This window comes from Hydrogenophaga sp. 2FB (assembly GCF_005503365.1).
Lineage (GTDB): Bacteria > Pseudomonadota > Gammaproteobacteria > Burkholderiales > Burkholderiaceae_C > Hydrogenophaga.
This window is the reverse complement of record NZ_SCML01000039.1, coordinates 1-57,171: the sequence shown is the minus strand read 5'-3', so window position 1 is coordinate 57,171 and position 57,171 is coordinate 1. Positions and strand designations below refer to the sequence as shown.

General features: G+C 66.7%; 51 protein-coding genes (1 of these 51 only partly in view). 27 read left to right on the top strand and 24 right to left on the bottom strand.

Translation table 11 applies throughout. From position 1 onward, the window contains the following. A protein-coding gene (locus FFS09_RS21015; RefSeq protein WP_137920857.1) for a RelA/SpoT family protein crosses the window boundary here: on the top strand, nucleotides 1-1,440 show its 3' portion. The gene continues 810 nt to the left of window position 1, outside the view; only the last 1,440 of its 2,250 coding nucleotides appear in the window; the start codon falls outside the window, past its left edge; its stop codon occupies nucleotides 1,438-1,440. Between the two features lie 3 nt (nucleotides 1,441-1,443). Here the strand turns inward: FFS09_RS21015 and greB are convergent, their stop codons facing one another. Beyond that, a complete protein-coding gene (gene greB / locus FFS09_RS21010; RefSeq protein ID WP_137920856.1) occupies nucleotides 1,444-2,013 on the bottom strand; it encodes a transcription elongation factor GreB in 570 nt (189 codons plus the stop codon). An 85-nt stretch (nucleotides 2,014-2,098) separates the two neighbouring features. Next, on the bottom strand, nucleotides 2,099-4,012 hold the full coding sequence (locus tag FFS09_RS21005; RefSeq protein WP_137920855.1) for an FAD-binding monooxygenase: 1,914 nt from the start codon (nucleotides 4,010-4,012) through the stop codon (nucleotides 2,099-2,101). A gap of 118 nt (nucleotides 4,013-4,130) precedes the next feature. Here FFS09_RS21005 and FFS09_RS21000 point away from each other — a divergent pair, with 118 nt between their 5' ends. Continuing rightward, on the top strand, nucleotides 4,131-5,033 hold the full coding sequence (locus FFS09_RS21000) for a LysR family transcriptional regulator (protein ID WP_137920854.1): 903 nt from the start codon (nucleotides 4,131-4,133) through the stop codon (nucleotides 5,031-5,033). An 8-nt stretch (nucleotides 5,034-5,041) separates the two neighbouring features. Here the strand turns inward: FFS09_RS21000 and FFS09_RS20995 are convergent, their stop codons facing one another. Further along, the gene (locus FFS09_RS20995; RefSeq protein ID WP_137920853.1) at nucleotides 5,042-6,202 is read right to left on the bottom strand and encodes an acyl-CoA dehydrogenase family protein; all 1,161 of its coding nucleotides are present in this window, start codon (nucleotides 6,200-6,202) and stop codon (nucleotides 5,042-5,044) included. Between the two features lie 100 nt (nucleotides 6,203-6,302). On the opposite strand from FFS09_RS20995, the gene FFS09_RS20990 reads away from it, so the two are divergent. After that, nucleotides 6,303-7,199: a LysR family transcriptional regulator gene (locus tag FFS09_RS20990; protein WP_137920852.1), complete on the top strand. Its 897-nt coding sequence runs from the start codon at nucleotides 6,303-6,305 to the stop codon at nucleotides 7,197-7,199. A gap of 4 nt (nucleotides 7,200-7,203) precedes the next feature. Here FFS09_RS20990 and FFS09_RS31230 read toward each other — a convergent pair whose 3' ends face one another. Genes FFS09_RS31230 through FFS09_RS20975 form a run of 3 tightly spaced genes read right to left on the bottom strand, consistent with a single transcriptional unit; the run spans nucleotide 7,204 to nucleotide 10,813 of the window. Beyond that, nucleotides 7,204-8,439 carry an alpha/beta fold hydrolase gene (locus FFS09_RS31230; RefSeq protein ID WP_171020123.1) on the bottom strand — a complete coding sequence of 412 codons (1,236 nt, stop codon included), beginning with the start codon at nucleotides 8,437-8,439 and terminating at the stop codon, nucleotides 7,204-7,206. Between the two features lie 12 nt (nucleotides 8,440-8,451). Next, nucleotides 8,452-9,783: a lyase family protein gene (locus FFS09_RS20980; RefSeq protein ID WP_171020122.1), complete on the bottom strand. Its 1,332-nt coding sequence runs from the start codon at nucleotides 9,781-9,783 to the stop codon at nucleotides 8,452-8,454. 31 nt (nucleotides 9,784-9,814) lie between these two features. Beyond that, entirely contained in the window at nucleotides 9,815-10,813 is a 999-nt protein-coding gene (locus tag FFS09_RS20975; protein ID WP_137920850.1) for a Bug family tripartite tricarboxylate transporter substrate binding protein, read from the bottom strand. An 85-nt stretch (nucleotides 10,814-10,898) separates the two neighbouring features. Between FFS09_RS20975 and FFS09_RS20970 the strand changes: the two genes are divergently transcribed. Beyond that, nucleotides 10,899-11,828 carry a LysR family transcriptional regulator gene (locus FFS09_RS20970; protein WP_137920849.1) on the top strand — a complete coding sequence of 310 codons (930 nt, stop codon included), beginning with the start codon at nucleotides 10,899-10,901 and terminating at the stop codon, nucleotides 11,826-11,828. Here the strand turns inward: FFS09_RS20970 and FFS09_RS20965 are convergent. Next, nucleotides 11,825-12,607, bottom strand: coding sequence for a GntR family transcriptional regulator (locus tag FFS09_RS20965; protein WP_137920848.1), 783 nt, complete (start codon nucleotides 12,605-12,607; stop codon nucleotides 11,825-11,827). The two genes, FFS09_RS20970 and FFS09_RS20965, sit on opposite strands and share 4 nt — an antisense overlap. A gap of 161 nt (nucleotides 12,608-12,768) precedes the next feature. Between FFS09_RS20965 and FFS09_RS20960 the strand changes: the two genes are divergently transcribed. The 11 genes from FFS09_RS20960 to FFS09_RS20910 all read left to right on the top strand — a co-directional run bounded on the left by FFS09_RS20960 (nucleotide 12,769) and on the right by FFS09_RS20910 (nucleotide 26,673). Next, entirely contained in the window at nucleotides 12,769-14,244 is a 1,476-nt protein-coding gene (locus tag FFS09_RS20960; RefSeq protein ID WP_137920847.1) for an FAD-binding oxidoreductase, read from the top strand. A gap of 23 nt (nucleotides 14,245-14,267) precedes the next feature. Beyond that, nucleotides 14,268-15,290 (top strand): TauD/TfdA family dioxygenase, encoded by a 1,023-nt coding sequence (locus tag FFS09_RS20955; protein WP_137920846.1) that lies wholly within the window; start codon nucleotides 14,268-14,270, stop codon nucleotides 15,288-15,290. Nucleotides 15,291-15,294: 4 nt separating this feature from the next. Beyond that, the gene (locus FFS09_RS20950) at nucleotides 15,295-16,305 is read left to right on the top strand and encodes an NAD(P)H-quinone oxidoreductase (RefSeq protein WP_137920845.1); all 1,011 of its coding nucleotides are present in this window, start codon (nucleotides 15,295-15,297) and stop codon (nucleotides 16,303-16,305) included. 16 nt (nucleotides 16,306-16,321) lie between these two features. After that, entirely contained in the window at nucleotides 16,322-17,308 is a 987-nt protein-coding gene (locus tag FFS09_RS20945) for a tripartite tricarboxylate transporter substrate-binding protein (RefSeq protein WP_252374461.1), read from the top strand. Nucleotides 17,309-17,514: 206 nt separating this feature from the next. Then, the gene (locus tag FFS09_RS20940) at nucleotides 17,515-18,501 is read left to right on the top strand and encodes a Bug family tripartite tricarboxylate transporter substrate binding protein (protein ID WP_137920843.1); all 987 of its coding nucleotides are present in this window, start codon (nucleotides 17,515-17,517) and stop codon (nucleotides 18,499-18,501) included. After that, the gene (locus FFS09_RS20935) at nucleotides 18,502-20,682 is read left to right on the top strand and encodes an acetate--CoA ligase family protein (RefSeq protein WP_212745133.1); all 2,181 of its coding nucleotides are present in this window, start codon (nucleotides 18,502-18,504) and stop codon (nucleotides 20,680-20,682) included. Next, the gene (locus FFS09_RS20930; RefSeq protein WP_137920842.1) at nucleotides 20,679-21,596 is read left to right on the top strand and encodes an HpcH/HpaI aldolase/citrate lyase family protein; all 918 of its coding nucleotides are present in this window, start codon (nucleotides 20,679-20,681) and stop codon (nucleotides 21,594-21,596) included. Before FFS09_RS20935 ends, FFS09_RS20930 begins: the two co-directional genes overlap by 4 nt. 125 nt (nucleotides 21,597-21,721) lie before the next feature. Beyond that, entirely contained in the window at nucleotides 21,722-22,642 is a 921-nt protein-coding gene (locus tag FFS09_RS20925) for an SDR family NAD(P)-dependent oxidoreductase (protein ID WP_137920841.1), read from the top strand. A gap of 12 nt (nucleotides 22,643-22,654) precedes the next feature. Next, nucleotides 22,655-23,887: an acyl-CoA dehydrogenase family protein gene (locus tag FFS09_RS20920; protein WP_137920840.1), complete on the top strand. Its 1,233-nt coding sequence runs from the start codon at nucleotides 22,655-22,657 to the stop codon at nucleotides 23,885-23,887. A 41-nt stretch (nucleotides 23,888-23,928) separates the two neighbouring features. Continuing rightward, nucleotides 23,929-25,668: a long-chain-fatty-acid--CoA ligase gene (locus FFS09_RS20915; protein ID WP_137920839.1), complete on the top strand. Its 1,740-nt coding sequence runs from the start codon at nucleotides 23,929-23,931 to the stop codon at nucleotides 25,666-25,668. Between the two features lie 21 nt (nucleotides 25,669-25,689). Beyond that, on the top strand, nucleotides 25,690-26,673 hold the full coding sequence (locus tag FFS09_RS20910) for a Bug family tripartite tricarboxylate transporter substrate binding protein (RefSeq protein ID WP_137920838.1): 984 nt from the start codon (nucleotides 25,690-25,692) through the stop codon (nucleotides 26,671-26,673). A 112-nt stretch (nucleotides 26,674-26,785) separates the two neighbouring features. On the opposite strand, the gene FFS09_RS20905 is transcribed toward FFS09_RS20910, so the two are convergent. From FFS09_RS20905 to FFS09_RS20825, 17 genes are all read right to left on the bottom strand, one after another. After that, nucleotides 26,786-27,187: a Zn-ribbon domain-containing OB-fold protein gene (locus tag FFS09_RS20905; RefSeq protein ID WP_137920837.1), complete on the bottom strand. Its 402-nt coding sequence runs from the start codon at nucleotides 27,185-27,187 to the stop codon at nucleotides 26,786-26,788. 3 nt (nucleotides 27,188-27,190) lie between these two features. Then, nucleotides 27,191-28,360, bottom strand: coding sequence for a thiolase family protein (locus FFS09_RS20900; RefSeq protein ID WP_137920836.1), 1,170 nt, complete (start codon nucleotides 28,358-28,360; stop codon nucleotides 27,191-27,193). 43 nt (nucleotides 28,361-28,403) lie between these two features. Next, entirely contained in the window at nucleotides 28,404-29,429 is a 1,026-nt protein-coding gene (locus FFS09_RS20895) for a Bug family tripartite tricarboxylate transporter substrate binding protein (protein ID WP_137920835.1), read from the bottom strand. A gap of 60 nt (nucleotides 29,430-29,489) precedes the next feature. Beyond that, nucleotides 29,490-30,407, bottom strand: a complete 918-nt coding sequence (locus FFS09_RS20890; protein WP_137920834.1) for an HpcH/HpaI aldolase/citrate lyase family protein — start codon at nucleotides 30,405-30,407, stop codon at nucleotides 29,490-29,492. Nucleotides 30,408-30,441: 34 nt separating this feature from the next. Further along, nucleotides 30,442-31,683: a CaiB/BaiF CoA transferase family protein gene (locus FFS09_RS20885; RefSeq protein ID WP_137920833.1), complete on the bottom strand. Its 1,242-nt coding sequence runs from the start codon at nucleotides 31,681-31,683 to the stop codon at nucleotides 30,442-30,444. Beyond that, on the bottom strand, nucleotides 31,680-32,165 hold the full coding sequence (locus FFS09_RS20880) for a MaoC family dehydratase (RefSeq protein ID WP_137920832.1): 486 nt from the start codon (nucleotides 32,163-32,165) through the stop codon (nucleotides 31,680-31,682). Before FFS09_RS20880 ends, FFS09_RS20885 begins: the two co-directional genes overlap by 4 nt. Next, nucleotides 32,162-33,388 (bottom strand): acyl-CoA dehydrogenase family protein, encoded by a 1,227-nt coding sequence (locus FFS09_RS20875; RefSeq protein ID WP_212745134.1) that lies wholly within the window; start codon nucleotides 33,386-33,388, stop codon nucleotides 32,162-32,164. The genes FFS09_RS20880 and FFS09_RS20875 overlap by 4 nt, the downstream gene beginning before the upstream one ends. Nucleotides 33,389-33,405: 17 nt before the next feature. After that, a complete protein-coding gene (locus FFS09_RS20870) occupies nucleotides 33,406-33,906 on the bottom strand; it encodes a MaoC family dehydratase (protein ID WP_137920830.1) in 501 nt (166 codons plus the stop codon). Continuing rightward, a complete protein-coding gene (locus FFS09_RS20865) occupies nucleotides 33,903-35,285 on the bottom strand; it encodes an MmgE/PrpD family protein (RefSeq protein WP_137920829.1) in 1,383 nt (460 codons plus the stop codon). Before FFS09_RS20865 ends, FFS09_RS20870 begins: the two co-directional genes overlap by 4 nt. A gap of 38 nt (nucleotides 35,286-35,323) precedes the next feature. Further along, complete coding sequence (locus FFS09_RS20860) at nucleotides 35,324-36,079, bottom strand: IclR family transcriptional regulator (protein WP_252374459.1); 756 nt, start codon at nucleotides 36,077-36,079, stop codon at nucleotides 35,324-35,326. A gap of 8 nt (nucleotides 36,080-36,087) precedes the next feature. Continuing rightward, a complete protein-coding gene (locus tag FFS09_RS20855; protein WP_137920828.1) occupies nucleotides 36,088-36,909 on the bottom strand; it encodes an SDR family NAD(P)-dependent oxidoreductase in 822 nt (273 codons plus the stop codon). Nucleotides 36,910-36,974: 65 nt separating this feature from the next. Next, nucleotides 36,975-38,315: an amidohydrolase gene (locus FFS09_RS20850; RefSeq protein WP_171020119.1), complete on the bottom strand. Its 1,341-nt coding sequence runs from the start codon at nucleotides 38,313-38,315 to the stop codon at nucleotides 36,975-36,977. Between the two features lie 19 nt (nucleotides 38,316-38,334). After that, nucleotides 38,335-38,751, bottom strand: coding sequence for a MaoC family dehydratase (locus tag FFS09_RS20845; protein ID WP_137920827.1), 417 nt, complete (start codon nucleotides 38,749-38,751; stop codon nucleotides 38,335-38,337). Between the two features lie 10 nt (nucleotides 38,752-38,761). Beyond that, complete coding sequence (locus FFS09_RS20840; protein ID WP_137920826.1) at nucleotides 38,762-39,202, bottom strand: MaoC family dehydratase N-terminal domain-containing protein; 441 nt, start codon at nucleotides 39,200-39,202, stop codon at nucleotides 38,762-38,764. Between the two features lie 18 nt (nucleotides 39,203-39,220). Continuing rightward, nucleotides 39,221-40,408: a lipid-transfer protein gene (locus FFS09_RS20835; protein ID WP_137920825.1), complete on the bottom strand. Its 1,188-nt coding sequence runs from the start codon at nucleotides 40,406-40,408 to the stop codon at nucleotides 39,221-39,223. Nucleotides 40,409-40,443: 35 nt separating this feature from the next. Then, the gene (locus FFS09_RS20830) at nucleotides 40,444-41,583 is read right to left on the bottom strand and encodes an acyl-CoA dehydrogenase family protein (protein ID WP_137920824.1); all 1,140 of its coding nucleotides are present in this window, start codon (nucleotides 41,581-41,583) and stop codon (nucleotides 40,444-40,446) included. A gap of 146 nt (nucleotides 41,584-41,729) precedes the next feature. Further along, a complete protein-coding gene (locus FFS09_RS20825) occupies nucleotides 41,730-44,474 on the bottom strand; it encodes a LuxR C-terminal-related transcriptional regulator (RefSeq protein ID WP_212745132.1) in 2,745 nt (914 codons plus the stop codon). A gap of 235 nt (nucleotides 44,475-44,709) precedes the next feature. Between FFS09_RS20825 and FFS09_RS20820 the strand changes: the two genes are divergently transcribed. The 12 genes from FFS09_RS20820 to FFS09_RS20765 all read left to right on the top strand — a co-directional run bounded on the left by FFS09_RS20820 (nucleotide 44,710) and on the right by FFS09_RS20765 (nucleotide 56,968). Beyond that, nucleotides 44,710-45,459: an electron transfer flavoprotein subunit beta/FixA family protein gene (locus tag FFS09_RS20820; protein WP_137920822.1), complete on the top strand. Its 750-nt coding sequence runs from the start codon at nucleotides 44,710-44,712 to the stop codon at nucleotides 45,457-45,459. Nucleotides 45,460-45,484: 25 nt separating this feature from the next. Next, complete coding sequence (locus FFS09_RS20815; protein WP_137920821.1) at nucleotides 45,485-46,417, top strand: electron transfer flavoprotein subunit alpha/FixB family protein; 933 nt, start codon at nucleotides 45,485-45,487, stop codon at nucleotides 46,415-46,417. Nucleotides 46,418-46,503: 86 nt separating this feature from the next. Further along, nucleotides 46,504-47,217: a Crp/Fnr family transcriptional regulator gene (locus FFS09_RS20810; protein ID WP_137920820.1), complete on the top strand. Its 714-nt coding sequence runs from the start codon at nucleotides 46,504-46,506 to the stop codon at nucleotides 47,215-47,217. A 141-nt stretch (nucleotides 47,218-47,358) separates the two neighbouring features. Beyond that, nucleotides 47,359-48,498 (top strand): acyl-CoA dehydrogenase family protein, encoded by a 1,140-nt coding sequence (locus FFS09_RS20805; protein ID WP_137920819.1) that lies wholly within the window; start codon nucleotides 47,359-47,361, stop codon nucleotides 48,496-48,498. Between the two features lie 29 nt (nucleotides 48,499-48,527). Beyond that, nucleotides 48,528-49,715 (top strand): lipid-transfer protein, encoded by a 1,188-nt coding sequence (locus tag FFS09_RS20800; protein ID WP_137920818.1) that lies wholly within the window; start codon nucleotides 48,528-48,530, stop codon nucleotides 49,713-49,715. 1 nt (nucleotide 49,716) lies between these two features. After that, on the top strand, nucleotides 49,717-50,889 hold the full coding sequence (locus FFS09_RS20795; protein ID WP_137920817.1) for an acyl-CoA dehydrogenase family protein: 1,173 nt from the start codon (nucleotides 49,717-49,719) through the stop codon (nucleotides 50,887-50,889). A gap of 3 nt (nucleotides 50,890-50,892) precedes the next feature. Beyond that, nucleotides 50,893-52,035, top strand: a complete 1,143-nt coding sequence (locus FFS09_RS20790) for an acyl-CoA dehydrogenase family protein (protein ID WP_137920816.1) — start codon at nucleotides 50,893-50,895, stop codon at nucleotides 52,033-52,035. A gap of 36 nt (nucleotides 52,036-52,071) precedes the next feature. Further along, nucleotides 52,072-53,064, top strand: coding sequence for a Bug family tripartite tricarboxylate transporter substrate binding protein (locus tag FFS09_RS20785; RefSeq protein WP_137920815.1), 993 nt, complete (start codon nucleotides 52,072-52,074; stop codon nucleotides 53,062-53,064). A gap of 14 nt (nucleotides 53,065-53,078) precedes the next feature. Beyond that, complete coding sequence (locus FFS09_RS20780; RefSeq protein WP_137920814.1) at nucleotides 53,079-54,020, top strand: SDR family oxidoreductase; 942 nt, start codon at nucleotides 53,079-53,081, stop codon at nucleotides 54,018-54,020. Beyond that, nucleotides 54,017-55,174, top strand: a complete 1,158-nt coding sequence (locus FFS09_RS20775; protein ID WP_137920813.1) for an acyl-CoA dehydrogenase family protein — start codon at nucleotides 54,017-54,019, stop codon at nucleotides 55,172-55,174. The genes FFS09_RS20780 and FFS09_RS20775 overlap by 4 nt, the downstream gene beginning before the upstream one ends. Nucleotides 55,175-55,196: 22 nt before the next feature. Beyond that, entirely contained in the window at nucleotides 55,197-56,183 is a 987-nt protein-coding gene (locus FFS09_RS20770) for an acyl-CoA dehydrogenase family protein (RefSeq protein ID WP_137920812.1), read from the top strand. Beyond that, nucleotides 56,180-56,968, top strand: coding sequence for a crotonase/enoyl-CoA hydratase family protein (locus FFS09_RS20765; RefSeq protein WP_137920811.1), 789 nt, complete (start codon nucleotides 56,180-56,182; stop codon nucleotides 56,966-56,968). The genes FFS09_RS20770 and FFS09_RS20765 overlap by 4 nt, the downstream gene beginning before the upstream one ends. Nucleotides 56,969-57,171 lie beyond the last annotated feature (203 nt).

The window sequence follows — 57,171 nt, the reverse complement described above, 5'->3', positions numbered from 1 at the left end:
GACAACAAGCACCTGTCGTTCTCGCAGGTCACCGACATCTACGGTTTCCGCATCATCGTGCCCGAGCTGAGCGACTGTTACACCGGGCTGGGCGTGCTGCACCAGCTCTACAAGCCGCTGCCCGGCAAGTTCCGTGATTACGTGGCGATTCCGAAGGTCAACGGCTACCAGTCGCTGCACACCACGCTGATCGGCCCGTTTGGCACGAACATCGAGTTCCAGCTTCGCACGCACGCCATGGACGTCGTGGCCGAGTCCGGTGTGGCCGCGCACTGGCTGTACAAGGCCAGCGAGCCCAACAGCGACATGTCGCAGCGGCTGGGCACGCAGTGGCTGCAATCCTTGCTGGACATTCAGCAGGAAACGCACGACGCGGCCGAGTTCTGGGACCACATCAAGATCGATCTCTTCCCGGATGCGGTTTACGTGTTCACGCCCAAGAGCAAGATCATGGCGCTGCCACGTGGCGCCACGGTGATGGACTTCGCCTATGCGATCCACAGCGATGTGGGCAACCACACGGTCTCGGCCCGCATCAATGGCGAGCAGCGCCCTCTGCGCACCGAGCTGGCCAATGGCGACGTGGTCGAGATCGTCACGGCCGAAAAGGCCGAGCCCAATCCGAGCTGGCTTTCGTTCGTCAAGACCGGGCGGGCACGGTCCAAGATCCGGCACCACCTGAAATCGGTCGCCCAGGAGAAGTCGCACGAGCTGGGTGAGCGCATGCTCAGCCAGGCGCTGCGCTCGGAGGGCATTGCCTCACTGCCCGCGGAAGACGGCGCGTACCAGGCGTCCTGGGAAAAGTTGCTGCGCTTCACCGGCAACAAGTCGCGCGAAGAACTGCTGTCCGATATCGGCATGGGCAAGCGCATCGCCAACATGGTGGGCAAGAAGCTGGCCGTGCTGTTGGCCGAAACCGGTCTCAAACCCGATGCCCTGCTCATCAGCACCGAGCGTTATGCCAGTGGCCGCGAGGAATCGGTGTCGCAAGGCGTGGTCACGCTCGACGGCAGTGAAGGTGCGTCGGTGCAGTACGCGCCGTGCTGCAAACCGATCCCCGGTGACCGCATCGTCGGCTACCTCGGACGCGGCGAAGGCCTGGTGGTGCACGCGGACGATTGCCCGACCGGCAAACGGCTGCTGCTGCGCGACAGCGAACGGTTTCTGGAAGTCGAGTGGGCCGACGAGCCGGTGCGCCCGTTCGACACCACGGTGATCGTCACGGTCACCAACGGCAAGGGCGTGCTCGCCCGCGTGGCGGCCAGCATCGCCGCGGCCGAGGCGGACATTGGCCATGTGGACATGGGCGACGAGCCGGCCCAGACCGCGACGGACATTCGCTTTCTGGTGGCCGTGCGCGACCGTCAGCACCTGGCGGACGTGCTGCGCAGCCTCAAGCGCACCACCTCGGTGATCAAGGCACAGCGCTACAAGCCCTGAAGCTCAGGCGCTGACGTCAGGCGCCGGGTACCGCACCGACAAGACCTCGAGTTCCTGCACGCCGCCCGGCAGCATGAGGCGCACCACATCGCCCACGCGGGCCTTGAGCAGCGCGCGCGCCACCGGCGACACCCAGCTGATCTGCGCCTGCGCGCTGTCGGCCTCATCCACACCCAGAATCGTGACCGTGGTTTCGACCCCATCGTTGTCGGCATAGGTGACGGTGGCGCCAAAAAACACCTGGTCGCCGCCCTCGTGCAGCGAGGCATCCACGACCTCGGCGATTTCCAGACGCCGCGTAAGGAAACGGATGCGGCGGTCGATCTCGCGCAGCCGCTTCTTGCCGTAGAGGTAGTCGCCGTTTTCGGAGCGATCGCCGTTGCTGGCGGCCCAGTGCACGATGTCGACGATCTTGGGGCGCTCGTCGTCGATCAACCCGAACAGCTCGCTGCGCAGGCGCTCGTAGCCCGCGCGGGTGATGTAGTTCTTGCCCCCTGGCACGCTCGCGGCGGCGGGCACGTCGTCGCCGTCGTCCTCGTCCGCGTCGCTCTCGCGCGTGAATGCCTTGCTCATGTGGGCCACCTCCAAGAAAAAAACCCGCAACGTTGGGCTGCGGGTGTTCTGGAAATGATACGGGAATCGGACCGGGCGGTCGCCCTTATTGCGGCAGCATGAACCGCGCAAAAAAGTCGGCAAGGGCCCGATGGGCATCCAGCGGCAGCACGTGCGCGACGTATTGATCGGGCCGCACCACCACCACCGCGCCACGGGTCCGGTCAATGCCGCGCACATCGAAGATGTCGGCGCCGGTTTTCAAGGGTGCCGAAAAAACCTTCTCGTGGTCGTGCAGCTGGTGCCGGCCTTTGGGCGGCCTCAGCAGCATCGGCAGGCCTTCCGTCGCCAAGGCGTGGTGCGCCTGCTGAAAGACCGCGCGCACATCGAACACCGCGTCGATGTCCTGGCCTCGCGCGGTGAATCGACGCAGCGGCGAGTCCTGCGCTTCGCTCAGGAACCTGCACAGCGCATGCACGCCAACCTGCGCATTTGCCGCGTCGTCCGCCCCCGCAAAGAGGTACAGGCGCCAGCGCCCATCCGCCTTGCCCACATGCCCCAGGTGCATCGGCTTCGCGTCGGACACACGGACCACCGGGGCGGAGTGGAACCGGGTGCCGATTTCGAAACCGGCGGCCAGGTGCTGGTGGGTGGGCTCGCCGCAAATGGATGAGGGGCGGTAACGCGTTTCCACGCCTGCGGTGAAGCGGCCATGGCGCTCAAAGTAGCGCTGAAACGCCACGGGATCGACGCCCCCGCCGCCGCCCTGCCTGGGGCGGTCGCTGAACATCTGCGCCCACTCGCGATCGAAGTCGATCAATTCCTGCGCCACCACTTGGCGTTCTTCGCTGTAGGTCCGCAGCAGGTCGGGTGGGCATTGCTTTCGCAGCACCGCCGCCAGTTTCCACCCGAGGTTGAAGGTGTCCTGCATGGAAAAGTTCATGCCCTGGCCGGCCTTCGGGCTGTGGGTGTGGCAGGCATCGCCGGCGATGAACACCCGTGGCGGTCGCGCGCCGCCGGCAGGCGACATGGCGTCGTCGTACGTGTCACAGATCCGTTGGCCAATTTCGTAAACCGACCACCAGGGCACGTCCTTGACGTCCAGTGAGTAAGGATGAAGCGCTCGCTGCGCCACGCCGATCAGCTTCTCGACCGTGATGCCGCGCTCCGACACCCTCTCCGCATCGCCGAGCTTGTCCATCTCGACATAGAAGCGGGCCAGGTAGCCGCCCTCGCGCGGGATCAGCAGCAGGTTGCCACTCTGGGACTGAATGGCGGCCTTGTGGCGAATGTCCGGGAAGTCCGTGACGGCCAGCACGTCCATCACGCCCCAGGCCTGGTTGGCCGAATCGCCCTTGAGCTGCAAGCCCATGGCCTTGCGAACGGCGCTGCGCGCGCCGTCGCAACCCACCACGTAGCGCGCCTTCACCACCTCGACCTGCCCCGCATGCGCGGCGTCGGTGCGCTCCAGGCGCACGGTGACCGGACCATCGACGGCATCGGTGTCCCGCGATACGTCCAGAACGCGGCGCGCATAGTGGGGCTGCAGCCGACTCGGCGAGTGGCGCATGAGTTCCAGATAGAAGTCATGCACCCGCGCCTGGTTCAGGATGACGTGAGGGAACTCGGACAGGCCGTCTTCGGTGTCCTGCACGCGGCCGTGCCGAACGATCTGCGTGGCGTCCGCAGCGTCCGGTTTCCAGAACGTCACTTCGCTGATCCAGCAGGCTTCCTTCAGCACCCGTTCGCTGAAGTTGAACGCCTCGAACATCTCCATGGTGCGGCAGGCGATGCCATCGGCCTGCCCGAGCTGCAGCGGACCGACTTTCTGCTCCACGATGCAGGTGCGGATGTCCGCGAAAGCCGCCAACTGCGCGGCCAAGGTCAACCCGGCGGGCCCGCAGCCCACGATCAGCACGTCGACGTCCGTCGGCACCACGTCCGTGTGCACAGGGGCCAGCGGGGACGCTTCCGAGACGTGCGGGTCACCCGCCTTGAAACCATTCAAATGAAACTGCATCGCGGCTCAACTCCATCGGTCACGCCCGGCATGGCGCTGTCACCCGGAGTCTGACGACGGATGACTATTTCGTAAATCGTCGTAGGATGATTGACCATATGACGTTTTTTGATAATTGATGGCCAAACTCGATATCGAATGGTTGCGCATCTTTGTGGAGATCTACCGCCTGCAAAGCGTGTCGCGCGCCGCGGAGCGCCTGGACTTGCCGCAATCGAACGCGAGCGTGGCGTTGAACAAGCTCAGGCGGTTCTACGGCGACCGCCTGTTCTCACGCACATCCGCCGGCATGGAGCCCACCGCTTTCGCGCTCGCCATCTACCCCGAAGTGAGCAAGGCGATCCAGCACATCGAGCACACGACGGGTCAACAAGGTGCCTTCGATCCCGCGACGGCCCAACGCAGCTTCTGCATCAGCATGACGGACATCAGCGAGATCGTGGTGTTGCCGCGGCTGATGAACCACCTCAAGCAGCACGCGCCGGGCATCCAGATCGAGGCGCAGCGGTCGAGCGGCGATACCGTGCGCAAGCTCGAGTCCGGCGAGAACGATCTCGCCATCGGATTTCTCCCGCTGCTGGAAGCCGGCTTCTACCAGCAGGTGTTGTTCAAGCAGGACTTCGTGGTGCTCGCGTCGCACCGGCATCCGCGCGTGAGAGGCAGCATCAGCCGCCAGGCTTTTACCGCCGAGCAACACATTGCCGTCACCACGTCCGGGACCGGGCACGCCATTGTGGACAAGGCGCTGCAGCGCAAAAAGATCGAGCGGCACATCGCGCTGCGCATCCCGACGTTTCTCGGTGTCGGGCGGCTCGTGGCCGACACGGAACTGCTGGTGCTTGTCCCGAGAAAACTGGGGGAAGCCCTGTGCGCGCAAGAAGACATCCAGATGCTCGCACCGCCCGTTCCCTTGCCTTCGTACGCGGTCAAGCAGCATTGGCACGAGCGGTTTCACGCCGACGCGGGCAACGCGTGGTTGAGGGCCGCGCTGGCCGACATGATGTCGGGCCAGACCGCCTGACCAGGACGTCAGGACGCCTTCATCAGGTGCTTGCCGATCACGAGTTGCTGGATCTGGGTGGTGCCTTCATAGAGGCGCAACAGGCGCACGTCGCGGTAGAAGCGCTCGACCTTGTAGTCGTTCATGTAGCCGGAGCCGCCATGGATCTGCACACCGCGGTCTGCCACCCGGCCCACCATTTCGGTGCAGAACATCTTGGCGCACGATGCCTGCATGCCGATCTCGGGATCTGATGCCCCCAGGGGGCTGGCGTCATAGCGTCTTGCCGTGGAGAGCACCAAGGCCGTCGCCGCCAGCAATTCCGCCTGGCTGTCGGCCAACATGGCCTGCACGAGTTGAAAGTCGCCGATGCGCTGGCCAAACTGTTTGCGCTCCTGCGCGTAGGCCACGCTTTCCTGAAGGATGCGATGGGCCATTCCGCACGCCAGTGCGGCAACGTGCAGGCGGCCCCGGCTCAGCACTTTCATCGCGGTTTTGAAGCCCTTGCCCGGCACGCCGCCGATGATGTTGGCGGCGGGCACGCGCACGTTGTCGAGGTGGACATCGCAGGTCTTGGTGCCGCGCTGGCCCATTTTTCGATCGGGCTTGCCCAGGCTCAGCCCGGGCAAGCCGGCCGGCACCACGAAGGCCGTGATGCCCGCGGAGCCCGCGCCTTCGGTGCGCGCCATCAAGGTGAAAGCGCCGGCGCGCGTGGCGTTGGTGATGAAGCGCTTGGTGCCGCTGAGCAGGTAGTCATCGCCATCGCGCACGCCCTTGGTGCTGATGGACGCGGCGTCCGATCCCGCGTTGGGCTCCGTGAGGGCGAACGAGACGATCAGGTCGCCGCTCGCGATGCGTGGCAGAAACTCGGCCTTCTGCTGCGCCGTGCCATCCATCAGGATGCCCTGCGAACCAATGCCGATGTTGGTACCGACCACCGAGCGAAACGCCAGTGCGGTCTTGGCCAGCTCGCACGCCACTTCGCACTCCTGCTCCAGGCTCAGCCCGATGCCACCGAACGCCTCGGGGATCGAGAGGCCAAAGAGCCCCAGTTCTTTCATGTCCTGCACGATGTCCGCGGGCACCTCGTCGTGCTCTTCGACGTGGTCTTCAGCGGGCACCAAGCGCTCCTGGACGAAGCGTTGAACGCTGGTCTTGAGCAGTTGGAAGGTTTCTTGATCGATGGCCATGGTGTTTCCTGCAAATCGGCCGTATTGTTCTTTTTCATGCTCAATTTGACAATCACAACACCACTTGACATTCAGTCAAGTCATTTTTGACAATAAGCCCATGGACTCCAACGCACTCGCGCTTTTCGTCGACATCGTGGACGCCGGCAATCTGAGCGCCGCCGCCCGGCACCTCAAGGTCACCCGCGCCAACATCAGCTACCACCTGAACCAGCTGGAGAAGTCCGTGGGGCTACAACTGATGCGGCGCACGACGCGCCGCGTGGCGCTCACGGAAGCGGGCGAGGCGCTCTACCGGCACGGCCGCGTCATCCGGGACGAGGTGCTCGCCGCGCGCGAATCGGCCTCGACCCTGGGCAAGGGTCTGCATGGCTCGGTCCGGCTCAGCCTGCCCACCGGCTTCGGGCACATGGTGATGTCGGGTTGGCTGATCGACTTCAAGCGCCAGTACCCCGGCATTTCACTGGAGGTCCTGTTCGACAACCGCGTTGACGATTTGCTGCGCGAAGAAATCGACGTCGTCGTTCGTGTCATGACCGAGCCGCCACCGCACATGGTGGCCACGGAACTCACGCAGGTGCGCTACATGGTCTGTGCGTCGGTGGATCATGCGCGCGAACACGCGATGCCCACCGAGCCGGAGGCGCTCGCGCACGTTCCCTTGATCACCTCGGCCGTCACGGGCCGGGAGCTCCGGGTGTCCGCCTACCAGGATGCGCTGCGCCGCGAAGTGACGCTGCACCCCACCCTGGCTTCCGAGAATTTCCAGTTTCTGCGAGAGGCCATCCTGGCGGGTCTGGGCGTGGGGCTGGTGCCCGACTACGTGATGGCCGACGACGTGGCGCAAGGGCTGGCGGTCACCGCGCTGAACGAGTGGCGCCTGAGCATCTTCGGCACGCGCATGTTCCTGCTGCGCATGCCGAACCGCTACCAGACGCTGGCCACGAGAACGCTGATCGACTTCATCACCGGCAAGGTGCGCGCATGGGCGGGGTGACGCGTCAGGACGTGCCGTTACCCGCCTTGAACCCCAGCGGCGGCACCAGGCCCCGCTCCTTCAGGATGGCGCCCGCCACCGCAAACGCATGGTTGGCCGCGGGCACGCCGCAGTAGACAGCCGCCATCAGGATGGCTTCCTTGATGTCGTCGGGTGACAGGCGCGATGCATCCGTGGCGTCAAGGGCGGCACGCACGTGCAGGGCAAATTCTTCCCAGGCCTTCAGGCCGAGCATCAGCGACAGCACCATGAAACGGCGCGTGCGGTCGCCCAGGCTCGGACGACCCCAGATGTCGTTCCAGGCGTGGCGCGTGATGAGGTCCTGGAACTCGGCGTTGAAGCTGGTGCGCTGGGCAAGCGATCGGTCGACCCACGCGTCACCCAGGATGCGGCGGCGCTGCAGCAGGCCGCGCTCGTAGTCGGGTGACGGGCTGGATGCGCCATGGAATGCGCCCTCCCCCTCCACCATGCGCTCGGACACGAACGCCTCCAGCAGCCGCGCAAATTCACGAGGCTGCTCGATGGCGCTGATGTGCGATGCCTGCTCGATCACGGCCAGTTGCGCGCCAGGGATGGCATCGGCGATCGCCTCTGACATGGCGGGCGGCGCACCAACGTCCAGCGCGCCGGCGATCACCAGCGTGGGGCAGGTGATGCCGGGCAGCCCGGCACGCCAGTCCACATGGCGCACCGCGTGGCAACTGGCCACGTAGCCTGCGGCGTCGGTGGCCAGCAGCGTGTCGCGAGCGGCTTGCACCTCAGCCGGCTGCGCGGCGCGAAAGCCGTCATGAAAGTAGCGGGCCATGACGGCATCGGCAATCGACGCCATGCCCTCGCGTTCCACGCTGGCGATGCGGGCGTCCCAGTTGGCGCGACCGGCCTCCGGGTAGAACGCCGTGCTGCTGGCCACCACCAGGCCGCGCAGCAGTTCCGGGTGGCGGATGGCCAAGCCCTGGCCGACCATGCCGCCCATCGACAGCCCCACCCAGACCACGGGCTCGCGCGCCACGCTGCGCAGCAGGGCCGCCGCTTGCTCGATCAGCAAGCCCATGTCGTACGGGCCAGGCAACACGCGCGACTGCCCGTGGCCGAGGTGGTCGAACGTCAGGACGCGGTACCTGCCCCGGAGTTCTGCCAGCAGCGGCGCCCAGTCCTGCTGTTTCATGCCGAGCGCATGGCTCAGCACCAGCAGCGGGCCGTCGCCGCCCGGCTGCAACGTATAGGAGAGTGCGTGTGACATGGGGAGGTGGGTTCAGTGTTGCAGCAGCTTGTCGCACATGCGTGCCGACGGCGCCGCGGCCGCCTGCAAATGGCACAGGGCATGCAGCGCGTCGCGCTGCATGGGCGAGAGCCCGGCCAGTGCCTCATCGGCCAGCACCAGCTCGATCAGCGGGGTATGGTTCTGCAAGGCCTTGGCACCCAGCGCGCGCACCAATGCCGAGGCCTGCGGTTTGCCCAGCCGTGGCGCGAGCGCATGCGCGATGGGTTCGGAATAGACCACGCCCTGCAACTGGTGAATGTTGTGCGCCATGCGGGCGGTGTCCACGTGCAGGCCCGCCAGCGCACTGCGGATCGCACTGGTGGCCGCAAAGGCCTGCACCCACAGTTGGGGCCATACCGCGACCTCGGCCTGCCATTCACCCAGGGCGCGTTCATGCGCCTGGGCCATGGTCGACAGCAAGGTGGCCGCCAGATGCGGCACCTGGATGCCGGCCGCCACGGCCTGCATGCAGGCCACCGGGTTGCGCTTGTGCGGCATGGCGCTGGAGCCGCCGCGTTGCGCATCTTGCGCAAACACCTCACCCACCTCGGCCTGCGACAGCAGCGCCAGGTCGCGGGCGATCTTCGAGAGCGAACCGGCCAGCACGGCGACTTCCATGCCCAGCCGCATCCACGCGTCGCGCTGGGTGTGCCAGCTGCTGTCGGTGCAGCCCAGTTGCAGTTGCTCGGCCATGCGTGCGGCGATGCGGTCGCCCGCCTCGCCCAGGGTCGACCGGTTGCCCACCGCGCCGCCCAGTTGCAGCACCAGCGCGTGCTTCGACAGCGCGTGCAACTGTTCCCGGCTGCGCCGCAGCGGCTGCGCCCACTGCGCGCACTTGAGGCCCCAGCTGGTCACCTGCGCCGGCTGCATCAGCGTGCGCGCCAGCATCGGCGTGTCCCGATGCTGCTGCGCCATGGGCAACAGCAGGGCGATGCACGCGTCCAGCTCGGCCAGCAGGCGCGTGCAGGCGTGCTGCGTCATCAGCACCTGAGCGGTGTCGACCACGTCCTGCGTGGTGGCGCCGTAGTGCAGGTGGCACACGGCGTCGGGCGCCGTGTTCTGCAGCGCGCGGGCGATGGCCGTCACCAGCGGAATGGCCATGGCGCCGCTGTGACGACCCGCCTCGACCAGCTCGGCCGGGTCCAGCTGCAGGCTGGCACAGGCGGCTGCGATGGCGTGGCCGGCCGGAGCCGGAATCACCTGTTCGTGCACCTGTGCCGTGGCCAGTGCCGATTCGAAGTCCAGCATCGCACGGCACAGCGCGGCATCATCGAACAGCGTGCCCGCATCGCGCGGCAGAAGGTAGTTCCCGAAAACGTTCATGATGCGCGGCGGCCCCATTGCATGGCGATGGTCAGACGCTGGCGCCCGAGGCCTTGACGACAGCGGCCCACTTGGTCGATTCCTTCTTGATCAGCGCGGCGTACTGCGCGGCATCGCCCAGCAACGGTTCGGCGCCTTCCACGCCCAGTTTGGACTGGAAGGCCTCCGTGCCCGCCACCTGCAGGATCTGCTTGCCGAGCGCGGCAATCACCGGTGCCGGTGTGGCGCGCGGCGCGAGCAGCCCATAGGTCAGCGTGCTCTCGAAACCGGCCAGCGCTTTCACGCCCGATTCGGCCACCGTGGGCACGTTGGGCAGGTTCGCCAACCGCTTGGCGCTGGTGACGGCCAGCGCGCGCAGCTTGCCGTTGGCGACCTGGGCCTGGGCCGGCGGGATCACGCTGAACATCATCTGGACCTGGCCGCCCATCAGGTCGGTCAGTGCGGGCGCGGTGCCCTTGTACGCGATGTGGGTCATCTTCGTGCCGAGCAGGTGCGCCAGCATCTCGGCCGTGAGATGGCCGCCCGTGCCCGCGCCGCTGGAGGCGTAGTTGAAGCTGCCGTCGGCCTTGCGGATGGCCTCGACCAGGTCGGCCATCGACTTGATCGGCGAGCTCTCCGCCACGGCCAGCAGCAGCGCCGAACTGGCGAACATGGCCACCGGGGTCAGGTCTTTCTGCACGTCGAACTTGAGCCCCTTGTAGAGCGCGGGGTTGATCGAGATGGTGCCCGTGTGGCCCAGCAGCAGCGTGGCGCCATCGGCCGGGGCCCGCACGACGAATTCGGTGCCGATGTTGCCGCCGGCGCCTGCCTTGTTCTCCACGATGTAACTGCGGCCGAAGGCGGCCGTGAGGCCCGTGGCCATCTGCCGGCCCAACACGTCGTTGCCGCCGCCGGGCGCGAAGGGCACGACGATGCGCACCAGCTTGTTGTTGTCCTGCGCCACGGCCCACGTGGGCAGCGCGCCCAGAGCGGATGCGGCGGACAGGCCGAGGATGTGGCGGCGGTTCAGGGAATGGATGGGCAGGTGCATGGTGGTGTCTCCGTTGGGGTGCGCGCAGTGTGTGCGTTTCAGACCGCATAAAAAACCGCTTTCAGCTTCGTTCACAAAGAACAAAATGCGTGGTGTGGACACCAACTTCCTGCACACCTTCCTCCTCGTCGCCCAAAAGGGCTCCATGTCCGAAGCCGCGCGCCAGCTCGATCTGAGCCCCACGGCGGTCGCCCAGCAGATGCGCGTGCTCCAGGCCGAACTCGGAACGCCGTTGTTGCTGCGGGTGGGCCGAACCGTGCGCCCCACCGAAGCCGGCTACCGCCTGGTCGAGCGCGCCGAGTCCATCGTGCGCGACACCGCGCGCCTGCGCAGCTGGGTGCACGGCAACGAGTTGCAGCACGAACTGCACGTGGGCACCATCGCCACGGTGTTGCACAGCGCCCTGCCCGACATCCTGCAGGTGTTCACCGGCCGGCACCCGAACACGCGCGTGTCGATCCGCTCCGGCGTCGCCACGCAGCTGTACGACCTGGTCGTCGACGGCAGCATCGACACCGCGCTGACGTTGAAGCCCGCGTTCGACCTGCCCAAGACGCTGGGCTGGAAGCTGCTGCGCCAGGAGCCTCTGGTGCTGCTCGTGCCCAGCCGCTTGGGCCATATCGACCCCTTGCAGCTGCTGCGCGAGCAGCCATTGATTCGCTATGACCGCACGCTGGGCGGCGGCAAGCTGGCCGATGAATACCTGCGCGACGCCGGCATCGTGCCGCAGGAAAGGTTCGAGCTCAACTCGTTGCTGGCCGTGTCCATGATGGTGGAACGTGACATGGGCGTGGCCCTGGTACCCGATATCGATTCGCCCCTGCTCGACGGCAAGGCGCTGGTTCGCCTGCCACTGCCACAGGCGAGGTCCCGGCGCGCGCTGGGCTTGTTGTGGCTGCGCGCGTCGCCGCGCAAGGGGCTGATCGACAGCTTCACCGCGTGTTCGGAGCAGGCGATGCGGCGGCCTGCGCAGGACCGTACCGATCCCGGTGCGCCGCGCCCGCAGGCGACTTAAGCGCTGGCATCGGGTGCGCTCTTGCGGCGAGACTGAGAACGCCGCGCGACGGCCGTGGTGCGCGACTCCTGCTGCAGCTGGGTCGCGATCGCGACCGCGATGTCCACCATCCGATGCATGTGCTGCTTGGCAAAGTGCTCTGCGGCAACCGGGTCGCCATTGAACACCGCGCGCGCGATGTCCAGGTGGTCGGACATGTTGCGCTCCCAGTGCGCATGGCTCAGGTCCCTGAAGTAGATCGTGTGCAGGATGGGAAAGTTGGACTGGTCCAGCAGTTCGCCGATTTCCGCGATCCCGGACATTTCGTTGATGGCGCGGTGGAAGCGGCCGTTGTCGCGGCGGTGGTTCTTCTCGGAGCCTAGCGCGCGTTGCACCTCGATCTCGTCGAGAAGGCTTTGCATGATGGCTTTGTTGCCGGGCAGGTGCACCCGTTCGGCGGCGGCTCTGGCGCCCAGGCCGCACAGCACCTCCCGGATGCGGAACTGGGCCACGATCTCGTCCCGATTCGGTGTCGCCACCGTCGCACCCCGGTTGGGTTCGATGCGGACGAAACGGTTGATCTCCAGGCGGCGCAGCGCCTCGCGCACCGAGCTGCGGCTCACCCCCAGGTCTTGCGTGAGTTCGGCCTCGACCAGGCGCTGGCCGGGGCGGTACTCGCCGTCCACGATGCGGCGCGCCATCTCGTGGAGCACGTAGTCGGCCACGCTGCCGCTCGGGCCTTCTTCCAGGGCTGCCGGCTTGTAGAAGGGAACCAGTGTGTCTTGTGAGGATGTTGTCATGTGGGCGGGTCGGGGCAGTTGATCCATTGTCGGACAAGAAATGTGCGACTCCATACGCCGCCGGCGAAGGTTGCACGGTTTTCATGGGTTATCGGGGTTAACGCCTAGTTGACGCCGCATAACTTGTAGGACAATAAAGCCATATTAAGGCCTTGAACCCCATGAATAAAGCAATTTTGTCCGACAATAATGACACCAAGCCCGATAGCGAGCCTCATCCAGAAGGCACACCGCTGGACCGGGTGGTCAACGATGCCTTGGTGGATTTGTCCGATGAAGTGTCCCTCCTGGCCAGCGGCGAAGCCGGACCCCGGTACTGCCGCGACTGGGGCGATGACCATGGCGTTCCGGCGCCTGTCGTTCGACCTCGCACCCCGCGAGCGCTGGTCGAGGTGGTGCGGCGCTTGAGCAAGCTTCAGATCCCCATGGTGGCTCAGGGTGGCATGAGCGGGTTGGTGGGCGGGGGCGCGCCGCTTGCGGGCGAGGTGGTGGTGTCAACGGAACTTCTGCGCCGCATCGAGGACGTGGACGTCATCGGCGGAACCATGACCGTGCAGGCCGGCGTGACCCTGCAGGCGGTACAAGAGGAGGCCGAGCGGCATGGCCTGTTCTATCCGGTGGATCTCGGCAGCCGCGGCAGTTGCCTCATTGGCGGCAACATCGCGACCAATGCCGGCGGCAATCGGGTCCTTCAATACGGCATGACGCGCGCCCAGGTCCTGGGCCTGGAAGTTGTCCTGGCCGACGGCACCGCCATTTCCAGGTTGAGTCGCGTCGTCAAGGACAACGCAGGCTACGACCTCAAGCACCTCTTCATTGGCTCGGAAGGCACGCTTGGCATCGTCACACGCGCCGTCTTGCGGCTGCAGCCCTTGCCCCGAGAGCGCGTCACCGTGGCGCTGGGGTTGGCGCGCCTGGAGCAGGTACTTGAAGCCCTCGTTGCCGCCCGGCGCAGCTTCGGCCCGGCGCTCACCTCGTTCGAGGTCATGTGGCGCGATTTCCATGGCTTTGTCACCCGGACCTTGGGCATCGGCCGCGACCCTTTCAATGGCGACGCGGAGTTCGTGGTGGTCCTGGAGGTGTCGTGTTTCGACTGCGATGCGGACCGCGACCGGGCGCGCATCGAAGACGCACTGGCACGCATGTCGGAGGACCTCGGCACGGACCACGTGGTGGTCGCGCAATCGCTCAAGGAGGCCGCCGAGATCTGGAGCGTGCGCGATGCCTCTGGCGAAGTGGCACGCACGCTGGGCGACTACCTGTCATTCGACATCAGCATTCCCACGAGTCGCCTGGCGCAGGTGCTGGACGTCATCGAAGCGGGCCTTCATGACATCCAGCCGGGCTTGCGGAAGATGACCTACGGCCACCTCGGCGACGGCAATCTGCACTTGCTGGTGGCTTGTGCGAACGAACTCGTCGAGCCGGTGGAACGGCTGGTGTACGGCGCTGTTGCCAACACCCAGGGTTCGATCTCCGCCGAACACGGCATTGGCTTGTCCAAGCGGACAGCGCTCGCGGATGCTTTGCCGCGCGCAGAGATGGACACCATGCGCCGGATCAAGGCCGCATTGGACCCCGATGGACTGTTCAACCGAGGCCGCGTGCTGGCGATGGCCGGGACCACGGGCGACTGATTTTTTCACAGAGGAGTTTCGACATGGCCGATATTTTGCGGGCGCCCTTCGAGGGACCCAGTGCATGGACGCGCGATCAGATGGAGCGCGACACACGTTGGCGCTACACGCTCACCCCCGAGGAAATCGATGAAATACGCAGTGCCGTGCAGGTGGCTGCCGCCACGGGCTTGCCCCTGGAGCAGATCACGGCCGCGCATTTCCCTCTGCGCACACTGAAGGCCCGCATCCGCCGTCTGGCGGTGGAGCTGGAGGACGGGCGCGGCTTCGAGTTGTGGAGCGGCCTGCCGGTTCACGAGTGGACGATCGAAGAACGCAGCCTGGCCTACTGGGGCCTGGGCCGCCACCTGGGCCAGCCTGTCGTACAGAATGCGCGCGGCGAACTTTTCGGGCACGTGACCGACACGACCAGCACGGACCCCCAGACCAACGCCAACTCGCGCTTCTATCACACCAACCATGCCGCGCCCTTCCACGTGGACGGCGCCGACATCGTCGGACTCATGTGCGTACGAACCGCGCGGGAGGGCGGGGCCAGTCTGGTCGTCAGCTCCACCAGCATCTACAACCGGCTGCTGCGCGACCACCCGGACCTGATCGAATTGCTGTACCAGCCGCTGTGGTTCGACCACCGGGGCGAGCGCAATGCGGTCACGGGCGAGCCCTATTGGGTGACATCGATCGCGGGGTGGACGGGCGGGAAGCTCTCCATCATGTACCTGCGCAACTTCATCGAGTCCGCACAGCGTTACGACGGCGCGCCTGCGCTGACCGATGCGCACCGGCGCCTGCTGGAACTGGTGGACACCTACGCGCAATCTCAGGAGTTGCTCCTCCCGATGTCCTTCCAGCCCGGTGACATCCAGTGGCTGAACAACCATGTGACGCTCCACTCCAGAACCGGGTTTACCGATTGGGATTCGCCCGAACAAAAGCGTTGGCTCATGCGGCTGTGGCTCAACCAGTTTGAACGCGACCGCGACACCGATACCTACGGCTTCCATGGCATCCAGGTCGATGCCGCGTCCCGTGCCGTCAGCGCCTGAGTCCATGAGACAGATCCAGTTCGATCGTTTCGGGCCACCCGATGTGCTCAGGTGCGCGCAGGCTCCCGTGCCGCAGCCCCAACCCGGTGAGGTCCGGATCCAGGTTCATGCCGTCGGCGTCAACCGCGCCGACGTGGCGCAACGCCAGGGAACGTACCCGGCGCCACCGCAGGCGTCGACGGTTCTCGGGCTGGAGGTCAGTGGTGTCGTCGACGCGGTGGGCGAAGGGGTGGTGTCGCCCATGCCCGGTGCGCCCGTGTGCGCCTTGACGCCCGGTGGGGGCTATGCGGAACAGGTTTGCGTGCCCGCTGCGCATTGCCTGCCGCTTCCGCATGGGCTGAACCATGTGCAGGCCGCCGCGCTTCCCGAGGCGGCCATGACGGTGTGGAGCAACCTGTTCCAGGCGGGGCGGCTGTCCGCCGGTGAAAGCGTGCTGGTCCACGGTGGTTCCAGTGGCATCGGTGCTTTCACCATCGCACTGGCGCGCGCCTTCGGCCATCGGGTGATGGCCACGGTGGGCAATGAGAAGAAGCGCGAGGCCGTCGAACGCTGGGGCGCCGAGGGCATCAACTACACGCGCGTCGATTTCGTCGAACGCGTGCTGGCCCTGACGGGCAACAAAGGCGTGGACGTGGTGCTCGACATGGTGGGCGGCACGTACGTCGCGCGCAACCTGGACTGCCTGGCCATGGACGGACGCATCCTCCAGATTGCCTTTCAGGGTGGGCCCGAGGCCTCCATCCGGTTGTTCGACCTGATGCGCAAGCGGGCCGTCTTGACCGGCTCGTTGCTGCGGTCCCGCAGCGACGAGAGCAAAGCGCAGATGGCCGCGGAACTGCTGAGCCAGGTGTGGCCGCTGTTCGAGTCCGGGCGCCTGCCAGCGCCCGTGATCGATTCGGTTCACACCATGGACGACGTGGCCCATGCGCACAGCCGCATGGAGTCATCGCAACACATCGGCAAGCTCATCCTGGTCTGGGACAGAGGGCTTGCGGACGGATTCCCCACCGATTGAACACAGGAGATTGATCATGACGACGAAAAACTGGAAGCGCCAATCCCTCGTTGCAGGGCTGGCCGTATTGGGCTCCATGGTCCTCGCCGGAACCGCGATGGCGCAGACCTCGGGAGCACCGGTCAGGATACTGGTGGGCTTTCCGCCGGGGGGCAACGTGGACTCCGTGGCGCGCAATCTGGCCGCGGGAATGCAGCCTCTCCTCAACCGCTCGGTGGTGGTGGAAAACCGTCCCGGCGCGGGCGGGCAGATCGCGATGCAGACCTTGGCGCTGGCGCCGAACGACGGCCGCACCCTGATGCTCTCCAACGAGCATGCGGTGTCCATCATTCCGATGACAGTCAAGAACCCTGGTTATGTCGTTGCGAAGGATCTGGTGCCGGTCGCCACGGTCACCACGCTGCCCATCGCACTGGCCGTTCACCCCAGCATCAAGGCGAACAATCTCCAGGAACTGGTGGCCTGGGCGCGACAGCAAAAGGGCGCCTTCAATGTGGGCGTGCCCGCGCCCGCCAGCCAACCCGATTTCACGGTCGGCCGGATCGGCAAGACGTTCGGGCTCAGCGCCAACTCGGTCCCGTACCGCGGCGGTGCGCCACTCGTGGCCGATTTGCTGGGAGGGCAGATTCTTGTCGGGTTGACGGGCGTGAGCGAGTTCATTCCACACCACAAGTCGGGTGCGATGCGGATCATTGCCATCTCGGGGCAACAGCGTCTGGCGCAGTTCCCCGAGATCCCGACATTCACCGAGGGTGGATTGCCAGGACTTGAAGAGCGCACCTTCATGGGCCTCTTCGCACCCGCCGGCACATCGGCGGACGTGCTTGCACAGTACCGCGAGGTGGTTCGCGCCGTCACCAACGCCGCACCGTTCCGCCAGGCACTGATCGGCCTGGGGCTTGAATCCACCTATGGCGATGACAAGGACCTGGCATCGCGGGTGAAGCACACCACGGACACCTGGGGGCCGATCATCAAAGAGTCGGGCTTCGTGGCGCAGTAGAAGAAAAGCCCGCGCAACAGTCGCGCAACCGAACGTACAAAGCAAACGGGCTGGCTCTTCTGGAGCCAGCCCGTTTTTCCAGAACGATCATCGATCACATCCGTGATCCCTTTTTTGCTGGCGCTCCACACAATGTGTCGTTCACTCCGGTCCCAACAGGTGGCCCACGCCCTGCTGGTCGGCATTGCAACCCACAGAGGAAACCCATGCGAAAGCTATCCACGATCCGCGGGATTCACGCCACAGCCGCGCTGCTGCTCACGGTCCTCGCGCACGCCGCCATGGCGCAAGCGCAGCCATGGCCCACCCGACCTGTTGAACTCATCACGCCCTTTCCTGCTGGAGGCCCTACCGACGACGTCAGCAGGTTCCTGGCACAGCGGCTGGGCGCCGAGCTGGGCCAACCCGTCGTGGTCGTCAATGTCGCCGGCGCGGGAGGCTCCATCGGCATGCAACGGGTTGCGCGCGCGCCCAAGGATGGCTACACGATCGGCCTCGCCCACACGGGCACGCACACCCTCACGCCGCTGATTTACGCCCATGCCGGCTACGACCCGGTCAAGGACTTCAGCCCTGTTGCGCAGTTGACCGAATACTCGAACGTCCTTGTGGTCAATGCGCAGGCGCCTTACAAGAACCTGCAGGATCTCATCAGCGCAGCGAAGCGCAACCCGGGCGCCATCAACTATGGCTCCGCCGGCAACGGCACATCGAACCACCTTTCCACGGAAATGCTGGCCACCATGACCGGGGCGAAGTTCACCCACGTGCCCTACAAAGGCAGCGCGCCCGCCCTGATCGATGTGTTGGCCGGCACCGTGCCTTTCATGTTCGATGTACTGCCCAACTCGATGGCCCACATCCGGGCAGGCAAGCTCCGGGCTCTCGCCACCACCGGCAAGACGCGCGATCGAATGGCACCCGAGATACCGACGGTGGCGGAAACCGTGCCCGGCTATGCCGTGGTGGGTTGGGTGGGCATCGTGGCGCCCGCTGGAACGCCACCCCAGGTCGTGGATCGGCTCAGCAAGAGCCTGGAAAAAGTAATGGCCCAACCCGACAGCGTGGCCTTCTTCGACGCGCGCGGAAACACCATTGCCTATGCCGGCCCCGCGCCGTTCGCGGCGCGCATCGCGGACGATCTGAAACGCTGGGCGCCCGTCGTCAAGTCCTCTGGTGCCAAGGTGGACTGAATGCGCAAGGACACCGAGATGGCGCATTCGCCGCAGCAGACATCCCATTTGTCCAGCATCGCGGCACTGCTCGAGCCCCGCTCCATTGTCGTGATCGGAGCCTCCGAGGACCCGTCGCGCATCGGCGGTCGACCGTTGAAATACCTGCGCCAATCGGAATTCGCGGGCCAGGTCTACGCCGTCAACCCGAACCGCGAATCGGTGCAGGGATTTCCCTCTTACCCCCATGTGCGCGAGGTACCGGGGTCCATCGACCTTGCCATCATTGCCCTGCCGGCGAACCTCGCGGTGCAGGCGCTTGAGGACTGCGGCATTCACGGCGTGAAAACCGCCATCGTCTTCTCGGCCGGCTTCGGCGAGGCCGGCGAAGCCGGTCAAGCGCTGCAGTCCACCGTCGCAGGCATTTCGAAGCGCTACGGCATGCGTGTGCTGGGTCCCAACTGCCTGGGCGCCTTCAATGCGCACATCGGTTTCTACGGCACCTTCACACAAGCTTTTTCCTCGGGCCTGATGAGCCCCGGACCGCTGGCCATCGTGAGCCAAAGCGGTGCCTGCGGCGGGCATCTGGCCTATCTGTGCCGCCAGCGGAACATCGGCATCGGCTACTGGATCACCACCGGCAACGAGGTGGACCTGGAACTCTCCGAATGCCTCCATTGGCTCGCCTGCTCGCCACAGGTTCGGGTGATCGCCGTCTATGCGGAGGCGGTGCGCAACGGGCCTGGTTTCGTCGCGGCCCTGAAAGAGGCGCGTGCCCGCGGGAAACCCGTCATCGTCCTCAAGGTCGGCCGATCCCAAAGCGGCGCACGGGCCGCCGCATCGCACACCGGTGCGCTCGCAGGGGAAGACGCCGTTTACGACGCGGTGATGAAGCAGTTCGGTGTTCATCGCGCGGACAGCATTGACGAGATGCTGGACGTGGCCTACGCCTGTCTGGCCCGGGCCCGTTTCACCAACAACCAGCTGGGCATTCTCACGGTCTCGGGTGGCGTCGGCGTGCAGATGGCCGACGCGGCGGAAGCCGCGGGCATCGACGTGCCCTTGTTGGCCACCGCGGCCCAGGAACGGATACGGGGTTTCATTCCGTTTGCCGGCGCATCCAATCCCATCGATCTCACGGCGCAACTGACCAATGAGCGCAGCCTGCTGGGGCAATGTCTGGAGGTCGTGCTGTCCGAGGGGCAGTTCGGCGCATTGCTCTGCTTCTTCACGAGCGCGCCAGCGGCAAAAACCGCCGCGGATTGGCTCTTGCAGACATTCGAAGGCATCCAGGACCGCTACCCCAACGTGCTGTTCGTTCTGTCCTTCCTGGCGCCCGCGGAAACCGTTCGCGAGTTCGAGCGCAGGGGCTTTCTGGTGTACGAAGATCCCAACCGTGCCATACGGGCGCTTGGGGCATTGTCCCGCCTCGAACAATCGTTCGCGGATGTCCGGCTTGAGCACCCCGCGCGTGAAGCCGAGATGGCCAGCGAGACGTCGGGCGCTCCAGATGTGCCGCATCCGGATGTCTCCGATGAGCACGCCGCGAAACGTGTGCTCGCCGCTGCCGGCATTCCGGTGCTCCCTGAGGTGCTGGCGGTTTCGGCCGATGCGGTCCACGCGGCGGTCGCGGACCTGGGGAGGCCGGTGGTGCTCAAGATCGTCTCTCCGCACATCCAGCACAAGACCGAGGTGAAGGGCGTGGTGCTGAACGTCGACTCGCCGGCTCGGGCCAGCGAAGCCGCCACCGCCATGCTCGAGCGTGTGCGACAGGCCCGACCCGACGCCGTGTTGCGTGGCATTCTCGTCGCGCCGATGGCCGAGCGCGGCATCGAGACCATCTGCGGCGCCTACCGCGACCCGGTGTTCGGACCCATGGTGCTCTTCGGCCTGGGGGGGGTGTACGTCGAGGTCTTGAAGGACGTGGCGCTGCGCATGGCCCCTTTCGGCATGGCCGAAGCCCGTTCGATGATCAAGGAGATCCGTGGCGCCGGGATCCTGGCCGGTGCCCGCGGCGAAGCGCCCGCCGACGTCGAGACGCTGGCCCGGGTGCTCTCGACGCTCTCGGTCTTCGCGTTCCGCAACCGCGCCTGGGTCAGCGAGATCGACATCAACCCCTTCGTGGTGCTCGAGTCCGGAAAGGGTGGTTTTGCGCTCGACGCCGTGATCGAAACCGCGCCGCTCGACGAAAAAACCCCATGAGCTTTCCCTCCGATTTCCCCCGACGCTCCGCCCTTTATGTTCCCGCCAGCAACCGGCGCGCCCTGGACAAGGTGCGGGGCATTGATGCGGATGTGCTGATCTTCGACCTCGAAGACGCGGTCGCGCCCGGCATGCGGACACCGGCACGCGCAGCGCTGCAGGACGCCTTCGGCCAGGCCCGCTTCGGACTCCACCAGACGGTAATCCGCGTCAACGAAAGCGCCAGCGAGGACCTGCCCCACGACCTGGACACCGTCGCCCGGTGCCGACCGGACGCGGTGTTGCTGCCCAAGGTATCGCGGCCCGAGGATCTCCACGACTTCGCCGCGCTGGCCCGCACCCAGGGCGTACCGGCCGACACGGAGCTCTGGGCCATGATCGAGACCGGGGGCGGTCTGCTCAACCTGCGAGACATCGTCGCGGCAGGACGCGAGACCGCACTGCGGCTGCGATGCCTGGTCGTCGGCACCAACGACATCATGAAAGAGACCGGCGTGTCCGGGGATGAGCAGCGCAAGTACCTTGTGCCCTGGCTGATGAACATCGTGCTGGCCGCCAAGCAGGGCGGCCTGGGAGTGCTTGACGGTGTCTGGAACGACTTCTCCGATCTTCACGGCTTCGAAGCCGAGGCCGTGCAGTCCGCCAGGATGGCGTTCGATGGCAAGACCTTGATCCACCCCAGCCAGGTTCCGGTCGCCAACCGCGTCTTCTCGCCCTCGGTCGTGGCCGTGGAGCGTGCCCAGCGCATCGTCGCGGCCTTCGACCTGGCGGAGCACGCCCATGCCGGCGCCATCAACCTGGATGGCGGCATGGTGGAGCGTCTGCACCTGACGCAGGCGCAGCGCCTTCTCGCGGCGCACGCCACCGTGCAAACCCGCAACGCCCAGCGGCTCATCGCCAGCAGCGCCACATAAGCACAGCGGACCCGTCCTCCCCCCAGATCCGGGGGGTGCGACCCCGGGCATGCTTTGCTGTACTTGCGGTGGTGGTTCATCGCTCTTGCGCGGTGATCCTGTCTCACTACTTTAGGAGAACGAATGTGAAGGATGAAGAACGGGTATTGGCCGGCAAAGTTGCCGTGGTGACCGGCGCGGGCCGTGGGATAGGCCGGGAGATTGCGCTTCTGATGGCCCGTCACGGTGCCAGCGTCGTGGTCAACGATGTGGGCGCCATGGTGGACGGCCAGGCGTCCGCGGAGGACCCCGCACAGGAACTCGTCGACACGATCCGCGCCGAAGGCGGCGCCGCCGTGGTCAGCCGCGACAGTGTCGCCGAGCGTGCGGGCGCCGACCGCATCGTCGAAGCCGCCATCGATTCCTTCGGGCGGATCGACTGCGTTGTCAACAATGCGGGCATCCTGCGCGACCACATATTCCACCAGCTGTCGCACGAGGACTTCGAGGCGGTGCTGCGCGTGCATCTGTTCGGCAGTTTCAACGTGAGCCACGCGGCAGTCGCCCACTTCCGCCAACAGCAAAGCGGCAGCTTTGTGCACATGACGTCCACCTCGGGGCTGATCGGCAGCGTGGGACAGGCCAACTACGCCGCAGCAAAGCTGGGTATTGCGGGCCTCTCCCGCTCCATTGCGATGGACATGGCGCGCCACAACATCCGTTCCAACTGCATCGCGCCCTTCGCCTGGAGCCGCATGGTCGGCTCGATCCCGGAGACACCGGACCAGGCCGCACGCCTGGCCAAGGCCAAGACCATGACACCCGAGACCGTCGCCCCCATGGCCGTCTTCCTGTCCAGCGACCGCGCGGCCGGCATCAGCGGCCAGATCTTCGCGGTGCGCCGCAACGAGGTCTTCCTGATGAGCCAACCGCGCCCGGTGCGTTCCCTGCACCGCGGCGAGGGCTGGACGCCTCAAGCGCTGGAAGAGCACATGAAGCCGGCGTTCGCGCCTTCCTTCGTCCCACTCGAGGGCTCGCGCGCGGTCTTCGCGTGGGACCCCATCTAAGGAGGCCGGGCCATGGATTTCACCGTCCCCGGCGAATGGGTCAGCTTCTCGGATTCGCTGATCCGCTTCATCGACCGCGAGGTCGCGCCACTCGAACACGAACACCGCGCACTGCTGGACCATGAGCGCAACCTGTACGACGCCAACGGCCGCTACACCGATGCGGTGCTGGCGCTGCGCAAACAGGTCCGCATGCGATCGGCCGAGCTCGGCTTCTACACCGCACTGGCCGCCGAATCGCTCGGCGGTGGCGGCATGGGCGCACAGGCGGCCGTCTACGTGCAAGAGCAACTCAATGCGCATACCGGGCCGAAGCGGCATCTGGTACACACCGTGGTGCTGCCCTCCTCGTTCACGAACGGCCTCTCGCCGGTGCTTCGGCACCTGCGCCAGGACGTGCTGGAGATCTACCGCGACAGCCTCGCCAGCGGCGAGAAGACGATGTGCTTCTGCCTGAGCGAGCCCGACGCTGGCTCGGATGTTTTCGGCACGCGCACACGCGCCACGCGCGACGGTGATCACTGGGTGATCAGCGGCACCAAGCAATGGATCACGAACGCCCCGTATGCGGACTACGCGATGGTCTTCGCCGTCACGGACGAGGAGAAGCTGCGCACCCACCGCGGGGGCATCACCGGCTTCTTCGTGCCCACCAGCACACCGGGTTTCTCGGTGCCCAGCCTCATTCCGATCATGGGTCACCAGGGCGCGGAGATCGGCATCGTCACGCTCGACCAGGTGCGCGTGCCCGACAGCCACCGCCTGGGCCCCGTCGACCAGGGGCTCTCGGTCGCGCTCGATGGTGTGAATGCCGGACGGCTCGGCATGGCGGCCTCCTGCGTCGGCATCGCACGCTGGGGGCTGGATCAGGCGCTGGCCTACGCCAAGGTCCGCAAGACCTTCGGCCGTCCCATTGCCGAGCACCAGGCCGTGCAGATCATGCTCGCCGAGTGCGCGATGGACATCTATGCGGCCAAGTCGATGATCCAGCATTGCGCCTGGTTGGTGGACCAGGGACGCTCGCCCGTCAAGGAAGTGTCGATGGTCAAGGCCTCGGCCACCGAGATGGTGGGGCGCGTCATCGATCGCTGCATGCAGATCCACGGTGGCATGGGACTGACCAACGAACTGCGGCTGGAAACCGCCTACCGCTGGGCGCGCACGCTGCGCATTCCGGATGGCACCTCCGAGATCCAGCGCCGGACCATCGCGCGGCGGCTGCTCGAGGGCGACGTGAGCTTCTGAACCAACGGGGCATGACCAGAACAAATACATCGGAGACAACCATGACCATTCCCCACCCCTACCCCACGCCCGAGGGCGTGATCGAGAGGCCTGTTGGCGCGTTGACGCTGGACCCGAAGCACGCGCGCCAGGGCTTGCCGCGCCAGGTCCATATTCCCGCCACCACCGTGGCCTACAACCTGGAGGTCTCCGCCCGGCGCTTTCCCGACAAGACAGCCATCCAGTTCTTCGGCCGAGCACTGTCCTACGCACAACTGCTGGCCGATGTGGACGCCATGGCCGGTCATTTGCAACAGGTTGGCGGTGTTCGGCGCGGCGATCGTGTGGCCGTGTTCAGCCAGAACTGTCCGCAGTTCGTCATCGCCTACCTGGCCATCCTGCGCGCCGATGCGGTTTTCGTGCCCATCAATGCGATGCTGCTCACGGACGAGGTCGAGCACATCCTGAGCGACAGCGGCGCCGTGGCGGCCTTCGCCGCCCAGGAGCTGCTGCCCCAGATCGCCCCGTTGCTCGGAAAGACCGCGCTGAGGCATGTGCTCGTGCATGCCTATGGGGATGCCTTGGGCGATGACGACGCCGGCCTGAAGGTGCCGGAGTGGGTGCGCCAGCGCGCCGACCCGGGGCAGCTGCCGCAGGGCTGCGAGCGCTGGGACACCGCGCGGGCGCAGAACCGCGTTCCCGCGGCGGCGCTGGCAGGCCCCGACGATCTCTGCATGCTGCCCTACACCTCGGGCACCACTGGCGCGCCCAAGGCTTGCGTGCACACCCACCGCACGGTCATGACCTCGTCCGTGGGGTCCGCGCTGTGGCGCCGCACGAACGCCGAAACCACGATCCTCTCGGCCGCTCCCCTGTTCCACTTGCTGGGCCTGCAGGGCATCAACGCGGTGATCTACGCGGGCGGCACCGTGGTCATGATGCCGCGCTGGGACCGTGAAACCGCCGCCACCCTGATCCAGCGCCACCGCGTCACGCTGTGGGGTGCTCTGCCCACGATGCTGGTGGACTTCTTCGCTCAGCCAGGCGCGGATGAACTGGACCTGAGCAGCGTGACCCTGGCCACCGGAGGCGGCGCCGCCACGCCGCAGGCCATCGTCGACATGCTCAAGACCCGCTACGGCCTTGAGTACATCGAAGGCTACGGCATGACCGAATCGGCCTCCTTCCTGTGTGTCAATCCACTGCACCGCCCCAAGCGGAACTGCCTGGGCGTGCCCACCTTCGGCGTGGATGCCCGGCTGGTGGACCCTGAGACCTTGTCACCCGTGGCCGCGGGCGAAGTGGGCGAGATCGTCGTCCACGGCGCGCAGGTGATGCTGGGCTACTGGAACAACGCCGCGGCGAACGCGGAGGCCTTCGTGGTCATCGATGGCAAGCGCTTTTTTCGCACGGGCGATCTGGCCAGCGCGGACGAAGACGGCTACCTGTTCATGCGCGACCGCCTCAAGCGAATGATCAATGCCTCGGGCTACAAGGTGTGGCCCGCAGAGATCGAAAGCGTGCTCAACGGCCATCCCGCGATTCTTGAAGCCTGCGTGATCGCTGCCCGCAGCGACCACCGCGGCGAAACCGTCAAGGCCGTGGTCGCACTCAAGCCCGGCAGCACAGACACCCCTGAGCAGCTCCTGGGCTGGTGCCGGGAGCACATGGCCAGCTACAAGGCCCCCCGGCTGATCGACATCGTGCCCCGCCTGCCCAAATCGGCCACCGGAAAGATCGCGTGGCGCGAGCTCCAGGAGCAGGAGCTCGGCGGCACACCGTTTCAGACACAACCCAACTGATTCAACCAGGAGAGACAAGCCATGCCCACCATCCACCGCCGCGCGCTGTTGCTGTCCGCGCTTTCCGCTGCGGCATCCCTGGCGCCGTTGTTCACGCACGCGCAGGCAACGTTCCCCAGCAAGCCCCTGCGCCTGATCGTTCCAGCCCCTCCCGGCGGTGCGACCGATCTCCTGGCGCGCAAGTTGTCCGTCGGCCTCGGCACCGCGCTGGGTCAGTCCATCGTGGTCGACAACCGCCCTGGTGGTTCGGGCATCATCGCGGCCCAGTCGGTTCTGTCCTCACCGCGGGACGGTCACACGCTGTACCTGGGTTTCACGTCCACCCTCCAGCTGCCGCTGCTGATGTCGTCGCTGCCGGTGGACTTCGCGCGCGACCTCGCGCCGGTCTCGATCCTGGGACAGGGCGCGGACGTCTTCATTGCCTCCTCGAAGCTGGGTGTGAACACCGTGGCCGAATTCGTCGCGCTGGCCAAGAGCAAGCCGGGCCAGTTGTCCATCGCCTCCTATGGCAACGGCACCACCTCGCACCTCAACATCGAGTGGCTCAAGATGAGCACCGGCATCGACGTTCTCCATGTGCCCTACAAGGGCGCGGCGCCGGCGATGGCCGACCTCGCTGGCGGTCAGATCGATGCCGCCTTCGTCGACGGCTCCACCGCGAAGGGCCAGCTGAAGAACGAGAAGCTGCGTTACCTGGCCAACGCCGGCACCAACCCCTACCCCGCGCTGCCGAAGCTGCGCACGCTGGGCGAGCAGGGCTACCCCGGCTTCGAGGCCAACGGCTTCGCGGCGATCTTCGTGGCCGCCGGCACGCCGGCCCCCATCATCAAGCAGCTCTCACAGGCCATCGCCGCCCAGATCCACAGCCCCGAGTTGCTGAGCTACTTCGCCGAGAACGGCTCGCGCCCCATGGGCAGCACCCCGGAGGAGATGGCGGCGATGCTGGAACGCGACCGGCCACGCTGGGCCGCGATCATCCAGCGCGCCAAGGTCAAGCTGGACTGAGCGTCATCGGGCCGTGCCGCCAGGCGGACGGCCCCGTTCCATCCTCCCTCAACAACAACGCCCCTCGCCGTTTCCGGCGAGGGGCGTTGTTGCGTCACCTGCGACGGACGCGTCAGTCCGGCGTGAACATCGGGATCGGCTGGCCGTCCTCGGCCGGCTTGAAGCACAGCTTGACGCGGTCGCCGATGCGCAGGCTGTCCAGGTCGCAATCGACGATGTTGGTCAGCAGCGTCACCTCTTCATCCAGGCGCACGTAGGCAATGGCGTAGGGCGTTGGCCCCGCGCGGCGCGTGACGCTGACGCTGTAGATCGTGCCGAGGCCCGCACTCGGTCGCCACTCGAGGCGCTCGGACATGCAGTAGGGACACAGGGAGCGCGGGTACCAGTGGGGCTTGCCACAAGCCGTGCACTGCTTGATGAGCAATCGGCCCTCGGCCGCGCCGCGCCAGAAGGCTTCGGTGGCGGCGTCAACCATCGGGGCCTTCAAGGGACGGTCCTGGAAAATGGTGGTCATGGTTCAGGCCTCTCGTTCAAGAATCAGGGTCGCGCTGCCGTGGCGGGAACCCAGTTGCCCACCGGTTCCTTGCGCCAGCGCCAGCGTGCAGTTGGGAACCTGGACCTTCGGGTGCGCCTCGCCGCGCAACTGCCGCACGGCCTCGATCACCTTGGTGATGCCGCCCCGGTTGGCCGGGTGGTTGTTGCACAGGCCGCCGCCATCGGTGTTGAAAGGCAGCTTGCCGACGCCAGAGATCAGGTTGCCATCGGCGACAAAGCGACCGCCCTCGCCCTTCTTGCAGAAGCCCAGATCCTCCAGCTGCATCAGCACGGTGATGGTGAAGCTGTCGTAGATCGACGCGTACTGGATGTCGGACGGCTTGACGCCAGCCTCCTCGAAAGCCAGTGGGCCGGAAACCACCGCACCGGAGTAGCTCAGGTCCACCTGGCCGTTGCGCTGCCCCTTGACCGCTTCGCCCGCGCCCAGCACCTGCACCACCGGCCGCTTGAGCGAGCGCGCGATCTCGGGGCGCACCACGAGCAGCGCGCCACCGCCGTCGCTCACCACGCAACAGTCATGGCGGCGCAGGGGGTCCGACAGCAGCGGAGAGTTCATGACGTCCTCAACCGTCACGGGTGCGCGCAACATGGCATGGGGGTTGTGCTGCGCGTGCGCCGCCGCCGCCACCTTGATCCACGCCAGTTGCTCGCTGGTGGTGCCGAACTCGTGCATATGGCGCGCCGCCACCATCGCGTACATGTTGAGTGTGAGCGGGCCGTAGGGCAGCTCGTAGGGCACGTCGGGTGTGGCGGCGCTGGAGGCCCGTGGAACCAGTCCACTGGAGCCCTCGCTGCGTGGCCGTCCCGCCAGGGTGATCAACGCGACATTGCACTTCCCGGCCGCAATCGCCTGTGCGGCGTGGGAAACATGCACCAGGTAGGACGATCCGCCCGTCTCCGTCGAGTCCACGTGGCGCGCTTGCAGTCCCAGGTAGTCCACCATGTTGACGGCGCCCAGCCCCGGCGCGTCGCCCGCGCAGAAGTAGCCATCCACATCCTGCAGCGTGAGGCCCGCGTCCTCGAGCGCGCCCTTGGCGCACTCCGCATGCAGCTGGGCCACCGTCTTGTCCGGCGCCAGCCGGAGGGGGTGTTCGTAAGCGCCCGCAATGCAGGCGCGTCTCTTGATGCTCATCGGGTTCCTTTCTCCACAAGGGAGGTGTTGCGCCGTCGCGCGGCTACTCCGCGGTCAATCCCTGTTCGCGCGTCATCGACTGGTAGGCGGGCCAGACGTCCTGGATGAAAGCCCTGAGGTCGGCGCCCACCCATGGCGGACGGTCAGCGCCCAACTGGGCCAGAACCCGTTTCATGCTCTCGGACTGCGTCGCGCTCTCCCGCGCGAGCATGGCCAGGCGAGCGGCGATGCCTTCGTTCAGCCCCACGGGTCCGAGCAGCATGTTGCACTCGCGCAGACTGCCGAAAGCCTTGCCCGTGATGCCCTCGTCGGCCCAGGTCGGCACCCCCGGCAGCAACGCCTCGGCCCGCTCGCCGGTGATGACGAGTATCGGGCGCAGCGCGCCGCGCTGAATGCCCGGGCTCAGCCCGGCCAGCGAGCCGGCACCCACGTCGATGTTGCCCGCCAGCAAGTCCATGATCATCGGCCCCGTGCCCTTGTAGGTGATGATGTCGAACTGCCCGCCCGTTTGTTTTTGCAATTGCTTCATCATCAACTGCCAGGCCGATCCGATGCTGAAGTTGCCCACACTCACCGGTCGCTGTCGCGCAAGCGCGATCAGTTCGCGCAGGTTGCGCACCGGCAGGTCCTTCTTCACCACCATCGGTGCCACACCCGTACCGAACCCGGCGATCGGCACCAGATCCCTGGCGGGGTCCAGAGGCACTTTCTTGAGCAGCACCGGCGCCTGTGCCAATTGGCTGTGCAGCGCGAAAAGAAGCGTGTGGCCGTCCGGCGCCGCGCGTGCAACATGGTCGGCGGCAATCATGCCGATGCCGCCCGGGCGGTTCTCCACCACCACGGACCCACCCAATCGAGCGCCGAGGTACTCGGCCAGCGCACGCGCTGTCGTGTCGTTGGACGATCCTGGCGCCTGCGCCGCCACGATCCGGATCGGCCGCGTGGGCCAGCCTTGTGCGGCGGAAGGTCCACTCCACAAGCAGGACCCCATGGCACCCAGCGTGGCGCCGAGCACGTGTCGCCGAGAGATGTCGCCGCGTGCTGGCGGCGATGGGAACGGTGTCTTCATCTTGTCTCCTGAGTCGCGCGACTGCGGCGCGACATGCTGCGCATCGGTTGTTTACCGCCCTTACATGCCGATCAGATCGGCCCGCGCGAGCAGGTTGCGCACGACACGCACCGAGGCGATGTCGATCATCTTGCCTTCGTACTGCACGGCGCCCAACCCCTGGGCCAGCGCTTCGTCATACGCCTTGACCATGTTGCGCGCTTGCTCGACCTCGGCCGACAAGGGCGAGAAGCGTTGCTGCGCGATCTCCACCTGGGAAGGATGAATGGCCCATTTGCCGACCATTCCCAGGATCATGGCGCGCCGACACTCCTCCGCATAACCTTCGGGGTTGTTGAAATTGCCATAAGGCCCGTCGACCGCATCGATGCGGTTGGCGCGACAGGCGATGGTCATCTTGTGCCGCTGGTAGTGCCAGACATCGCCGGGATACCCAGTAGGTCCACCGATGTCGCGGATGGACACGCCCTGGCTGGCCGAGTAGTCGCCCATGCCGAAGATCAGGCATTCCAGCCGAGGCGTTGAAGCGGCAATCTCCTCGACCCGCATCATGGCCTCGACCTCTTCGACCAACACGTCGATGCCGATGCGCTTGCGCAGGCCCAGCTTCTTTTCCATCATGGACAGCAGCTTGTCCACGAACTGCACGTCGGACGCGCTCATGGCCTTGGGCAGCATGATCACGTCGAGGTTCTCGCGCGCGCCTTCCACCACTTCGATGATGTCCTCGTAGGCGTACTCTGTCGTCAGGTCGTTGATGCGCACGCAGCGCGTGGTGCGCCCCCAGTCAAGCGTGTTGAGCGCCTCCACGATCTTGGCGCGCGCGGGCCGTTTCTCCGATGGCGCGACGGCGTCCTCCAGGTCCAGAAAGACAAAGTCCACGCCCAGGCCCGCGGCCTTGGCCATCATCTTCGGGCTCGATCCGGGGACCGACAGCTGGCAGCGGCGCAGCCGCTTGGGTTTTTCCTGTGTTTGCATGGGGAATATCTCCTGATTCGAGGGGTTTCAAAAATCAATGCACGGCGCCACACGCCTGCAGCGCAGCGACCTCGGTCGCGGTGAAGCCGAGCGAGTCCAGCACCTGCGCGCTGTGCTCGCCTGTCAGCGGGGCGCGCGTGCGCACGCCACCGGGTGTGTCCGTCATGCGCACGGGCGTGCCGGCCAACGTGAGTGGCCGCGAGGCGCCGGGCTGCTCGGTGTCCACCAGCATGCCCCGCGCGCGAAAGTGCGCATCGGCAAAAATGTCCGCCGCCCCGAGCACCGGGCCGAACGGAATGCGCCCGCCCAGCAAGTCCGCCAGTTCCTGCTTGGTGTGGCGCGCGGTCCATTCGCCGACCAGCGCCTCAACCTCCCCGCGATGCGCCATGCGCGCCTCGTTGGTGGCGTAGCGTTTGTCCTGCGCAAGTTCAGGGCGCCCCATCAACTGAACGAAAGGCACCCAGAAGCGGTCGTTGGGCACCCCCAGGCTCACGTGGCCGTCCCGCGCGGGAAAGAGCCCGAACGGGCACAGCAGGGGATGGCCATTGCCCTCGGGCGCGGGGCACTCGCCGGTCACGCTGTGCTGGTAGACGATGCGCTCGCACACCGCGAGCACGCTGTCGACCATCGCCACGTCCACCATCTGGCCGCGGCCGGTCCGCTGGGCGCGCAGGCACGCCGCCACGAGGCCGTAGGCCATGAACATCGCCGGCAGGATGTCGCCGACGCCCGGACCGATCTTGGTCGGCGCGCCTCCTGGCGTGGGCCCGGTGATGCCCATGATCCCGCCCATGGCCTGGGCCACGGGATCGTAGGCGGGCCAATGGGTGTAGGGGCTGGCACCGCCCGCGGGGTCGCCGAAGCCGCGAAGCGCGCCATACACCAGGCGCGGATTCACCTCGGCCAAAGTCTGGTAGCCCAAGCCGAGCTTGTCCATGACCCCGGCCCGGTAGTTCTCGACCAGCACGTCCGCCTCGCGCACCAGCCGCAGCAGCGCGGCCTTGCCCTCGGGGTGCTTGAGATCGAGCACGAGCGACTGCTTGTTGCGGTTCACCGAAGCGAAGTAGGCGCCGAAGCCACCCTGGTCCATTGCCAGCGCGCCCTCCAGGTGGGGGCCGTTGCGCCGCGTCTGGTCTCCGCCCGGCGGCTCGATCTTGATGACCCGCGCGCCCTGGTCCGCCAGCATCATGGTCGCGTAAGGACCCGCCAGCATGCGGGTCAGGTCCAGCACGACCAGACCCTCCAGGGCCCCGGGCGAAGGCGCCGCCGTACTCATCGCTGCGCCCACGCGCTCTTGCGTTTGAGCAGCACCGTGCGTTCGGCCTCCACGCACAGCTTGTCGTCCTGGTTCACACCATAGTGGCGAAAGGTCACCACCCCGGCATCGTCCCGGTCGGCATCCTGTTTCGCCAGCACCTCGGTGAAGGCGTAGAGCGTGTCGCCATGAAAGACCGGCGAGGTGAGCCGGATCTTGTCGAGGGCGAGCTCGCGCAGGCATTGCTCGGCCGTGTCCTGCGCGGCCAGCCCGATCACCATCGAGAGGTTGACCCCGCCGAACACCACCCGCTGGCTGAACAGCCCGCCGGACTGGCGTATGCCGTGCTCGTTGAAATGGCCGTCGGCCGTGTTCATCACCATGTTGGTGATCAGCACGTTGTCCATCTCGGTCACGGTCTTGCCACGGGCGTGGCGCATGAGCTGCCCGACCTCGAAGTCTTCGAAGTAGTTGTTGGCGCTGGTGAGTTCGTGGGCCTTCATGCGCTCACCCCCACCTTCTTCCTGGCCTGCTTCTCGAAGGCCCGCTCGGCGATCATGGACTCCACTTCCGACTTGCCCAGCAAGTTGGTGGCGATGATGCGCTGCTGGATCTCCGAGGTGCCCTCGAAGATCTTGGTCAACCGTGCGTCGCGCCAGTAGCGCTCGACCGGGAACAGCTTGGTGTAGCCCGCACCGCCGAAGATCTGCATGGCCTCCGAGGTCACGCGTTCGGCCATCTCCGAGGCGAAGTACTTGGCCATGGAAGCCTCCTTGTCGCAGCGGCGGCCCAGGTCGATCTCGTTGCACACGTAGTACATCAGCTGCCGCGCGGCCTCGACTTCGGTGGCCATGGTGGCGATCTTGAAACGGATCGCCTGGTACTCCGCGATGGGCATGCCGAACTGCCGGCGCTCGCCCGCGTAGGCAATCGCATCCTCCAGCGCACCCTGCGCCAGCCCGATGGCGCGTGCGGCGGTGTGGGCGCGCGCGGTCTCCAGTCCGCGCCCCATCATCGGGAACGCCTTGCCCTCCTCGCCCAACAAGGCTTCCTTGGGCACCCGTACGCCGTCCAGCGCGAGCTCGAAGGTCTTCCAGCCGAAGTAGCCGATCTTCGGAATCGGAGAACCCGTCATCCCGCGCGGAAAGCTGCCGCGCTCCTTCTCCACCAGGAAGCAGGAGATGCCGTCGCCGCGCCGCTCCGCGCTCGGCGGCGGCGCGGTGCGCGCGAAGATCAGCAGGTAGTCGGCGCCGTCCGCGAAGGTGCACCAGTACTTGTTGCCGGTGAGCAGCCAGTCGTCCCCGTCGCGCACCGCGCGGCAGGAGATCGACGCCAGGTCCGATCCCGTGTCGGGCTCGGACAGGGCCGTGCCGTTGAGGAACTCCCCGCGCACCACGCGCGGCAGGTACTTGGCGCGCAGCTCGTGGGGCATGCAGCTCTTGATCCAGCCGCCCTGCGCGCGCGCCATGATCGACGCCACCGACATCCAGCCGCGCGCCAGTTGCTCGGCCACCAGGCAGTACTCGAAAACGCCCATGCCCATGCCACCGTATTCGGTGGGGATGGTGATGCCGAAGTAACCCATCTCCACCATCTTGTCGCGCAGCGACATCGGTATCTCGCCATCGGGTCCATCGAGTTCGTTGGCCAGCGGCAGCACTTCCTTCATGGTGAATTCGCGCGCGGCGTCGCGAATCATCTGACGCTCCGGCGTCATGTAGCCCATTCCGTCTTGCGACATATTCATCCCCTTTGTTTGATCAGGTTGGAACGCGTGTAGGTGACGACCGTCTCCCCACGTTGGTTGGTGCCCTGGGTGTGCCAGGTCACGATGCCGTAGCCGGGTCGGTTGCTGGCCAACCGGCAACCCGTGACCTCCGAGCGCGCGTACAGCGTGTCACCCGGGTACACCGGCTCCAGGTACTTCAGGTCGTCCACGCCGAGGAACGGCCCTCCGCCTTCCGACAGGTCCTCCACGCTCAGGCCGAACACCGTGTTGAACACCAGCAGGGGGTTGACCAGCGTGTGCGGGTGCCCATGCGCGGCCGCGAAGTCCGCGTTGGTGTAGTGCGGGTTGTAGTGCAGCGTGAGCGTGCTGAAGAGCGCGTTGTCCGCCTCCGTCACCGTGCGTCCCCAGTGGTGGACGAAGCGTTGGCCCGGTTCGAAGTCCTCGTAGCGGTTCGAGCGCGGCCAGAGCGTGGCCTCGCGGTGCAATCGCTCGACGGTTTCTTGTGCAGTTTTCATGCGGTGGCTTCCAGATAGGGTTGCAATGAGGGGGCGCGGTCCAGCGCATCGATGGCCGCGACGAGTTGGCGCACGCGCTGCGCGCCGATGACGGGCGTGGCAATCGCATGGACCTTGGCTTCCAGGCGTTCCCATTGCGTGCGCAGGTCGCAGGCCGGCGCGCCGACGTCCGCGTCCTCGTGGAACTCGCGGCCATCGCGCATGCGGATCCGCACGGTGGCGTGGTGCCGGCGGCGATCGGCCGAGGTGTGCAGCACGACGCGCCGGCGCGCCTCCACATGCCGCTGATCGCAGGCCGTGCGGTCGCTGTAGAGCGCCAGCGATGCGGTGTCGGCGCCGTCCAGGGCCAGCGCGGCCAGGTGCTGGATGGCAAACTTCAGGTGCAGGCCGGTCTCGGGTTCGGCGATGTCGCAGACGCCCCGGTGCCCCTCGGACACCATCAGCGCCATCTCGGCCATGCCATCGAGCGCCAGCCCGTGGCGCTGCCGGGCGCGGCGCGTGGCCTCGATCACGCCATGGGTGAGGTAACACGCGGCGTGGTACTTGAACAGGGTGCTCTCGATCGCAAAGCCGTTGTCCGTGTCGATGGCGTCGCAGCGCAGGTTCAGTCGCGGGGCCTGCGTGCGAGCGAATCCCTGGGCGCATTCGACCGCGCTCGGGTGCGCGGTGAAGCCACGCGCCGCCAGCTGCGCGGCCATCAGGCCGTTCATCGCTGCCTTGCCCGCGTGCAGGGGTTTGGCCATGGTGCCGAACATGCACTTGAGCCCCGCCGCTTGCGTGGCCGCCAGGCCCAGCGCGTGCCGCACCGTGGCCGCATCCAGCCCCAGTAGCATGCTGCAGGCCGCCGCGGCCCCCAGGGCGCCGATGGTGCCGGTGGTGTGAAAGCCCTGTGCATAGTGGCTCTTGCCCAGCAGTTCACCGATGCGCGCCTCGACCTCGTGGCCCACGATCAATGCGCGCAGCAGATCGGCGCCGCTGGCGCCGCGCGCCTGGGCCAAGGCCAGCGCCGCCGGTGCCACGGGCACCGTGGGGTGTCCGGCCATGCGCGAAGACACGTCGTCGAAATCGAGCGCGTGTCCGGCGCATCCGTTGATGAGGGCGGCATCCAGCGCACGCGCGCTCGAAGAGCGTCCCGTCAACTGGCACGGCCCTTGGCCATCGGACGCGTACTCGTCCACCAGCATCTGTACCAAGGGGTCACTCGACCCGGCCAGGGCCACGGCCGTCCAGTCCAGCAGGGTGTGCTTGGCCCAGGCCAGCGCGCTGGCGCGGATCGGCATCCGCGGCGCGGCCGCGACCCATTCGGCCAGTGCCGCCGTGGGCCGACCGGGGTCCGCGCCGCCCCAGTCGAAGCCGCTGCTGTTCTCTGTGTCGTTCATGGTATGTGTCGCAGGGAATGAATCGAAGATGAAAGGGCTCAGCACAGGCGCGCCGCGGCCAGCACGGCCGGCAGGAAGCCGCTGCGGTGCTGGTGAAGACGCGCCGTCGGCGCGGCCACACCCAAAGCCAACCGCTGCCCGCGCACACAGGTGGGCAGCAAGGTCGCGATGGCCCCCGCGCCCGGCGTCGCGAGCTCGGCCGACTCGTAGTAGCCCTGGCGCCGCGCGGACTCCGCGCTGCGCAGGGCCCGCTCGATGTCGGCGCGCGCGCCCCCCGTTTTCGCGCACAGCGCGTTGTAGCGGTGCAGCAGTTGGCGGATCTGCTCGTCCTCCAACTGGCTCAGCAGCACGATCCCGATGGCGCAGCGGTGCAGGGGCCGCAAGGTCCCCGGGGGAACGCGCAGCTGCCGCACGCCCACGGGTTCGACCGTGGAGACGTACTGCACGAACAGGCCACTCTGGCGCCCGAGCAGCACCTTCTCGCCCGTGCGCGCGGCCAGCTCGTGCAGCGCGTCCTGCAGCGAACGGCTCTGGCCCGGGGCTTGAGCGATCCACTCGCCCATGAAGGCCACCCGCACCGAAGGACAGAAGCCCCGCCCTTGCGGGTCGAAGTCCATATAGCCGCGCTCCACCAGCGTCTTGAGCAGCATGGAGACGCTGGACTGCGGGAGGTTGAGTTGTTGCGCGATCTCCGCCACCCTCATCGAACGCCGCTCGCGCTCGAAAAGTTCGAGGATTTCGAAAACTCTGTCGGCCGACTTCACCATGGGGTGCCTGCGCGTGGGGTGGTTCAAGGGCCGGGTTACGGGCTGCCGGCGACGGTCACGGTCTGGCCGGTGATGTAGTTCGACTCGGGCGAGCAGAACAGGTACACCGCCCCGGCCGCCTCTTCGGTCGTGCCCGCGCGCCCCAGCGGGATGCGCTGGGCAGCCGTCTTCATGCGCTCGGGGTTGATGCCGACGCGGATGTCGCGCCCTTCGATGTTGATCGTCGACCCCTCGTCGGCGGCCGCTTCCGTCATGCGCGTGAGGATCAGTCCGAACGCCACGCAGTTCACGTTGACCTTGAAGCGACCCCATTCGCGGCTGAGCGCGCGCGTCATGCCCCCCACGCCGGCTTTGGCCGAGGAGTAGTTCATCTGGCCCGCGTTGCCTTGGAGCGCCGAGGTCGAGGAAATGTTCACGACCTTGCGAAACACCTCCTTGCCCGCCGCCGCATCGGCCTGTGCCTGGGCTTTGATGTGCGGATGGGCGGCGCGCAGGATGCGGAACGGCGCGGTCATGTGGCAGTCGAGGATCGCGTGCCACTGCTCGTCGGTCATGCGCTGGATCACGTCGTCCCAGGTGTAGCCGGCGTTGTTCACGATGATGTCGATGCCCTTGTAGGTGTCCATCGCGGTCTTGATGTAGCGCTCGGCGAAGTCGGGCGCGGTGACGCTGCCCACGCAGGCAACCGCATCGCCACCCGCATCGCGAATGGTCTGCACCGTGTCCTGCGCCGGCTCCGCGTCCAGGTCATTGACGACCAGTCGCGCGCCTTCGCTCGCCAGTTTCAGCGCAATGGCCCGGCCGATGCCGCGGCCGGAACCGGTGACCAAGGCCACCTTGCCGTCGAGTTTTCCCATGGGATTTGTCCTTTCAATTGCCGAGAGTCAGGGGTGGATCGGGTTGCGTTGCGGGAACCGCAGCGTCATTGCATGGCGTTGAGAACGGCCAGGCTCATGGCGCCCACGGCGGTTCGGATGGAGGTCTCCGGCAGCGGCGCAAACAGCGGCGAGTGGTTGCTCGGCACCGGCTTGCCGCCGGCCCTCGCTTCTTCGATCACGCGCGGATCGGTGCTGCCGATCCAGAAATAGACCGACGGAACGCCGGCCATGACGAACTCGGAATAGTCCTCGCTGCCCGAAGACGGCTCGGGCAATTGCCGGGCCTTCGCGCCAAAGGCGGCCTTGAAGACCTCACCGGTGCGCGCCGTCAACGACTCGTCGTTGATCACCGACGACGCGCCGCTGCCGATCGTCACGTCGGGTGCGGGTGCGCCAGCCATCTCGGCCACGGCTTTCGCGGTGCGCTGAATGCCGGCGTGCAGCTTCTTGCGCACCGCGTCGGTGTACGAGCGGATCGTGCCGCGCAGGGTCACGCTGTCGGGAATGATGTTGCCCACCGTGCCACCCTGGATGGAGCCGATGGTCACGACACCGAACTCCGCGGCGTCCTTCTCGCGGCTGATGACGGTTTGCACGTCCATCACGAAGCGCGACGCCATCACCACCGGATCGATCGAGGCCGAAGGCCTGGAGCCGTGCGCGCCACGACCATTGAACCGGACTTCCAGGGCGTCCGACGTGGAGGTGTTGGCGCCTGCCCGGTAACTGACCAGGCCGGCCGGACCCGGACCCACGTGCAGCGCGAAGCCATGGTCCGGCTTGCCGAACCGCGCGAACAGCTGATCGGCCAGCATCGCCTTGGCGCCCCCGCTCCCTTCTTCCGCAGGCTGGCCGATGAACATCAAGGTCCCGCGCCAGCGGTCCTTCATGCTGGCCAGCGCCCTGGCGGTGCCGACCCAGGCCGCCATGTGGACGTCGTGGCCGCAGCTGTGGGCCACGAAAGTTTCCTTGCCGTCCGCGCCCACGGTCTTGTGTCGGCTGGCATAAGGCAAGCCGGTCTTCTCCTCCATGGGCAGGGCATCCATGTCGGTCCGCACCATCACCGTCGGACCGGGACCGTTGCGCAGGATCGCCACCACACCGGTTCGGCCCACTTTTTCGGTGACCTCGAAGCCCGATGCGCGCATCTCCCGGGCCAGCCGGCTCGCGGGCTCGGTCTCCTGGAACGCCAGCTCGGGCTTCGCATGCAAGGCCTTGTAGAGCACATCGAGCGCGGGGTACATGCGGTCCAGTTGGGCATCCACACGGGCCTTGGCATCGGCCACGTCCAGAGCAAAGGCGGTCGTCGGGGTGATGCAGACCATGGCGAGCGCCAGCACTGCGCGGGAGAGTCCGTGCCGCGGGTTCTGGTGAGGAAGATTCATGTCTCTTCTCCGTTTGAACTCAGAACGCGATCACCGCATCGCCCAGCACCTTGGCATCGCCGTACTGGTTGGCGGTCTGGATCTCGAGCCGCACGCGCCGCTCGCCATCGGCTTCGAACTTCTCCACCACGCGGCCCGTGCAGGTGATCACATGCCCCAGGTGCGTGATGCCCACGAAGCGCACGCCGAAGTGCCGCAAGTGGCGCTGGTCCGCCCATTGGGTCAGCAGGCGACCCAGGTAGGCCATCGACAACATGCCGTGCGCGAACACGTCGGCCATGCCGGCCTTGCGCGCATAGTCGATGTCGATATGGATCGGGTTGTGGTCCCCGGAGGCACCGGCAAAGAGGGCGAGCGTGGTGCGGTTGATGGGCGGCAGGGCCAGGGGCGGCAGCGTGTCGCCGACCTGCAGCGTGTCGTAGTCGAGTGTGGGCATGGATGTTCTCTCAGCGGTTGCGTTGCACGGTCACGCTGCGCAGATCGGCCACGTGCTCGCCACGCTGGTTCGTCACGCGCGTTTCGCGCACCAGGAAATCAAGTGCGCCGTCCTTCTTGTCGTAGATGTCGGCGATCCGGCTTTCAAAGCACAGCTCGTCGCCCGCATAGGCGGTGCGGTGGTAGGTGAAACTTTGCTCGCCGTGCAGCACGCGCGCCGGATCCATGCCGATCTCGCGGCGCCACTCGGACGAGGGACGCGTGATCTCGAGCGAGAGCAGAAACGTCGGGGGCAGCGGCAGTCCGGGGTGGCCGGCCGCGCGCGCCGTCGCTTCGTCGAAGTAGATGGCGTTGGTCTCGCCCGTGGCCTTGGCGAAGAAGCGCAGCTGCCCCGCCTCCGCGGTGCGCGAGAAGAGCGGCAAGGTCATTCCGATGCGGGTCTTGTCAAGCATCATTCGGCTCCCTGGTTTTCAGGCGGTTTTTTGATAGAGGGTCACGACTGCCGCGCCACCCAGGCCAATGTTGTGCTGCAGCGCCACCCGGGCGCCGTTCACCTGGCGTGTGTCCGCCGTTCCGCGCAGTTGATGGGTGAGTTCGTAGCACTGCGCCAGTCCGGTCGCACCCAACGGATGCCCTTTGGACAGCAGTCCACCCGACGGGTTGACCACCCAGCGGCCACCATAGGTGTTGTCACCAGCCTCCACCAGCTTCTCGCCCTCGCCCTCGGCACACAAACCCAGGCCCTCATAGCTCAGCAATTCGTTCTGTGCAAAGCAGTCGTGCAGCTCGATCACGTCCACGTCTTCGGGGCCGATGCCGGCCTGCTCGTACACGGCCTGCGCCGCGGAACGCGTCATGTCGAAACCCACCAGCCGGATCATGTCGCGGCTGTCGAAGCTGCTCGGCGCATCGGTCGTCATGGCCTGGGCCGCGATCCGCACATCCCTGCGCAGGCCGCGCTTGCGCGCGAATTCCTCGGACACCACGATGGCCGCCGCACCACCGCAGGTGGGCGGGCAGGCCATGAGGCGCGTGAGCACGCCATCCCACAGCATGGGCGCCGCAAGAACCTCCTCGGTGCTGAGCACCTTCCTGAACACCGCCAGGGGGTTGTTGGCCGCGTGGCGACTGGCCTTCGCGCGGATCTTGGCAAAGGTCTCCAGCCGCGTGCCGTACTTGCGCATGTGTGCCTCGCCGGCGCCGCCGAACTGGCGGATCGCCCCCGGCAGATCGTTGTGCCCGATCAGCTCGTTGGTGATCTTCGCAGCGCGCTCGGTGGAACGCGGCCGATCGGTCCACACGCTCTTGAGCGCACCCGGCCCCATTTCCTCGAATCCCACCGCCAGCGCGCAGTCCACCGCGCCGCTTTGCACGGCCTGGCGGGCCAGGAACAGGGCCGACGAACCGGTCGCGCAATTGTTGTTGACGTTGAGCACAGGGATGCCGCTCATGCCCACGTGGTAGAGCGCCTTCTGGCCGCAGGTGGAATCGCCGTACACGTAGCCCGCATAGGCTTGCTGCACATCGCTGTACTGCAAACCCGCATCGCTGAGCGCTTGTCGCACGGCCTGCGCGCCCATCTCGTCATAGCGGGCGCTGCTGCCCGGCTTGGTGAACTGGATCATGCCGACACCGGCCACCAGGACTTCTCGCTTCATGGATCGTCTCCTTCGGTTTGTGATGGGATGGGCGCTCAGAGCTTGCGTGCGATCAGATCGCGCATGACTTCGCTGGTGCCGCCGTAGATGCGCGAGACACGCGAGTCGACAAAGGCCCGCGCCACGGGGTACTCCAGCATGTAGCCGTAGCCGCCATGCAGTTGCACCATCTCGTCCAGCGCCTTGCTCAGCGTCTCGGTGGAGAAGAGCTTGGCGATGGCCGCTTCCTCCAGCGTCAGCCGACGCCGCGCGTGTTCCTTGATGTAGTGATCCACCATCAGGCGCACGGCAACGGCCTGGGCCTTGATGTCCGCCAGCTTGAACCTGGTGTTCTGGAAATCCCACACGGTCTGGTTGAAGGCCTTGCGGTCCTTCACGTAGCTCAGGGTGCGCTCCAGGCAAGCCTCAAGGCGCGCCGCCGCCGACACCGCGATGCACAGGCGCTCCTGTGGCAGCTCCCCCATGAGGTAGGTGAAGCCCTTGCCCTCCTCGCCCAACCGATTGGCCACGGGCACGCGAACGTCGTCGAAGAACAGCTCCGCCGTGTCCTGAGCGGCCATGCCCATCTTGGCCAGCTTGCGGCCACGGCGGAAGCCTGGGCGCGTGGCCTCGACCACGATGAGGCTGATGCCCTTGGCACCGGCCTCGGGATCGGTCTTGCACACAAGGATGATCAGATCGGCATTCAGGCCGTTGCTGATGAAGGTCTTGCTGCCGTTGATGACGTACTCGTCACCTTCGCGCCGCGCCGTGGTGCGCACCGCCTTGAGGTCGCTCCCCGTGCCGGGCTCGCTCATGGCGATCGCGAGAATGCTCTCGCCACTCGCCGCGCCCGGCAGCCAACGGCGCTTCTGTTCTTCGTTGCCCACGCGCAGGATGTAGGGCGCGATGATCTCGGAATGCACCCCGAAGCCCGGGCCGCTGACACCGGCGCTCACGATCTCTTCGCTCATCACGGCCACATGGCCGAAGTCGCCACCACCGCCACCGTACTCGGTGGGCAAGGTCAGGCAAAGCAGACCTTCGCGGCCCGCCTTGAGCCAGGTCTCGCGGTCCACGCGCCCTTGCTCATCCCATTCGGCCTGGCGCGGAACGCATTCGCGCTCGAGAAATCGGCGCACGGTCGCGCGGAAAGTTTCATGGTCTTCTCGGAAGACATCGCGAGTGACTTGCACGGGATCTCCTGGTTTGAACGCCTTGACCACACGGTCGATGCATGGGCGTAACCTTAAGTCCCGGGTGTCGGTGACACACCCCCCTGACCGGGGGGCTAAAACGCGATTGAAGCGTCAGATTGAGCGGCGCTCGAGGCCGCCCAGGTTCAGAGCGGGCCGCCGCGCGCGGTGTCGTCGGTCTCGCTCCATCCGAGGTCGCGCAGACGGGCCAACGCCTCATCACGGCTGCTGACGTGCAGCTTGCTGAAGATATTCTTGAAGTGCCACTTCACGGTCTCGGGCGTCACGCCCAGACTGCGCGCAATCTTCTTGTTGGGCAGCGCTTGCGCGAGACAGCGCACCACATCGATCTCCCGCTCGCTCAGCATCTCGACGAAATTCGCCGCGGAGTCCGCTGCCTCGCGCGCCTTCGGTGCTGCAACGGGCCCCGCAGGAAGAGGCTCCCTGCTGGCGGCCCTCAGACGGGAAAGATAAAAACCGAGCACAGGATCGCCAGGCTCCTGCATCAGCTGCTCCAGCATCTTTGGAACCGCAGCATCCGCGTCGAGCAACGCGCGGAGCAGCCCCAACCGATGGCCCAGGTGAAGCGCCTCCTGTAGCGTGCGCTCGGCCGCTGCATCACCCATGCGCCACTGGACCACGGCCTTGCGCATCAAGAGGATCACCTTTGTGCGCCTCTCCTTGCGTCCTTCGCAGACCGGTGACAGCATCTCGATCTGCTCGGCCGCGTGATCGAGATCCCCCTTCGCCATGGACCAGGCCAGCCGCGAAAAGGCACCCAACATGCCGATCACGCTCGAGCGCCCGCTGACGGGCTCCAGTGCCATGGTCTGCATGGCCTCCAGCCGCTGGATACCGTTGCGCGCGAGGTCGAACTCCTCACGCTGCAGATGGCGACGGACCTGTTCGCCAATGCTGTGCGCGAGCAGCCTTTTCAGACCCTGCCGGGTCGCATACTCCTCCAGACGCTCGAGGTAAGAAAAGGCCTCCAGGCGCTGCCCGGCCAGCCAGTGCGCGCGTGACATCACGGTCATCACCCGCAGCACGGCATCGGGAATGGAGATGCGCTCGAGGATGTCGACCCGGCTCTCCAGCAACGCCAGAACGCCTTGCCTGTCATCGATCTCGTAGAGCACTTCCGCGAGCAGCGCCGCGGCGAGAAGTCCCGGTCCATGGCTGGGTCCACCGCCACGCTCGGCCTCGTACATCACGTCGCGGTAGACACGCTCGGCCTGCGTCATCTGGCCTTCAAGCGCATACGTCAGCCCCACCAGGCAACGCCCCTGCAAGCTCCCGACGGCACCGCCCAGCAGAGGCATGCCGTCCAGCACCAGTGGCGTGGCATCCATCTGCACCTGCCGCGCGCGCGCATAGTCGCCTTGCTGAAGGTAGAGCCAGGTCAGCAGGTTGTTGCGCGCCCCCATGGAAACGGCATCCGACCGAGCAGGCCCTTCCAGAAGTTGCGGCAGCACGGAAAGGAACTCGTGCACCTGATCGCGTTGCACCGCAAGCGACGCTTTCACCAGCACGGTCGCAAAGTGCTCCGGATTCTGGCGCCCCGGATACTCATGCTCCAGTTGCTGGAGGCTGCTGGCAGCCCCCTCCAGGTCACGCGTGAAAATCTGCAGACGAATCTTCCACAGTCGCAATCCGAGGCGGGCATTGACCTGATCCTCGGGCAACTGGCCCATCATCCGCACCAGCATTCGCATGTTCCCCTGCCCGCGCAGGCGGTAGGCGGCACGCTCGACCAGGTCGGCAGCCGCGGCGGGCTCTCCCGCCATCACGGCGTGGCGCACCGCATCCTCGAACTGATCGTGGTCGCGGAACCACTGCCAGGCCAGCGCATGCACCCGCTTCTGGTCGGCTTGACCACGCCGCAGCAAACGGTTCTGCAGTGTCTGGCGCAACAAGGGGTTCAGCGCATACGAACTCTCCTGTCCAGGCGCCTCGCGGCAGTTGATGAACAGGTTGTTGTGCTTGAGGGAGACCAGCAGGGCTATCGCCTCGCCGACGGCCTCGGGACGGCCCGCCAGACTTGCGCTCAGCGATGCGGTGAAGCGCTCGCAGATCGAGGCGCTGGTGAGAAACTCGAGCTCGGCGTGCGTCAGCCGGCCCAGCACTTCCCGCTCGAAGAAGACGGTGAAGGCATCGGCATCCGCCACGTGTACACGCTGGAACGCTTCTACCGACGGCGGCTCACCCCCACGCGCGCTGCGGGCATTCCATTCGGCGGCCAACAGCTGCAGGCCAAGGACCCATCCGTCGGCAAGCTCATGCAGTGCCCGCGCGTTCCTGGTCGGAATGTCAACGACCAGCGTCTGCAAAAGCTCCAGCGATTCTTCCTCCGAGAGGCGAAGGTCTCGCAGGTCGAGCTCGAGCGCCATCGCTTGCGCGCGCGATCGCGCCAGGGACAGCGGCACGGCACCGCGCGAGGCCAGCGCCAGGTGCAGATTGGGTGGGGCGTAATCCAGTATCCACTGGAGCACCTCGATGGCACGCGCATCGTTCAGGTGGTGAAGATCGTCAATGACCAGCAGCAACTCGCGTCGATGCGAGGCGATGGCACGCACCAGCGTGACCGCCAGAGACTCCAGCGCATCCGGTTGCTGTCCGCGTCCGGCCAGCTGGGCCGCCTCCGTCACGATGGCGGCATTGACTTGAGAAAGCGTGGCCAGCAATCCGTCGAACAGATGCGTGAGCTCGTTGTCCTGTGTCGACAGGGTCAGCCATGCGATGTCAAAACCCATTGGCTCCAGTGTTCGCGCCCAGGCCACCAAGGCCGTGCTCTTTCCGCACCCTGCCGGCCCCTGCAGCACGAAGCAGCGTCGATGGCGCGCTTCGTGCAGCTGTGCAATCAAGGCCTTGCGTTTGACAACGCCACGCGGCATCGGAGGCGGAACCGTTCGCGGATCCAGAGCGGTCCTGGGCGTCGGTGACCGACTTCGCCGCGTGGTCTGGAGGGACGGGCCTGTCATATCGAACGATCCTCTTGATCTCAGCTGCAGAAGGGAAACTCATTGTGCCGCACGCATCCAGCCGTTGACCTCCCCCCCAAACCGGGTGGGGCCAATCCGGTGCAACGCTGGCCTACTTGCAAGCCATGCCCCATCAAGGAGAGACAGCGTGAAGATTCTGGTTCCCGTCAAACGGGTGGTCGACAAGGACATCAAGGTTCGCGTGAAGAACGACGGCTCGGGCATCGACCTGGCGAACGTCAAGATGAGCATGAACCCCTTCGACGAAATCGCGGTCGAGGAAGCGGTTCGGCTCAAGGAGAAGGGAAAGGCCTCGGAAGTCATTGCCGTGTCGTGCGGCGTGGCCCAGTGCCAGGAAACGCTGCGCACCGCCATGGCCCTCGGCGCGGACCGCGGCATCCTGGTGGAAACCGACGCCGAGCTGCAGCCCCTGGCCGTGGCCAAGCTGCTCAAGGCGTTGGTGGACAGGGAGCAGCCGCAACTGATCATCCTGGGCAAGCAGGCCATCGACGACGACGCCAACCAGACCGGCCAGATGCTGGCGGCGCTGGCCGATCTTCCCCAGGGCGCCTTCGCGGGCAAGGTGGAGCTTGAGGACGGCCACGTCACCGTGGTGCGCGAAGTCGACAGCGGTCTGGAGACCGTTTGCCTGAGCCTGCCGGCCGTCATCACGGCGGACCTGCGCCTGAACGAGCCGCGCTACGTGACGCTGCCCAACATCATGAAAGCCAAAAAGAAGCCCATCGACACCATCAAGCCCGATGCGCTGGGCGTGGACGTGGCTCCGCGCCTGAAGACCCTGAAGGTCACCGAGCCGCCCCAGCGCGGTGCCGGCATCAAGGTGCCCGACATGGCCACGCTGGTGGACAAGCTCAGGAACGAAGCCAAGGTCATTTGAGGCCCATCGCAAAGGACATACAGACATGACCATCCTCGTCATTGCAGAACACGACAACCGATCGCTGAAGGCGGCGACCCTGAACACGGTGACGGCCGCATTGGCCATCGGCACCCCTGTCCACGTGCTGGTGGCCGGACACAACGCCGCCGACGTGGCCCAGGCGGCCAGCCAGATCGCCGGTGTGGGCAAGGTCATCGCGGCCGATGGTTTGAGCCTGGCCGAAGGACTCGCCGAAAACGTGGCCGCGCAGATCGTGTCGATCGCCAGCGGCCACAGCCACATCCTCTTCCCCGCGACCGCCAGCGGCAAGAACGTGGCGCCGCGCGTGGCGGCCAAGCTCGATGTGGCGCAGATCAGCGACATCACCGCGGTGGTGAGCCCCGACACCTTCGAGCGCCCGATCTACGCGGGCAACGCCATCGCCACGCTGCAAAGCGGCGATGCCATCAAGGTGATCACCGTTCGAACAACCGGCTTCGATGCCGCGGCAGCCACTGGTGGCAATGCACCGATCGAATCGGTGGCCGTTGTGGCCGACAGCGGCAAGAGCCGTTTCGTGGGCCGCGAAGTCACCAAGAGCGACCGTCCCGAGCTGACCGCCGCCAAGATCATCGTCTCGGGTGGCCGTGCGCTGGGCAGCGCGGACAAGTTCCAGGAAGTGCTCACGCCGCTCGCCGACAAGCTCTGCGCGGCGATGGGCGCGAGCCGCGCGGCGGTGGACGCCGGCTACGCCGCGAACGACCTTCAGGTGGGGCAAACCGGCAAGATCGTGGCACCGCAACTCTATATCGCCTGTGGCATCTCGGGCGCCATTCAGCACCTGGCCGGCATGAAGGATTCCAAGGTGATCGTGGCGATCAACAAGGACCCGGAGGCGCCGATCTTCTCGGTCGCCGACTACGGCCTGGAGGCCGATCTGTTCACCGCCGTGCCCGAGTTCGTGCAAGCCCTCTGACGACCGGCTTTCGACCCCATGGACACGCGCCTTGAACCGACTCCCGCGGCGTTCCCCCGGCGTGCCGCACGCGCCGGCCTGCGCACATGCCCGTTGTGAACCTGTCCGCCGAAGAGCGTGCCGCCGTCAATGGCGATCGCTGGTTCTGCCACCTGTCGGCGGCGTCCCGGCACGATCTACTGCGCCACGCCGTGGTCAAACGCCATGCGGACGGCGAGCTGATCGCCGCGCAAGGTGCGCCGGGGGATGCCTGGTTTGCGTGCGCCAGTGGCGCGCTTCGCATCAGCTCCACCAGCGCATCCGGCCATCAAACCACGTTGACCTATTTGCGCCCGGGCACCTGGTTTTGCGATCCTGCCCTGTTTGACGGGGAACGTGCCGTGCACGATGTCTTTTCGGTAGGGAACAGCGCCGTCCTGCAGGTCAAGTCGCCACAACTCCAACAGATCCTGGCCGCCAATGCGGACCTGTGCCTGGCCGTGCTGCGCTTGCAAGCGCAACAACTTCGCCACCTGCTGCTGGAGCGAGACGATATCCATCAGCAGACGGTGCGCACGCGGCTGGTCAAGCACCTGCTGTCACTGGGCCAGGCGCACGGCGTGCCGACCCACCCGCACCGCGGTCGGGTTCGAATCGGTCTGGACTTGACACAGGGGCAACTCGCGAAGCTCGTGCGGTGCTCTCGCCAACACGTGAACTCGCACCTGAAAGACATGGAGCGTCACGGTCTGATCCGCATCGAGCGCGAAGGTCTGGTCATCTGCGACGCTGACGCGTTGAGCGCCGACGCCCATCGGTAGAACCTCTCGGCCGAAAGCCCCTCCAGCCGCCGCCCCCCAACGTGGGTGGAGTCAATCCCCACCTCAATTCTCACAATCGATCGAAAGCCCTGGCTCCGCTGCGCGGAGCGCCTTGCGGGCCCACATCGACAGGAGATTGAGTTGAACATCCACCGCACCGTCTACCGCGAAGACCACGAGATGCTGCGCGACACCGCGCGCCGCTTCTTCGAACGCGAATGCCTGCCCCGCCAGGCCGAATGGGACAAGGCCGGGCGCACCGACCGCGAAACCTGGCTGAAGGCCGGGCGCGAGGGACTGCTGTGCGTCACCGTCCCCGAAGCCTATGGCGGTGGTGGTGGCGACTTTGGCCACTCCGCCGTCCTGGCCGAGGAGCTGCACCGCTCCGGCGTGTCCGGCTTCAGCCTCTCGGTGCACTCGGACATCACCGCGCCCTATGTCGTGCGCTTCGGCACCGAAGAACAGAAGCAACGCTGGTTGCCCAGGATGTGCAGCGGCGAGACCATCATGGCGATCGCGATGACCGAGCCAGGCACCGGCTCCGACCTGAAGGCGGTCCGCACGACTGCCGTGCTCGATGGGGACGAGTACGTCATCAATGGCAGCAAGACCTTCATCAGCAACGGCCTGAACTGCGACATGGCGCTGGTGGCGTGCAAGACGGACCCGGCAGCAGGGGCCAAAGGCGTGAGCCTGATCATGGTCGAGACCGACCGCGAAGGCTTCCGCCGCGGACGCAAGCTGGACAAGGTGGGCCAGCCCGCCGCCGACACCACCGAGATGTTTTTCGACAACGTGCGTGTGCCCGCCAACAACCTGCTCGGCGAGCCCAACAAGGGCTTCGCCTACCTGATGCAGGAACTGGCGCAGGAACGCCTGATCATCGCGGCGTACTCGGCCGCCAAGCTCGAACGCCTGCTGGAACAAACCGTCGAGTACGTCAAGGAGCGCAAGGCCTTTGGCCAGGTGGTCTGGGATTTCCAGAACACCAAGTTCAAACTGGCCGACATCAAGGCCCAGGCCGTGGCCGTGCGCACCCTGGTCGATCACTACATCGCCCAGCACATGCAGCGCCGCATCACCGTGCAGGAGGCGGCCATCGCCAAGCTCTTCGCCACCGAGACGCTGTGGAAGTGCATCGACGACATGGTGCAGCTGCACGGCGGCTACGGCTACATGCTGGAGTACCCCATCGCCCGCGCCTTCACCGACTACCGCATCGCGCGCGTATTCGGCGGCACCAGCGAGGTCCAGCGCGAGCTGATCGCGCGCCAGTTGTAACCCCCCGAATTCCCCCAGGAGAAAACCCCATGAGTGAAACCGTTCTGGTCGCCGGCGTCGGCATGATTCCCTTCGCCAAACCCGGTGCCAGCCCAAGCTACACCGAGATGGGCGCCGAAGCCGCCCGCCGCGCGCTGGCCGATGCCGGCATTGCCTACGACCTGGTGCAGGAGGCCTACGTCGGCTATGTCTACGGCGACTCCACGTGCGGCCAGACCGCCCTCTACGAAGTCGGCATGACGGGCATCCCGGTCGTCAACGTCAACAACAACTGCTCCACCGGCTCCACCGCGCTCTACCTCGCACGCAAGGCCATCGAATCGGGCTCCGCGGATTGCGTGCTGGCGCTGGGGTTCGAGCAGATGCAATCGGGCGCGCTCAAGTCGCACTGGAGCGACCGCCCTGTGACGCGCGAGCGCTTCATGCCCGTGCTGCGCGGCCTCACCGAGGACATGGCTGACATGCCGCAGGCGGTTCGCACTTTCGCGGGCGCCGGGCGCGAGCACATGCAGCGCTACGGCACCCGCATGGAAACCTTTGCCGCAGTGCGCGCCAAGGCCAGCCGGCACGCGGCCAACAACCCCCTGGCGCTGTTCCGCAAGGTGCTGACGACCGAGGACGTGATGGCCGACACCGAGCTGTGGCCCGGCGTGATGACCCGCCTGATGGCCTGCCCACCCACTTGCGGTGGCGCCGCCGCGCTGCTGGTGTCCGAGCGTTTTGCGAAGAAGCACGGCCTGCGCACCGACGTGCAGATCCTGGCGCAGGCGCTGACCACCGACCCCAAGGCTTCGTTCGATCCACCCTCCATGCTGAGCTGGGTGGGTACCCACATGACCCAGGCGGCGGTGGGCGTGGTGTACGAGAAAGCCGGCATCGGCCCCGGGGACATCGACGTCTGCGAACTGCACGACTGCTTCGCCCAGAACGAGGTGATCAGCTATGAGTCGCTGGGGTTCTGCCCCGAAGGCGGCGCCGAGAAATTCGTCGCGGACGGCGACAACACCTATGGCGGCCAGGTCGTGATCAACCCCTCGGGAGGCCTGCTGTCCAAGGGCCATCCGCTGGGCGCCACGGGCCTGGCGCAGTGCTACGAACTCACGCACCAGTTGCGCGGCAGCGCCGAGCAGCGCCAGGTCGAAGGCGCGCGGCTCGCCCTGGCCCACAACCTCGGGCTGGGCGGCGCCTGTGTGGTCACGCTGTACGGCAAGCACTGAGATGGACCTCAAGCCCACCCCTTCCCAGGCCGCGTTCCGTGAAGAGGTGCGCGCCTTCATCCGGGACCGCCTGCCCGAAGACATCCGCAACCGCCTGCGCCGTGGCCACCCGCCGCGCAAGGAGGACACCGTGGCCTGGCACCGCATCCTCAACGAGCGCGGCTGGGTCGCGCCCCACTGGCCCACCGAATACAGCGGTGCCGGCCTGGGGATCGAGGAACGCCTGATCCTGCTGGACGAAATGGCCCGCGCCGCAGCGCCCATGCCCCTGGGCTTCAACATCGCCATGCTGGGCCCGGTGCTGCTGCGCTATGGCACGGAGGAACAGAAGCGTTTCTTCCTGCCCAAGCTCGCCAACCTGGACCTGTGGTTCTGCCAGGGTTTCTCGGAGCCCAACGCCGGCTCGGACCTGGCCTCGCTGCGCACCCGTGCGGTGCGCGACGGCGACCACTATGTCGTCGACGGCCAGAAGATCTGGACCACGTCCGCCCACCACGCCGACTGGATTTTTGCGCTGGTGCGCACCGAACAGTCGGCGCGCAAGCAGGACGGCATTTCCTTCCTGTTGATCGACATGAAGAGCCCCGGCGTGTCGATCCGGCCCATCGTATCCATCGACGCGCAGCACCACCTCAACGAGGTGTTCTTCGACCAGGTGCGTGTTCCGGTGACTCAGTTGGTCGGCGAAGAAGGCCGTGGCTGGGACTGCGCCAAGTTCCTGCTGAGCAGCGAGCGCGCCACCATCGCCAACGTGGGCCTGTGCTGGGAGCGCCTGGACTACGCGCGCGAACTCGCGGCCAACATCTACAACGGCGCCGCCCGCTTGCTGGACGACCCGAAGTTGCAGATGGAGCTGGCAGCCCTCGGCGCTGAAATCCGCGCGCTGGAATTGACCAACTGGCGCTTCCTGCTCAACCCCGACATCGCGCGCGGCACGCCCGGCTTTGCCTCGGTGCTCAAGCTCAAGGGCTCCGAGTTGATCCAGGAGCTGAGTGCGCTGCTGGCCCGCCTGTCCGGGCTCGGCGGACTGGAGCGGCGCCCGGCCGAGGGCGACGCGTCCTTGCACCCCTACGCGGCGACGGCCAGCCGCTACTTCTTTCACCGCGCGACCACCATCTTCGGCGGGTCCAGCGAGGTGCAGAAGGACATCCTGGCCAAAACGCTTCTGGGATAAGCCATGAACTTCGACCTGACCCCGGAACAAGAACAGCTGTCGCAGAGCCTGACGCGCATGCTCGATGTGCAGTACAGCTTCGAGAAGCGCCGCGCCATCGCCGCCAGCGACGCCGGTTGGAGCCCCGACCGCTGGCGCGACCTCGGTGAATTTGGTGTCACTGCATTGGGCATTCCCGAGGCGCACGGTGGCCTGGGCGGCGGCGCGGTGGACCGGCTTCCCGTCATGCAGGCCTTCGGGCGCGCGCTGCTGCTGGAGCCGTATCTGGCCTCGACGGTGCTGGGCGCCACCGCCGTTAGCCAGGTGGCCAGCGAGCTGCAGATGGACGCCCTGCTGCCCGCCGTGGCCAGCGGTGAGCGGCGCCTGGCCTGGGCCCACGACGAAGCCGCGTCCAGGCATGTCCCCCTCTGCGGGATCGAGACCCGCGCGCGGCGCACCGGCGACCAGTGGGTGCTGGACGGCAGCAAATCTCTGGTGTTGCACGCCAGTGCGGCCGACCACTTCATTGTCAGCGCCCGTCTGGGTGGCCTGCACGACGAGCCCCACGGTCTGGCCTTGTTCCTGGTGGACGCAGGCGCCAGCGGCACCCAGCTGCGGCCCTTCCGGTTGGTGGACGACACGCCCGCGGGTGAGCTGCGTCTGGCAGGCGCCATCGCGGTGCCGCTGGGCGATCCGGCCGACGGCGCGCGCGCGCTGGCCGCCGTGCGCGCCACCCTCGCGACCGGCACGGCGGCCGTGTGCGCCGACATGGTGGGCACGATGGAAACCGCCTTCGCCTTGACCACCGCCTACGTGAACACACGCCAGCAATTCGGCCGCGTGATTGGCGAGTACCAGGCGCTGCGCCACCGCATTGCGGAGATGGCCGTGGGCCTGGAGATGGCACGCAGCATGGCGGTCGCCGCAGCGGTCGCGGTGGACGACACGGCCTCCCCCGAGTCCGCCACCGACCTGCCCCGCGCCAAGCTCGCCATCGGGCGTTACGCGCGGGCCTTGTGCCAGACCGCGATCCAGTTGCACGGCGGCATCGGCATGACCGAGGAGTACGCCGTGGGCCATTGCCTGCGCCACATCCACGTGCTGGACCACCTCTTCGGCGACGCCGACGCGCAAGCCGCGCGGCTGGCCAGCCTCACCCCACATTGATCAGACCGTTCACCCCCACCCACCCAGGAGACACGCATGACTTTTGAAACGAACCTGCCTCGGCGCCTTTTCGGCCTGGCACTGTCGGTGTTGTTGACGGCCGCTGCGCTGCCGTCTGCCATGGCACAGAGTCCGTCCAGCCGCCCGGTGCGGTTCATCGTGCCGCTGGGTCCCGGCAGTGGCTCGGACACGATCACGCGCCTGGTGGCCAGGCTCGTCGTGTCGGAACTCGGCGGCCAGTCCACCTTCATCGAAAACAAGCCGGGCGGCGACGCCGTGCTGGCGGTGCAGAGCCTGCTGGCCTCGCCGGCCGACGGCTACAGCGTGCTCATGCTCTCGCCCTCGTCGATGGTGATCAATCCGCTGATCAACGAGCGCCTTCCCTACGACGCGCAGAAAGACCTGCGCCCGCTGGCCACCATGCTGCGCAGCGCCGCGGTGCTGGTGACCGGCGCCACGTCGCCCTACAAGACCTATGCCGAAGCGATGGCGGCGGCCCAGAAAAGTCCCAAGAGCGTGAGCATGGCCAGCTACAGCAACCACTACCGCATCGGCGCGCTGATGTTGCAGCAAGGCGCAGGCGTCGAGTTCAACTACATCACCTACAAGTCACCCGGCCAGGTGCAGACCGACCTGATGGGCGGCCAGGTGGAGCTGGCGCTGCTCGACATCGGCGGCGCGCTGCCGCTGATCGCGGCCGGCAAGGTCAGGCCACTGGCCGTGACCAGCAAGGAGCGCCACCCCAAGCTTGCCAACGTGCCCACGGTGCGCGAGAGCGGTCAGCCGAACTACGACCTGTATGTGTGGATCGGCCTAGGCGTTGCTGCCAAGACGCCCGAGCCGGCCGTGAAGACGCTGGAGACTGCGCTGCTCAAGGCCATGGAGCAGCCCGAATTCAAGACCTACGTCACCGAGACGGCAGGCGCCGAGGTCTATACCGTCGGCAGCAAGGAAATGGGCGAGATGATCGCTTCGGAAACCGCGCGCTACCGCGCTCTTTCGAAGCTGGTCGACCTTTCGCAGAAGTAAACGAGGAACAAAGAATGAATCGGCTTTGCAAGGACCGCGTGGTCGTCATCACCGGCGCTGGCCGCGGCATCGGCCGCGAGTACGCACTCGAATTCGCTCGCCAGGGCGCCCGGGTCGTGGTCAACGACCTGGGTGGCCAAGGCGACGGCTCTGGCGCCGCCACCGGTCCCGCGCAAGACGTGGTGGCGCAGATCCGCGCCATGGGCGGCGAAGCCGTGGTCAACACCGACGACGTGGCCGACTGGGATGGCGCGAAACGCATGGTCGACATGGCCATCGACACCTTCGGCGGCCTGGACGTGCTGGTCAACAACGCCGGCATCCTGCGCGACCGCACGCTCGTCAACATGACCGCCGAAGACCTCGATGCCGTGATCCGCGTGCACCTGCGCGGCACCTTCGCGCCCGCGCACCACGCGGCCGCCTACTGGCGCAACGAATCCAAGGCCGGGCGCCAGCGCAGCGGGCGGCTGATCAACACCAGTTCGTCCTCCGGCCTGTACTGCAACCCCGGCCAGACCAACTACGGCGCGGCCAAGGCCGGCATCGCCGCCATGACCGTGATCGCTGCGCGCGAACTGGAGCGCTACGGCGTCACCGTCAACGCGATCTACCCCACCGCCATGAGCCGCCTCACCGCCGACATCTTCGCGGTGCACGGCGCCAAGTACACGGCCGGCGCACCGACGGGCTTTGACCCGCTGGACCCGGCCAACGTGGCGCCGCTGGTGGCCTGGCTGGGCAGCGAAGCATCGGCCGATGTCACCGGCCGCGTGTTCGGCGTGCTGGGGGGTCGCATCACCGTGGCCGAGGGCTGGCGCGCCGGGCCGCGCATTGACAAACCGGGCCGCTGGGACGCCGATGAACTCGGCGACCACATTCCCGCACTGGTGCGCCAGGCGGCAGCCAACGCGCTCACATCGGGCGAGATTCCCGCCCACGGAGATGGACGATGAGCCACTTGCTGGATGCCTTCCGCCTCGCCCGGTTGCCTGCACAAGCCGAGGCTTTTCGCGCCAACGTGCGCGAGTTTCTGGCGCAACACCTGGCACCCGCCGCGCCGGCCGTGCGGGCACGCAGCTGGATGGGTTTCAGCGCCGCGTTCAGCCAGCAACTGGCGGCGCGCGGTTGGGTCGGCATCACCCTGCCCGCGGCCTATGGCGGTGCCGGGCTTGATGCCTTCCAGCGTTTTGTGCTGGTGGAAGAACTGCTGGCCGCCGGTGCGCCCGTGGCGGCCCACTGGATCGCGGACCGGCAAAGCGGCCCGCTCATCAACAAGTTCGGCACCCCCGCGCAGAAAGACTTTTACCTGCCACGCATCTGCGCCGGGCAGGCCTTTTTCTGCATCGGCATGAGCGAACCCAACGCGGGCTCCGACCTCGCCAGCGTGCGCAGCCGCGCAACCCCTTGCGAGGGCGGCTGGCGCCTGTCCGGCCGAAAAATCTGGACCACCAACGCGCACCGGTCCCACTACATGATCGCGCTCGTGCGCACCTCCGGCACGCCCGAAGACCGACAGCAAGGCCTGTCGCAGTTCATCGTGGATCTGTCGCTGCCCGGTATCACGGTGCGCCCCATCGTCGACCTGGCGGGCGATGCCCACTTCTCGGAAGTCACGTTCGACGACGTGCTGCTGGCCCAGGACACCCTGGTGGGCGAAGAAGGCAGTGGCTGGGCCCAGGTCAATGCCGAGCTTGCCTTCGAGCGCAGCGGCCCCGAGCGCCTGTACTCCAGCGTGGTGCTGCTCGACACGTGGATCGCGACCCTGCGAGCGACCGGTGCCGCCAGCGGCGACGCCGCACTGGTGGGCAGCTTCGTGACCCAACTGGCCACGCTGCGCAGCCTCTCGGTGGCCGTCACGGCCAAGCTCGCGCGCGGTGAAAGCCCGGTGGTCGAGGCCGCGTTGGTCAAGGACATCGGCACCGAGTTCGAGCAAGCGATTCCCGCCGCCATCGAAGCCGCCATCGCCGCAGACCCCACCCGCCCGGTGGACCCGGACCTGCTCCGCACCGTCGCCTACCTGAGCCAGATCTCACCCACCTTCTCTCTGCGCGGCGGCACGCGCGAAATCCTCCGCGGCATGATCGCCCGCGGTCTGGGGCTGCGCTGAAGCGCGGCGAACAGGAGCACCCATGTTCACAGAAGCCATCGACAACATCCTCACGGACCAGTGCACGCCCGCGGCCGTCCGCGCCATCGAGAACGGCGCGCCGGCCACCGCGCTCTGGAGCGCCCTGGCCGACGCGGGCTTTCTGGAGCTCATGGCCTCGGAAGCGGCGGACGGCGCGGGCCTCGCGCTCGACGCGGTCTTCCCCATCTTCGTCGCCTTCGGCCGCCACGCCCTGCCGGTGCCCGCGGCGCAAAGCATCGCGGCCCGCGCGCTGTTGGGTGACGGCGTGGCGTTGCCCACGGGCATGGTCACGCTCGCCGGCCACGGCCGCCGTGCCGCGGATGGCGGCGTCAGCGCCGCAAGCGTGGCCTTTGGCTTGACCGCCGACTGGGTGCTGGTCAACGTCGACGGCCTGTGCTTGCTGCTGGACGCCGCACGCGCCACACGCACCGCCACCGGTGTGCGCGGCGGCCTGAGCGCGGCCCTGTTCTGGCCGGCTGATGCGGTGACCGCACCCGTGGGTGATCGGGGCGAGCAGGTCGCCGTGTTCAGCGCCGCGATCCACGCCGCGGCCATGGCGGGCGCCATGGAACGCGTGTTCGGCATGGCGCTGGGCTACTGCAACGACCGCGCGCAGTTCGGCAAGGCCATCGGCAAGTTCCAGGCCGTGCAACACCAGCTCAGCGTGATGGCCGAACACGTGGCCTGCGCCGGCATGGCCGCCGAGCTCGCCTTTCCCGCCGGCGCCCAGGTGCCACCCCGCTTGCCCACGGCAACGGCCAAGGCCCGCACCAGCGCATCCGTGGCGCTCGTCGCCTCCACCGCGCACGCTTTGCACGGCGCCATCGGTGTCACCGAAGAATTCGACCTCCAGCTCTACACCCGGCGCCTGCACGAATGGCGCATGGCCGACGGCTCGGAGCTGTACTGGAACCGCGTGGTCGGCGAGGCCGTGCTGGCGCAGCCGCAACAAACGGTGCTCGATTTCATGATAGAGAACATTCTGTGAACGCATTTCTGAACTACGAACAGGAAGGCCACATCGTCACCCTGACGATGAACGACCCCGAGCGGCGCAACCCCCTCACGGGCAACAGTGCCGTGCCGGAGTTCCTGGCGGCGATCGACCGCATCCACGCCGACCACTCGGTGCGCGCCGTCATCCTCACGGGCGCGGGCTCGGTGTTTTCGTCGGGAGGCAACGTCAAGGACATGGGGCGCTATGCCGAGATGCCGGGCATGGAACTGCGCCGCGAATACCGCCTGGGCATCCAGAAGCTCACGCTGGCACTGTTCAACCTCGAGGTGCCGGTGATCGCGGCAGTCAACGGCGCGGCCATCGGTGCCGGCCTGGACCTCGCCTGCATGTGCGACATCCGCGTCGCGTCCGAGCACGCCAAATTCGCCGAGAGCTTCGTCAAGCTCGGCATCATCCCGGGCGACGGCGGCGCCTGGCTGCTGCCGCGCCTCATCGGCCTGTCGCGCGCGACCGAACTCACGCTCACGGGTCAGATGATCAGCGCCACACAGGCGGCCGAGTGGAACCTGGTCTCACGCGTCGTCCCTCACGATCAACTGCTGCCCACGGCGCGCGAACTCGCCGATGCCATCGCGGCCAACCCGCCGCATGCTGTGCGACTGGCCAAGCGCTTGCTGCGAGAGGCATTGCACACGCGGCTGGATACCTTGCTGGAGTTGTCGGCGGCGTTCCAGGTGATGTCGCACCAGACGGTTGATCACCGGGAAGCGGTGTCGGCGTTTGTTGAGAAGAGGACGCCGCAGTTTCTTGGGTGATAACGCGGGGGTTTGCTAGTGTTTCTTCTTGCCGGGGTCACGTGCTCAGTTCACGCGCGCGTCCGTGGGCTGCCGGAGTCGTTGCGATGATGACCCTGTACCCGATTCAGTACCGCGCGGAAGTAGGGATTTCCGGCTCCTCTGAGATCGTCATTGCAGGCAATTGCCTGCAATGACGGGCGAATTCGGCGGGTGTGGCCCAG

Coding starts and splice junctions, on each gene's coding strand:
- greB (WP_137920856.1), bottom strand. CDS start 2,013: ATGAGCAAGGCATTCACGCGCGAGAGCGACGCGGACGAGGACGACGGC.
- FFS09_RS21005 (WP_137920855.1), bottom strand. CDS start 4,012: ATGCAGTTTCATTTGAATGGTTTCAAGGCGGGTGACCCGCACGTCTCG.
- FFS09_RS21000 (WP_137920854.1), top strand. CDS start 4,131: ATGGCCAAACTCGATATCGAATGGTTGCGCATCTTTGTGGAGATCTAC.
- FFS09_RS20995 (WP_137920853.1), bottom strand. CDS start 6,202: ATGGCCATCGATCAAGAAACCTTCCAACTGCTCAAGACCAGCGTTCAA.
- FFS09_RS20990 (WP_137920852.1), top strand. CDS start 6,303: ATGGACTCCAACGCACTCGCGCTTTTCGTCGACATCGTGGACGCCGGC.
- FFS09_RS31230 (WP_171020123.1), bottom strand. CDS start 8,439: ATGTCACACGCACTCTCCTATACGTTGCAGCCGGGCGGCGACGGCCCG.
- FFS09_RS20980 (WP_171020122.1), bottom strand. CDS start 9,783: ATGAACGTTTTCGGGAACTACCTTCTGCCGCGCGATGCGGGCACGCTG.
- FFS09_RS20975 (WP_137920850.1), bottom strand. CDS start 10,813: ATGCACCTGCCCATCCATTCCCTGAACCGCCGCCACATCCTCGGCCTG.
- FFS09_RS20970 (WP_137920849.1), top strand. CDS start 10,899: ATGCGTGGTGTGGACACCAACTTCCTGCACACCTTCCTCCTCGTCGCC.
- FFS09_RS20965 (WP_137920848.1), bottom strand. CDS start 12,607: ATGACAACATCCTCACAAGACACACTGGTTCCCTTCTACAAGCCGGCA.
- FFS09_RS20960 (WP_137920847.1), top strand. CDS start 12,769: ATGAATAAAGCAATTTTGTCCGACAATAATGACACCAAGCCCGATAGC.
- FFS09_RS20955 (WP_137920846.1), top strand. CDS start 14,268: ATGGCCGATATTTTGCGGGCGCCCTTCGAGGGACCCAGTGCATGGACG.
- FFS09_RS20950 (WP_137920845.1), top strand. CDS start 15,295: ATGAGACAGATCCAGTTCGATCGTTTCGGGCCACCCGATGTGCTCAGG.
- FFS09_RS20945 (WP_252374461.1), top strand. CDS start 16,322: ATGACGACGAAAAACTGGAAGCGCCAATCCCTCGTTGCAGGGCTGGCC.
- FFS09_RS20940 (WP_137920843.1), top strand. CDS start 17,515: ATGCGAAAGCTATCCACGATCCGCGGGATTCACGCCACAGCCGCGCTG.
- FFS09_RS20935 (WP_212745133.1), top strand. CDS start 18,502: ATGCGCAAGGACACCGAGATGGCGCATTCGCCGCAGCAGACATCCCAT.
- FFS09_RS20930 (WP_137920842.1), top strand. CDS start 20,679: ATGAGCTTTCCCTCCGATTTCCCCCGACGCTCCGCCCTTTATGTTCCC.
- FFS09_RS20920 (WP_137920840.1), top strand. CDS start 22,655: ATGGATTTCACCGTCCCCGGCGAATGGGTCAGCTTCTCGGATTCGCTG.
- FFS09_RS20915 (WP_137920839.1), top strand. CDS start 23,929: ATGACCATTCCCCACCCCTACCCCACGCCCGAGGGCGTGATCGAGAGG.
- FFS09_RS20910 (WP_137920838.1), top strand. CDS start 25,690: ATGCCCACCATCCACCGCCGCGCGCTGTTGCTGTCCGCGCTTTCCGCT.
- FFS09_RS20905 (WP_137920837.1), bottom strand. CDS start 27,187: ATGACCACCATTTTCCAGGACCGTCCCTTGAAGGCCCCGATGGTTGAC.
- FFS09_RS20900 (WP_137920836.1), bottom strand. CDS start 28,360: ATGAGCATCAAGAGACGCGCCTGCATTGCGGGCGCTTACGAACACCCC.
- FFS09_RS20895 (WP_137920835.1), bottom strand. CDS start 29,429: ATGAAGACACCGTTCCCATCGCCGCCAGCACGCGGCGACATCTCTCGG.
- FFS09_RS20890 (WP_137920834.1), bottom strand. CDS start 30,407: ATGCAAACACAGGAAAAACCCAAGCGGCTGCGCCGCTGCCAGCTGTCG.
- FFS09_RS20885 (WP_137920833.1), bottom strand. CDS start 31,683: ATGAGTACGGCGGCGCCTTCGCCCGGGGCCCTGGAGGGTCTGGTCGTG.
- FFS09_RS20880 (WP_137920832.1), bottom strand. CDS start 32,165: ATGAAGGCCCACGAACTCACCAGCGCCAACAACTACTTCGAAGACTTC.
- FFS09_RS20875 (WP_212745134.1), bottom strand. CDS start 33,388: ATGGGCTACATGACGCCGGAGCGTCAGATGATTCGCGACGCCGCGCGC.
- FFS09_RS20870 (WP_137920830.1), bottom strand. CDS start 33,906: ATGAAAACTGCACAAGAAACCGTCGAGCGATTGCACCGCGAGGCCACG.
- FFS09_RS20865 (WP_137920829.1), bottom strand. CDS start 35,285: ATGAACGACACAGAGAACAGCAGCGGCTTCGACTGGGGCGGCGCGGAC.
- FFS09_RS20855 (WP_137920828.1), bottom strand. CDS start 36,909: ATGGGAAAACTCGACGGCAAGGTGGCCTTGGTCACCGGTTCCGGCCGC.
- FFS09_RS20850 (WP_171020119.1), bottom strand. CDS start 38,315: ATGAATCTTCCTCACCAGAACCCGCGGCACGGACTCTCCCGCGCAGTG.
- FFS09_RS20845 (WP_137920827.1), bottom strand. CDS start 38,751: ATGCCCACACTCGACTACGACACGCTGCAGGTCGGCGACACGCTGCCG.
- FFS09_RS20840 (WP_137920826.1), bottom strand. CDS start 39,202: ATGCTTGACAAGACCCGCATCGGAATGACCTTGCCGCTCTTCTCGCGC.
- FFS09_RS20835 (WP_137920825.1), bottom strand. CDS start 40,408: ATGAAGCGAGAAGTCCTGGTGGCCGGTGTCGGCATGATCCAGTTCACC.
- FFS09_RS20825 (WP_212745132.1), bottom strand. CDS start 44,474: ATGCCGCGTGGCGTTGTCAAACGCAAGGCCTTGATTGCACAGCTGCAC.
- FFS09_RS20815 (WP_137920821.1), top strand. CDS start 45,485: ATGACCATCCTCGTCATTGCAGAACACGACAACCGATCGCTGAAGGCG.
- FFS09_RS20810 (WP_137920820.1), top strand. CDS start 46,504: ATGCCCGTTGTGAACCTGTCCGCCGAAGAGCGTGCCGCCGTCAATGGC.
- FFS09_RS20800 (WP_137920818.1), top strand. CDS start 48,528: ATGAGTGAAACCGTTCTGGTCGCCGGCGTCGGCATGATTCCCTTCGCC.
- FFS09_RS20795 (WP_137920817.1), top strand. CDS start 49,717: ATGGACCTCAAGCCCACCCCTTCCCAGGCCGCGTTCCGTGAAGAGGTG.
- FFS09_RS20790 (WP_137920816.1), top strand. CDS start 50,893: ATGAACTTCGACCTGACCCCGGAACAAGAACAGCTGTCGCAGAGCCTG.
- FFS09_RS20785 (WP_137920815.1), top strand. CDS start 52,072: ATGACTTTTGAAACGAACCTGCCTCGGCGCCTTTTCGGCCTGGCACTG.
- FFS09_RS20780 (WP_137920814.1), top strand. CDS start 53,079: ATGAATCGGCTTTGCAAGGACCGCGTGGTCGTCATCACCGGCGCTGGC.
- FFS09_RS20775 (WP_137920813.1), top strand. CDS start 54,017: ATGAGCCACTTGCTGGATGCCTTCCGCCTCGCCCGGTTGCCTGCACAA.
- FFS09_RS20770 (WP_137920812.1), top strand. CDS start 55,197: ATGTTCACAGAAGCCATCGACAACATCCTCACGGACCAGTGCACGCCC.